This window comes from Cupriavidus mimosae, assembly GCF_023952485.1.
In the GTDB taxonomy this organism is placed as follows: Bacteria; Pseudomonadota; Gammaproteobacteria; order Burkholderiales; family Burkholderiaceae; genus Cupriavidus; species Cupriavidus taiwanensis_C.
Map to the genome: position 1 here is coordinate 1 of NZ_JALHRY010000008.1, position 57,671 is coordinate 57,671.

Consider the following 57,671-nt stretch of genomic DNA (forward strand, 5'->3'; position numbering starts at 1 on the left):
CAGCCTGCGGCATAGAGGTAGTCCGCGAACTCCACTACTAGCCAAGCACTGAAAAGCCCCTGGGCCGTTCAGTTGCCCAGCAGACATGCCCCCGCCTCCTCCAATTCGAGAAGCCCCTCCAAGCCATTTGCTTGCAGGCGCCGTGCGCTACATAATGACCAAAAATATCAGAAATTTCTGATTGCAGTCATCGGTAGACATCGCAGTCGCGGGGGAAAAATTGCGCATTCCACATGTCACGCAAGCGACTATCAGGGCGGCATTGGACGAGTTTGATCGGGTGCTGCGTGGTACGCAGAAATGGGAAGATTGGGAAACCAAGAAGTCGCAGCTTTACGCGATCTCCGATCAAGGAAAGCGCTATCCGCCTAAGCAAATTCTATCGATGGCGACACGCGTGCCCGTTTCACGCTTTAGCGGCGGCGAGCAAACAAGCGCTTATCTTGAAAACCTGGGCTTCAGCATTGTCCGACTCCATAATGGAAGCTCACCCCTCAGCGGGTCCGAACCTCCAAGGTTCGCACTAGGGCGCGTCTATGACCGGCGAACGGAAATTCACGATCGTTTTGGCGGCAGCCGTCAAAGCGGCATAGCCCCATCCAGCAAAGTACGAGCCATCTTCATTTTCACCGGCGAAAGCGGCCAGCAGTATGGTTATTTTGACGGTCGCGACGAGCTCGGCATTTTCTCGTACACAGGGGAAGGGCAAGTGGGCGATATGGAGTTCAAACGCGGGAACCTTGCCATCCGAGAGCACGCCGCCAACGGGCAGGCGCTGCACCTCTTCAAGGCGCTAGGGAAAGGCAAGGGACAGGAATATCTGGGCGAGCATGCCTACGGCGGTCACACGATTCGCCGTGGCACAGACAGGGAAGGGGCGCAGAGAAACATCATCGAATTCCAACTGGTTCCAGTCGCGCTGCTGGATGAGGAGAGCATTACGTTTCCCGAAGATGAGGCGACGGATGATTCAGCACCTACCACCTTGGAAGAGGCTCGCAAGCGCGCCATTGAGGCCATTAACGATTTTGGCAACGAAGTTGGCAAGGCCGCACTACGAAAGCTCTATCGGCGTAGCAAGCGCGTAAAGGACTATGTGCTGCTGCGGGCTGGAGGCATTTGCGAGTCATGTCAGCGGCCTGCGCCGTTCAAGCGAAAAGACGGCACTGCCTACCTGGAGCCACATCACACCACGCGCGTGTCAGATGGGGGACTTGATCATCCGCGCTATGTTGCAGCCATATGTCCCGCCTGTCATCGTCATATCCATCACGGCGCTGGTGGATATGAAAAGAATCTTGAGCTGACTTCTGCTATCGCTGCCAAGGAACCTGAAGCTTGACAGCGACCAAGAGCGGTAGCTCTCGCTATGCATCGCGATCGTCCTGTGCTGTCGCTGCGACCTTGTAAGGACAACCCTCGCTGAGCTATGCGCGAACTCTCAGATCTTGGCGATGCTCGACAACCATTTGTCCTATTGCCCTCCAGGGTGCTACTTAGGGAGCGTCTGGCGGGCCGGCTCGCAGCTATAGTTTTTCGTCTTCTTCCCCAGCATGCCTAAGAATAACAGTGAACCGCTCTAGCGCGAGTGCGATCTCAATGAACCTCAAGGCGAACACATAGAAGATGCCCGCCACAGCTGCGGCTGTGTACCAAAGGAATAGCGAGTATGGATCGCTACCTGTCGACTTTGCGATCGTCACGACAACGGTTCCCAACAAAGGGATCAGCCCCACCTTCTCCAGGGCTCCAACGAACATTGCCATGCGTAACCGCGCGTCGGCTGCAACCGCGGAAAAATAGTCTTCCGCGAACCTGATTTGCTTGCGGGTGTAGGCACGGCGAACGCTGCGAATGGTTTCGTACCAGCGAGCCATATTTTTCCCCACATCACGCAGCACATCCGTTTCCATCGTTTTCCATTCCCGGACCGTGCTCTTCGCACTAGAGATGGATGCAATCACCGTGGCGACCACACCCACCAACAGTAGGCCCAGCGTCACATAGATGGGTATCGGGATCTTGAGCAGAGTTGTGGCGGTATTCCCTGCCCATCCCAGGGCGAGCGCACCAATACCGATCGCCTTTGACAAGGCTCGCACGTGGGAGACTTCGTCCTGGCTTTCGGCAAAACCCTCTAGCCTCGTGTGAAGAAGGTCCACCATAAGTGTGTCCAGGGGAAAAGCATCCGAGCCTGCTGTGTGGATATGCTTTGCGCCGATATTTGCCAGCATCTTTGGGTCTTGATGTGACAATTGCTTTCCTCCCTGGTTGGTAAAGCGTTTTTCAAGCGCGTTCGCTGCCGGCGTACGACTGCGTGGTATCGCCTCGGCATAGTGGTGAGCCACAACGTCTCGCGACGTTACTCTTGTGGTGGTCGAGTACCAGTACCTTCGTACTGGCGATAGGCATGCAGCGCTGGCGAATCGCTGACCCTATCTAACCGCCCGGCGCGAGGAATTGGATCGAACGCAGAGGCAAACGACGTCTTGCCCTGTCCGTAAGCTTGTCGTAATGCTCCTCCCAAAGATCAAAGAGTTTCTCCAATCCAATCAGTGTTACACGACGCTTTTCCTGAGTACGAGCTTCTGCATCTGCATCTTTAGTGAAGCCCCCGGTGCATACGAATAGGCCTACATCATCCTCGCCCAACAGGGCCATAAAGGATCGTAATCCATCGACATTCACGGATTGCTGCTGTCGCTTCACCTGCACCTTAATTCGCGGAGGGCGAGTACCAAGGGCGTCAGGCCAGGCCAGAATGTCCAAACCGCCGTCCTTTCCTGGTGGCGAGACCCATGTAACGTGGTAAGACATGGCGCGCAGCAGATCAGCGACGAGGTCTTGGAAGTCGTATGGATTCATCGCCCGCAGATACTGCGAGATCTCAGTCCAGGCTTGCTCTTCTGCCTCTTCGAAGGTGACGCTCACTGCCTTGGCCGTATTCTCGGCTTCCTCGACCGAAACGGCCGCAGAAGCATTGGCAGCCGTATTCGGTTCGGCATCTGGCTGCGCCGCCTTCCACTCAGCATAAAGCTTGCACGCACGCTTGTAGAATGCTTCTGGGTCGATCAGCTCGGCATATGCGGCTCGACCTTCATCGGTAACGGACCAGATGCCCTTGTCCTTCACCATCCATCCAGCCTTGACGCAATCGACAGTCGCGAATCGGACAATCTTGTCAAACCGCCGGCCACCCGACTCGAATGAGTCGGCCTCATAAGGCGTAAGGTTGACCCGAACGGATAGCTCCTGTAGGGCTTCCCTTGCACGCACGCCGTCTGGGGCGGCCATAAGAATCTTGAACAACTCTCGAAGTAACTCACCGGTTCGGCGACGGGTGATTTCAGCCATTATTCTGATGCTCCTTTTCTTATCTAAGTCACCGTGGTCAGTTCCGACAACCATGCTTAGGTTCGTGCCAGCTGCGTCAGGACGTTTCTAGGACGGCATGCACCTCGTGGTGTGGCTCACTTTCCGCCAAGTCTTCCACCCAATGCTGCACATCGCTCTGGAGAGCTAGTAGTGTTTGCCTCTTCTGCCCGGATCCGCTTCAGCGCGCGGCGTCACAACACATCTTCCGATTAGTTGTCCTAGGCCAGCGCGGCAGCTATCGCGCGGAAGCTATCCAGCCCGGCCTCGAGATTATCGATGATCTCGGTAGCCAGTTCGTCGGGCTCGGGAAGATTGTCGAGGTCGGTAAGGCTTTTGTCCTTGAGCCAGAATATATCGAGGCTGGTCTTGTCGCGAGCCAAGATTTGCTCATGGGTGAATTTGCGCCAACGGCCCTCGGGATTGATCTTCTCGCTCCACGTTTCCTTGCGTTCAAAGCGGTTGTTTGCGTTGTAGCAGGTGATGAAATCCTTCAAATCCTCAAAGCGGAGCGGCTTCTTTTTGAGCGTGTGATGAATGTTGGTGCGGTAGTCATAGAACCAGACTTCCTTGGTCCAGGGGTCTTTTCTGGCGGCGTGGTTGTCGAAGTACAGTACGTTTGCCTTAACGCCATTGGCATAGAAGATGCCGGTCGGCAGCCGCAGGATGGTGTGCAGGTCAGTGTTCTCCATCAGCTTCTTGCGAATGGTTTCACCGGCACCGCCTTCGAACAACACATTGTCAGGCACCACTACGGCGGCACGGCCAGTGGTCTTGAGCATTGTGCGGATGTGCTGGACGAAATTGAGCTGTTTGTTTGACGTGGTGGCCCAGAAGTCCTGGCGATTGTAGGTAAGTTCGTCCTTTTCCTGTTCGCCTTCTTCGTTGGTGAAGCTCATGGAGCTCTTCTTGCCGAAGGGAGGATTGGCGAGCACGTAATCGTAGGTCTTCGGTGCGCTAGCAACGAGGGCGTCGTTGGGGGAGATCATACTGTCGCCGTCGATCTCGCCAATGTTGTGCAGGAACATGTTCATCAAGGCAAGGCGGCGGGTGCTCGCGACGATCTCGTTGCCGTGGAAGGTGTCGTGCTTAAGGAAGGCCTTCTGCGCCTTATTCATCTGGTGCGTCGTCACCAGAAAATCGTAGGCGGCGAGGAAGAAGCCACCGGTGCCACAGGCGGGATCGGCAATTGTCTTGTTGGGCTCGGGGCGGACACATTCAACCATGGCGCGAATGAGGGCGCGGGGGGTGAAGTATTGGCCGGCGCCGGACTTTGTGTCTTCCGCGTTGCGTTCGAGCAAGCCTTCGTAAATGTCACCTTTGACATCGGCACCCATGGTGACCCACTGGGTTTCATTCACCATATCGATCAGGCGATACAGCTTCGCCGGATCCTGAATTTTATTCTGGGCCTTGGTGAAGATCGCCCCGAGCATGCCGGGCTTGTTGCCTAGCTCACGCAGCAGCGTTACATAATGGACTTCCAGCTCAGAGCCGCGCTTGGCCTTAAGGCTCTGCCAATTATATTCGGCGGGGATGCCCACCTTGCGGCTGTAAGGCGGCTGGCTGTACTCGTCTGCCATCTTGAGGAAGATCAGGTAAGTGAGCTGCTCCAGATAATCGCCATAGCCTACGCCGTCGTCGCGCAGGGTGGTGCAGAAACTCCAGACTTTGGAGACGATGGATGCGGTAGCGTTCATTTACGGGCCTTCTTGCCTTGGGGATTGACGGGCTTTTCCGCTTTGATGCGCGCGAGGAGGCTCGAAGCTGGCTCGTCGTGAGGGTCTTGCGGTACAAGTTGGCCGGAGAAGGCCTTCTTCAAAATGGACTGGCGCAAAGCTTCGGTTTTTTCCAGGGAATCAGCAATAGTGCTGTTCAGCTTATTTAGGTTAGATAGCTTAGCCTCGACCTCTTCGACAATCTGTATTTGTTCCTCGATGGAGGGCAAACCGATATGAACAGAGAGCCACTCCGGAAAGTAAATTGTTTTATGTGTCGTCCCTTTGCCAAACTTCAGTAGGGCTTCCCTGTCGGCACCAAAAACCAATCGCAGCCATTCTGGACGCACGACGTCGGATGGCACCCAATTAACGAAGTCTTGGCTAGTCGCCATTGGCTTCCCAAGTTCAACCACGTACCCCACTGAAGCTGTGCGGCTAACGCATACTGTCTTTGCCGGTAACAATCGTGCCGCAGAGTTTTCCAGGCCTAGTGGATTAGTTGTTTGCGCAGTGTGCGTGATTACGCTTCCATGGTTTTTCCGTGCATCTGGTATGCTGATCCAAGGAATTTCGCCTCCCCACCACTCAGGATGACTCCTACTAGGAGTGTGCCCGCTTTCCATTCGCGCGATATCGACCATTGGCACCCAATGCCATCCATCGGGTAATGGGGTTTTTGGATTTCCTACCGCCAATACCGAATGGCCGAGGATGGTGTCTTTTGATCGTGACTTCCATCGATTTGGGCGCGGTGGTGGCTCAGTGGCTTTTAGAGCATCGTGGACTGAGCTTAACTTCCCTTTGGAAAATTGCTCCTCTCGCCATTGTGCGGTGAGCTTGCCGTCGAAGGCGTGCTTTAGCAAGGCCTGGCGATAGACCTTGAGCTGGGCCTGGGCGGCTTTCAGGCTTTCGATACCCGCATCCAACTCAGAGAACAGCTCCTCGATTTTCGCGACGATGCGATGTTGTTCGTTAGGGGGGCAAATGAATAATTTTAGTGATGACAGTGTTGTCGCATTCACATTGCCTTGCAATCCACCTTTCTTTAACTCTATTTGCTCCCAGTAAGAAAGGGATTGGAAAAAGTAATATAGAAACTTCGGATTTATTTCCCTTAGCGCAGAAAGTCGAATCAGGTACGATGCGAATACCGACTGCTCGGGAATGCAATCAACAATAAAGCTCTTTCCAACCGTGCCGCCAGTTCGCGCAAATACAATATCGCCGGCGTTTAGCTGAAATTTTTCTATCGATTCGCCAGGAATTTGACAGTAGGGCACAGATGGCCAGTGTACGGAGCCATTTTGGATGTCTGTAATTCGAAGAAATCTTGGGCCACAGGGTTCTTCGGAGGCGGATGCTGTGTAGCCGTATTGAATGTTGCTACAGATTTCACCAATAGTTACTGGTGCCCAGCTTGCTGGTATGACAGAGGTTATGTCTTTCATGCGACCAATACTTCGTTCAATTCATTCAGCAGCGCGTCCATCTGGGTCCCAAACAGTTGATACATCTTTCCTAACCCGCCTTGCCCATCGAAGGGCGACATCTCCAGATCGTCGCGCTCGATGTGAAACGAGTTGGCAACGTGGTCACGGACCATACGCAGCCAATTCATTTGCTCTTCGTTAAATTTTTCGCTGCCACCGGAGTGATGCTTCATCACCCAGTTCTGAAAGTTACGGCGAACAGTGTCGTCGAAGGTAGATAGCTTTTCATCCATGCCGCAAACGCGGCGGATGAGCGCCACCAGCGCCGTGAGTTCGCTGATCGGCTGCTCGCCCTTATAGTCGTCCAACTGGCTGTAGGCCTGCCATACGCGCAGTGGTGCCAGCTTTGGCTTGTCGATTTTGAGCTTGTCGAGTACCTGCCGGATAAGGTCGAAGCTGAGTTCACGCCTTCTGTACGGCTGGCTGAAGAAGATGGTAAGGGCATTGACGTTATCCTGGTTGGACTTCAGGTATTCGGCAAATTCATCGGTAAGGGCCTGTGCATTGTTCGCGGCATCCTTGTCCCATTCGGCGCGCAGAACAATGTCGATGTTGTCGTGGTCGATGGTTTGTTCTTTATCGCGGCGTATGGCGTCGATGAGTTCGATCAGCTCGCCGTTGAGGAGACTGGAGGCGGCATTTATCAATTGCTCTTGCGCTTGCTGGCGCTTGGTATCGCCAGGGTCGCAGCCTATTGGAAGGCCGGCAAGCTCCAACGCTCTGGCTTCGACGTTGTCTGCGTCGATGGCGCCAAACAGTCTGCCGACGATCTGGCTGAGCTCGACGCCGCCGGCGGCATCGCGGATTTTCCGTTGCTCGTCGGTATCGAGTTGCTTATTGAGACGAGCCAGACGGCCGGCGAGGGACGAAACTGTGTCTTCGTCGGTGGCGCCCATCATGACAGCCATGGCCAAATCCTTGAGTGGGACCGAGGGCTTGGTGATGAGGGGCTGGCTGGCAGTCTTGAGCGACTTGGTAACGCCGATGGCGTCGACAATGACATAGTGGGTCTTGGCGCCCCTGGCGGAGGGCGTGACCTTCCTTAGATCGTCCATGTCAAGGGTGCGGGTGCCGCGCCCCTTCATCTGCTCGAAGTAGTTGCGGCTTTTGACATCGCGCATGAAAAGCAGGCATTCGAGCGGTTTGACGTCGGTGCCGGTGGCGATCATGTCCACCGTGACCGCGATGCGCGGGTAGTAATCGTTGCGGAACTGGGCTAGGACAGACTTGGGGTCTTCATCAATCTTGTACGTAAGCTTTTTGCAGAAGGCATTACCCTCGCCAAACTCCTCGCGGGCGGTCTGGATAATGTCGTCGGCGTGGCTGTCGGTCTTGGCGAAAATAAGGGTCTTGGGCACTTCTTCGCGGCCGGGGAATATTTCGGGCAGCTTGTCGCGGAATGTGCGGATGACGGTGCGAATCTGGTCCGGGTTGACGATATTGCGGTCGAGCTGGGTGGCGGAGTAAGCCTCGTCTTCGTCCTGCTGTTCCCAGCGCTTCTTGCGGGTAAGCTTTTCCCGCCGCTCGACCTGCTGCTGTGCTTTGATTTCGCCGCCGACTTTGGTGATCTGCGTTTCAATGACGTAGATTTCATTGCCGACATTGACGCCATCGGCCACGGCTTTTTCGTGGCTGTAATCGCTGACGACGTTCTTCTTGAAGAATCCGTAGGTGCGGTTATCGGGCGTGGCAGTAAGACCGATCAGGCTGGCATCGAAGTAGTCGATGACCTGTTGCCAGAGGTTGTATATCGAGCGGTGGCATTCGTCGATATAGATGAAGTCGAAGAACTCCGGAGGAATGTTGGCGTTATAGACGACAGGCATCGGCGCCTTGGGCTGAGCGAGCTCGGCCGGATTGATTTCTTCGGCGGCCTCGTCGAGCTCAGTTCCCTTGAGGATGGAGTACAGGCGCTGGATGGTGCTGATGCATACTTGGCTATCTTTGGCGATGTACGAAGATTTAAGCCGCTGGACGTTGTAAAGTTCAGTGAATTTGCGATTATCGTCAAGCGGAACGTAAGACATCATTTCCTGCTCGGCCTGCTCGCCAAGGTTTTTGGTGTCGACGAGAAAGAGGATGCGCTTGCCCTCGGCGTATTTGAGCAGCCGATAGATGGAGGTGATCGCAGTGTAGGTCTTTCCGGCACCAGTGGCCATCTGGATCAGGGCGCGAGGTCGGTCTGCCTTGAATGATTTCTCCAGGTTGGTGATGGCAATTTCCTGGCAGTCACGTAAATGCAGTTCCTGAGCGGGAAGGTGGTTCGGGTTCAGCTCGGGGATGGTTTGCAGGCGCTGGCGGAGGCTGCCGCCTTGGAATAACCATTCCTTGATGGTTTCCGGACGGTGGAAGTTGAACACCTCACGTGAGCGGGGCTTAGGATCACGAGCATCGGTGAAGCGGGTGATGATGCCGGTACTCTCGTAGAGAAAGGGCAAGGGCTCCTTGTTGTTCACCCACTTTAGCTTGGCAGCAGCGTAACCTTCAGTTTGCTGTTCGACTTCGGTGATTTTGTGGCCAAGGTCTTCCTTCTTTGCCTCAATCACCCCCACTGCCTTTTTGTCGACCAATAAGACATAATCCGCCGGACCGACGTCGGTTTGGTATTCCCTGACAGCGATGCCGAGCCCCGCGCCGAAGTCGATCTTCTTCGCTGATTGAACGACCCAACCCGCTTGCTTAAGCAGCGCGTCGATATTGTCTCGAGCTTTCTGTTCTGGGTTCTGGTTCTCGGTCATACGCGAGGTCGCTCTTGGCCCTGGTTGGGCGTCATGCGAATGATAAAGGAAGTAAGTAGCGTGGGTGACAGAAGTGCCTTGGCTACGCCCCTCCGTAAGCCGGCGGCACGTGGGAAGGCTATTGGCACCAATGTCCGTCAATCTCGCGTCAGGTTGGGCTGCTAATAAAAAAGACCCACAAGCCTCTTAGCTTATGGGTCCCTAATTCTCAGGTCTTGCGGCTATCTATACACTTGATCAAACGTCAATGTTTCTCGCCACCAACGCATTACTCTCAATAAAGTTCCTTCGCGGCTCCACCTCATCCCCCATAAGGGTGGTAAAGATCTGATCCGCCGCAATAGCATCCTCAATCTGCACCTTCAGCAGACGCCGTTGGGTTACGTCAAGCGTGGTCTCAAACAGCTGCTCAGGATTCATCTCCCCCAGCCCCTTATAGCGCTGACGAGAAACTCCACGCTCCGCCTCCGCAAGCAACCACTGCATCGCCCCATGGAAGTCATTGACAGTCTGATCCCTCAGCTTGTCACCTTCCCCGCGCTGCACCTTGGTCCCCTCAGGCGTCAGCCCCTGGAAAGTCTTGGCAGCATTAGACAGCGCCGCGTAATCCGCCCCATGAACAAAATCCGCATCCAAATGCGACAACCGCACATTGCCATGATGACGCCGCGCAATCATCAGCCGATGCTTGTCCGTCTTCTCATCAAACTGCGCATACACATCAGCCGTACCATCGTCGTTGACCGCAGCGCCAATCAACGTCTTGGCATGCATCTCCGCCAACTTAGCCTTCAACGCCACCGCTGAAGCCTCCGCCGCCGCAGCACTATCCAGATCCAGCGTCACGCCGTCCGCAATAGCCCGCAGCGCATCGGTATCCACCACGCGCGACAAGCGACCAATCACGCCTTCCGTCAGCTGGTACTGACGAGCCAATTCCGTCAGCGCATCACCACTGATCTCGCTACCATCCGGCCTCACCAACGACGCCTTCTCCATCGCCAACTTCAACAGATAAGCATTCAGCTCAACATCATCCTTGATATACCGCTCTTCCTTCCCATGCTTGATCTTGTACAGCGGCGGCTGCGCGATATACACATACCCGCGCTCGATAATGTCAGGCATCTGCCGATAGAAGAACGTCAGCAGCAGCGTGCGGATGTGCGATCCATCCACGTCCGCGTCAGTCATGATGATGATGCGGTGGTAGCGCAGCTTGTCCAGGTTGTAGTCGTCCTTGCCGATGCCGGTGCCGAGCGCGGTGATCAGCGTCAGCACTTCCTGGCTGGACAGCATCTTGTCGAAGCGGGCGCGCTCTACGTTCAGGATCTTGCCCTTGAGCGGCAGGATGGCCTGGAACTTACGGTCGCGGCCCTGCTTGGCGGAGCCGCCTGCGGAGTCGCCCTCCACCAGGAAGAGTTCTGACTGGGCGGGGTCTTTTTCCTGGCAGTCGGCCAGCTTGCCGGGCAGGCCCATGCCGTCCATCACGCCCTTGCGGCGGGTCATTTCGCGGGCCTTGCGGGCGGCTTCGCGGGCGCGGGCGGCGTCGACGATCTTGCCGCAGATGGTCTTGGCGTCGTTGGGCGTTTCCAGCAGGAAGTCGGTCAGGGCCTTGCTGACGAGTTCTTCCACGGGCAGGCGCACTTCGGACGAGACCAGCTTGTCCTTGGTCTGCGAGCTGAACTTGGGCTCGGGCACCTTCACGGAGAGCACGCAGGCCAGGCCTTCGCGCATGTCGTCGCCGGTGGTTTCCACCTTGGCTTTCTTGGCGACTTCGTTTTCTTCGATGTACTTGTTGATGACGCGGGTCATCGCGGCGCGCAGGCCGGTCAGGTGGGTGCCGCCATCCCGCTGCGGGATGTTGTTGGTGAAGCAGAGCACCTGCTCGTTGTAGCCGTCGTTCCACTGCATGGCCACTTCCACGCCGATGCCGTCTTTTTCGGTGTTGGCGTAGAAGATGTTGGGATGCAGCACGCTCTTGGCGCGGTTGATGTACTCGACAAAGCCCTTCACGCCGCCGGAGAAAGCAAAGTCTTCTTCCTTGCCGGTGCGCTGGTCGACCAGCTTGATGTGGACGCCGTTGTTCAGGAACGAGAGCTCGCGGATGCGCTTGGACAGGATCTCGTAGTGGAACTCGACGTTGGTGAAGATTTCTTCATCGGCCAGGAAGTGGACTTCGGTGCCGCGCTTGTCGGTGGCGCCGGTGATCTTCATCGGCGAGACTTCCACGGGTTGGCCGTCGGGGCCGGGCACGGTCTCGATGATGCGGTTCTGCACTTCGCCCTTGGCGAATTCGATCAGGTGGACCTGGCCGTCGCGGCGCACGGTCAGGCGCAGCCACTTGGAGAGTGCGTTCACGCAGGACACGCCCACGCCGTGCAGGCCGCCCGATACCTTGTAGCTGTTCTGGTTGAACTTGCCGCCGGCGTGCAGCTCGGTCATGGCGATTTCGGCCGCGCTGCGCTTGGGTTCGTGCTTGTCGTCGAACTTGACCAGGGGCGGGATGCCGCGGCCGTTGTCGACGATGGAGATCGAGTTGTCGCTGTGGATGGTGACCTGGATCTCGGTGCAGTAGCCGGCCAGCGCTTCGTCGATGGAGTTGTCCAGCACCTCGAACACGAGGTGGTGCAGGCCGGTGCCGTCGGAGGTGTCGCCGATATACATGCCCGGGCGCTTGCGTACCGCCTCCAGGCCTTCCAGGATCTGGATCGAGGAGGCTCCGTAGGTGTTTTCCTGTTGCGGTTTCTGCTGTTCGGTCATGTCTTTCCTACTTGCGGCGAATGCGGAATCGGGGCCGGGCGGGCATGGCTGGCATGCCGGCGGCGGGGCGCGATGGGTCCGCATGGCGGGTTACTAAAAACGGCAAAAGGGGCGGATCGTCGTAACGATCCTGCCCCCGCGGCGGGATATTCATCCCCTGGACGTACCGGCCGGGGCCGGGTGTCGTAGCGTGCCGTTTGCTGCTCCGGTTGCTGTCTGCGCTGGTTGTGGCACAGGTCCTGTCACCGGATCATCAGATGCGCATCGGCATGACGACGTACTTGAAGTTGTCGTCGTCCGGCACGGTGATCAGCGCGCTCGAATTCGAGTCGCCGAGGCTGACCTGCACCTGCTCGGTCTTCAGGTTGGCAAGCACGTCGAGCAGGTAGGTCACGTTGAAGCCGATATCGAGCGCGTCGCCCGAGTAATCGAGTTCCAGCTCTTCCTGCGCCTCTTCCTGGTCGGCGTTGGTGGAGCTGATCTTGAGCATGTGCGTGTCGAGGATGCAGCGCACGCCCTTGAATTTGTCGGTGGTCAGGATCGCGGTGCGTTGCAGCGCCTGCTGCAGCTGCACGCGGTCGATCGCGAAGGCGTTCTTGTAGCCCTTGGGAATCACGCGCTGGAAATCCGGGAACTTGCCTTCGACCAGCTTGGAGATCAGTTCGATATTGGCGAACGTGAACTTGACCTGGTTGGCGGCCAGCTGCACCGTGACCGGATCGTCGTTGTCTTCCAGCAGGCGCTGCAGTTCCAGGATGGTCTTGCGCGGGATGATGACTTCCTGGCGCGAGCCGACACCAGCCGCTTCGTTTTCCAGCTCGACGCCGCAGTAGGCCAGGCGGTGGCCGTCGGTGGCGACTGCCATGACCTTCTTGCCTTCCACCACCAGCAGCATGCCGTTCAGGTAGTAGCGGATGTCCTGCTGCGCCATGGCGAAGTGGACCATCGCCAGCAGGTGCTTGAAGGTCTTCTGCGGCAGGCTGACGCTGGCGTTGAATTCGCTGGCTTCGGCCACGGTCGGGAATTCTTCGGCGGCCAGCGTCTGCAGGGCAAAGCGGCTCTTGCCGGATTGCACGGTCATGCGCTTGTCGTTGAGCGACAGGGCGACGTCGCCGTCGGGCATGGCGCGCAGGATGTCCAGCAGCTTGCGCGCGGCCACGGTGGTGGCGACGCTGTCATTGCCGACGCCGCATTCGGCATGCGTGGTGATCTGGATTTCGATGTCGGTCGACAGGAAGGATACGTTCGACCCGGACTTGCGAATCAGCAGGTTGGCCAGGATCGGGAGGGTGTGGCGGCGCTCCACGATGCCGCTCACGATTTGCAGCGGACGCAGCAGGTTGTCTCGCGAGGTTTTGACCAATTGCATTGAATTTATCCTTCGTCGTTTGTAATCGGCGACCGCAGAACGCAAACAACTCCAAATTCACTTAGGAATCAAGGAGTTAATGTGCCATTGTACCAAGGATAAGCCGCTGCGGTGAAGCGGGGCGGGACCGGCCGGCGGGCCAGCTGTGCCCAAAAAGCCACGCTGGCGCCAACCGTTCTTGCCATCCCGTCCCGACTCACCGCAAAGCCTTATCAGTGGCCACTTTCCGGACACTTGCCCCGGCGTCGCTGACGTTAATTCCCCAGGCGCCACGGGATGTCCGTGGCGCGCACCCTACAGTATGCCAGCCCGGCGGGCTGGCCCTTCAAAACGCCGTCCCGGGAGCCGCCCCGGGTACCAGCCGGCGATCAGCCCTTGAGCGTCTGCTCCAGCACGTGCAGCTCATGGTTGAGCTGCGCATCCTTGCTGCGTTCGTCGGCAATCTTGCGCACGGCGTGCAGCACGGTGGTGTGGTCGCGGCCGCCGAAGAGTTCGCCGATCTCCGGCAGGCTCTTCTGCGTCAGCTCCTTGGCCAGGTACATCGCGATCTGGCGCGGCCGTGCAATATTGGCAGGCCGCTTTTTCGAATACATGTCAGCGACCTTGATGTTGTAGAAATCCGCGCAGGTCTTCTGGATGTTCTCCACAGAGATCTGGCGGTTCTGCACGGTCAGCAGGTCCTTCAGCGCTTCGCGCGTCACCTCGATGGTGATGTCCTTGCCGTGGAAGTTGCTGAACGCCAGGATCTTGCGCAGCGCGCCTTCCAGCTCGCGCACGTTTGAGCGCAGGTGCTTGGCGACGAAGAAGGCGACCTCTTCCGGAACGTTCACGTTCTCGGCGGCGGCCTTCTTCATCAGGATCGCCACGCGCATTTCCAGCTCGGGCGGCTCGATCGCCACGGTCAGGCCGGAATCGAAGCGCGAGATCAGGCGGTCGTCGATGCCAGTGATTTCCTTGGGGTAGGTATCGCTGGTGATGATCACCTGCGCCCGGTTGGCGATCAGGGCCTCGAAGGCGTAGAAGAACTCTTCCTGCGTACGGTTCTTGCCGGAGAAGAACTGGATATCGTCGATCAGCAGCAGGTCCAGCGAGTGGTAGTAGCGCTTAAACTCGTCGAACGCCTTGCGCTGGTAGGCCTTGACCACGTCGGACACGTATTGCTCGGCGTGGATGTAGCGGATGCGCGCGCGCGGGTTCTCCATCAGCATGTGGTTGCCGATGGAGTGGATCAGGTGGGTCTTGCCCAGGCCCACGCCGCCATAGAGATACAGTGGGTTGTAGGACTTGCCCGGGTTGTTGGCGACCTGGATCGCGGCGGCGCGGGCCAGTTGGTTGGCTTTACCCGTGACGAAGTTGTCGAAGGTCAGGATCGGGTTCAGGCGCGAGCGCTCATGGACCGTGTCGCTGGGCTGGTGGCCGGGCATCGGCGTGGCACCGGCGCCCATCCCGGCATGCGGGTGCTGGGCCTGTTGCGGCGCGCGGTAGGAGCGGGCGCTGGCTTCGGCGGGGTCCATCTGGACCACGTCGATCTCGCCGAGGTCGGCGTGGTGCTGCGGGTGATGCTGGCCCATACCCTGGCCGCGCGCGCCAGCCGGAACCGGGGCGGCGGAGGGCATGCCGGTCGGGTTGCCGGCCGGGTTGCCATACTGCGGCTGGCCCATGCCATACGCGGCCGCGCCGGGGTACTCGCCGTAGCCGGGCTGCGCCGGCTGGCCCGGCATGGCAAACGGGGGCTGGCCGTTCATCGGCTGAACGGGCTGGGCGCCGGGATAGCCACCCATGCCCGTACCCGGTGCTGCGTGATGTTCCATGCGCTCCATGCCGCCCGCGCCCATGCCGGGCTGGGCCGGCTGCATATAGGCAGCGGCACGGCCCGACGCGGCGGGATCTAGCACGAACTGGACGCTGACCTGCGCTTCCCAGTATTCGCAGGCCAGGGCGGTGATGCGCCCCGAAAACTGACTCTTGACCCAGTCGAGCTTGAAACGGTTGGGCGCGGCAATCCGCAGCGCATGCGTTTCTTCATCGAACGCAACGGGCGCCAGCGGCTTGATCCACGTTTTGAACTGTTGCGGCGTCAGTTCGCGCTCGAGTTGCGCGGCTGCCGCCTGCCAGAAATCTTGCATTGTTTGTTGTTAAGTAATCGCACCCGCTGCCGCCTTGCCGGCGGCCCGGGTACGCCACGGGCGGCGTATGCGCCGCGTGATCCGGGCCGCCTCGGCTCTATTGGGAATCAATTCCCGTGGTCGAGGCCGCCGCGGCATGCCATGCAGCCGCCAGCGAACCTTCCGGTTCGCCGCACTGGCGTGCGTAAAGTCATGCGTTGCCGCGGTGGGGGAGCCCGGGTTGCGCCTGCGCCACGCAGCCCGTGTTGTGTTTGGACCCGGATTGTACCCCCGCCCCTGAGTTATCCACAAAGGATAAGTCTGTGGACAACTTGTGCAAATGCAGTGGATTGATGTGCACAACCCCTGCTGCGACGCGGGTTTCCGGGGCGGAGAAACGGGCAAAGATTGAGGAAAAACAGGGACTTCGCCTGTGGATGACAGCGCTAGAGGTGTCCTTCGGGGCACTAGCGGTTACCCACTCGCCGTTGTGGACAATGGCGCACCACGCGCCACCAGGCGGTGTGGTGATTGTGCCGTCGCACACTGACTGTCGCCTTGACAGCGTCGCGGAAAATCGTTTAAATGGCGGGTTCTGCGATGCGGCAGGGGATCACGTATGCGCATCGCCGGGTCTGGCCTGTCCGTGCCGTCCGCGCCCACAGGCTACCTGCCTGCAGCGCGCGCCCTTCGGCCGGCAGCTAAGACAGAACCAGAATCGTCGGACACGCCGCTGCAGTTCCCTCGCAAGCGGCAACCCCATGCGAACCATACGCGGCGGCCACGGCACCCCGGCACCGGCCGGAGTCGGGCGAGCCAAGATCAACCAGAGAGTGCAACATGAAACGTACCTACCAACCTTCCGTTACCCGCCGCAAGCGTACCCACGGTTTCCGCGTGCGCATGAAGACCCGTGGCGGCCGTGCCGTCATCAACGCTCGCCGCGCCAAGGGCCGCAAGCGCCTGGCCATCTGAGGCCCGGGCGACCGGCCTGACGGCGCGCCCGGCGCCGGCTGCAGCGTACCGCAGCCGTGCCGCGCGGCCGTCAATGCCCACCGCCCCGGCTTCAGGTCGGCCGGCAGCTTGCCGCAGGGCGCCGCTTCGCGCCAGCAGTCTTATTTGCCAGCGCTTGCCAGTGTCACCCAGCGTGTCAGCCCATGCCTTCCCCAAAGCCGCGAGGCTTACAAAGACGGATGAGTTTTCATCCGTTTTTGCTTTGCGGCCCCGGCGGCGCAGCACCCACTTCGTGCTCTACGTACGCCCCAATGACCGGCCGGAAGGCCGCCTGGGCGTGGTGGTGGGCAAGAAGTTCGCGCCGCGCGCCGCCGAGCGCAACCTGGTGAAGCGCATGGCGCGCGAGCTGTTCCGCCAGCGCCGTGAACAACTGGCGGGCCGCGACGTGCTGCTGCGCCTGCAAGCGAAGTTCCCGCGCGTGGAATTTGCCACGCGCGCGGCGGTCCGAAGGGCATGCGCGGCGGAAATCGCCAGCCTGCTCGACGTAGCGGCAAAGCCACTGCCGCCGCCCGCGCCGCCTGCCTCGCCCCCGGCACCGCCCACCGCGGCGCCGCCGGCGAGCCCCTCGCCAAGCCAGCCACCAGGCCAGCCAGCCTGACCACCCCGCCATGAAGCGAATCCTGCTAGCCCTGCTGCGCGTCTACAAGATCGCCCTCAGCCCTTACCTGGGCTCGCAGTGCCGCTTCCTGCCGACCTGTTCCGACTACGCCCGCGACGCCATCGTCCATCATGGCGCCGCGCGCGGCAGCTGGATGGCCGCCTGCCGGCTGTGCCGCTGCCATCCTTTCGCCCAAGGCGGGTATGATCCCGTGCCGGGCACGGAAGCAGACCCGCCAGTCCATGCCGCCACAGGCCGTGCGCCCGTGGCAATCCGTCTGCCCAGACCCTGATTTTTCCGACCACAGCCAGACATGGATATCAAACGCACCATCCTCTGGGTCATCTTCTCGATGTCCCTCGTGCTGCTCTACGACAACTGGCAGCGCGCCAACGGCCATGCGTCGATGTTCTTCCCGAGCACGACGCAGCAGCAGGCCGCTTCGGCGCCGGCCGCCAGCGGCGCGGCCGCGCAGGGCGACGTGCCCAAGGCCAACGTCCAGCCGGGCGCAGCCGCCCCGGCCGCGGGCGCCGCGCCGCAGGCCGCGGCCCAGCCCACCGGCGAGAAGATCGTGGTGACCACCGACACGGTGCGCGCCGAGATCGACACCGCCGGCGGCATCGTGTCGCGCCTGGAGCTGCTCAAGGAGCATGAGAAGGACGGCAAGCCGGTGGTGCTGTTCGAGCGCGACAACGTGCGCACCTACATGGCCCGCTCGGGCCTGATCGGCGGCGACCTGCCCAACCACACCACGCTGTTCACCGCGGCCCCGGGCCCGCGCACGCTGGACGGCGCCGAGCAACTGCAGGTGGTGCTGAGCGCCGAGAAGAACGGCGTGAAGCTGGTCAAGACCTACACCTTCCGCAAGGGCAGCTACGTGGTCGACAGCAAGTTCGACGTGACCAACGCGGGCACCGCGCCGGTCTCGCCGACGCTGTACCTGGAACTGGCGCGCGACGGCAGCAAGGTCGAGCAGTCGCAGTTCTACAGCACCTTCACCGGTCCGGCGGTCTACACCGACGCCGACAAGTACCACAAGATCGACTTCGAAGACATCGCCAAGGGCAAGGCCACCGTGCCGGCCGCCGCCAATAACGGCTGGGTGGCGATGGTGCAGCACTACTTTGCCTCGGCGTGGATTCCGCAGACCGGCAAGGAGCGCACCTTCTACGTGCAGCAGATCGATCCGCACCTGTACCGCGTGGGCGTGCAGCAGCCGCTGGGCCAACTGGCCCCGGGCGCGAGCGTGAGCACCGATGCGCGCCTGTTCGCCGGCCCGCAGGAAGAGCACATGCTCGAGAAGATCGCCCCGGGCCTGGAGCTGGTGAAGGACTATGGCTGGCTGACCATCCTGGCCAAGCCGCTGTTCTGGCTGCTGGAAAAGCTGCATGGCTTCCTGGGCAACTGGGGCTGGTCGATCATCGCGCTGACGGTGCTGATCAAGCTGGTGTTCTTCCCGCTGTCGGCGGCAAGCTACAAGTCCATGGGCAAGATGAAGGACCTGCAGCCGCGCATGACCGCGATCCGCGAGCGTTACAAGAACGACCCGCAGAAGATGAACCAGGAGATGATGGGCCTGTACCGTACCGAGAAGGTCAACCCGCTCGGCGGCTGCCTGCCGATCGTGATCCAGATCCCGGTGTTCATCGCGCTGTACTGGGTGCTGCTGTCGTCGGTCGAAATGCGCGGCGCGCCGTGGCTGGGCTGGATCAAGGACCTGTCGGTGCCGGATCCGTTCTACATCCTGCCGATCGTCATGGCCGTGTCGATGTTCGTGCAGACCAAGCTGAACCCGACCCCGCCGGATCCGGTGCAGGCCAAGGTGATGACGATCATGCCGCTGGTGTTCTCGGTGATGTTCTTCTTCTTCCCGGCCGGCCTGGTGCTGTACTGGGTGGTGAACAACATCCTGTCGATCGCGCAGCAGTGGCAGATCAACCGGATGCTGGGCAAGGGCAAGACGGCCGTAGTGGCCAAGAGCTGAGCCTGTTGCAAGATGCGGTGATGGAAAGCCCGGCAGAGATGTCGGGCTTTTTGTTTTTTGCTCAGGGCTGAGGGCTTTCGCGATCCCGACGGTTTGCTCCCCTCTCACGCGCGCGGGAGAGGGGAGCCTGGCTCAAGCGGTGTTGGCTACGGCTGGTCTGCGTTGGCTACTGCAGGCGTATCCTACTGACCTGCGCCCGATATCAGGAGATCCCCATGAGCTGGTCCGCCCACCAATACGTCGCCTTCGAAGACGAACGCACCCGCCCGGTCCGTGACCTGGTGGCAGCCATTCCCAACGAGATCGCGCGCAGCGCGGTGGATATCGGCTGCGGTCCCGGCAATTCCACCGAGGTGCTGCTGGCGCGCTATGCCGGCGCCTCGGTGACCGGGCTGGACAGCTCGCAGGACATGATCGACGCCGCGCGCAAGCGCCTGCCCGACGTGCAGTTCCGCGTGGCCGATATCGGCGCTTGGGACGAGGCCGGCCCGTACGACGTGATCCTCGCCAACGCGGTGCTGCAATGGCTGCCCGACCACGCCCGCTTGTTTCCCGAACTGGTGTCGAAGCTTTCCCCGGGCGGCACGCTTGCCGTGCAGATGCCGGACAACCTGGAAGAACCCGCGCACCAGCTGATGCGCCGGGTGGCGGCGGAAGGCCCGTGGGCCGACAAGCTTGCCGGCGCCAGCAAGGCCCGCGCCGAACGCGCGCCGGCGCGCTGGTACTACGAGCTGCTGCGCCCGCTGTGCCAGCGCGTGGACGTGTGGCTGACCACCTATCACCATCCGCTCGCCGGTGGCCCGGCCGCGGTGGTGGAGTGGTTCAAGGGCAGCGGCCTGCGCCCCTTCCTGCAGCCGCTGGACGAGGCCGAGCGTGCCGCCTACCTGGCCCGCTACCAGACCGAGATCGCCAACGCGTACCCGGCGCTGCCGGACGGCTCGGTGCTGCTGCCGTTCCCGCGCCTGTTTATCGTCGCGACGCGCTGAACATTGCGTTACGCGGGCTTGTGGCAGACCGCCTCGATGTTGTGGCCGTCCGGGTCGAGCACGAAGGCGCCGTAGTAGTCGGGGTGGTAGTGCGCGCGGATGCCGGGTGCGCCGTTGTCGCGCCCGCCCGCGGCCAGTGCCGCGCGATGGAACGCATCGACGGTCGCGCGGCTGTCGACGCGGAATGCCACGTGCACCGGCGGCTGGTTGGGCACGCCGCGGTGGATCCAGAAATCGGGATGGCCGGGCGTGCCGAAGCCGGCGACGTCGGTGCTGCCGGTGACGCTGGCCGGGAACTCCTTGTCCAGCACGTAGCCGATGGCGCCCAGCGCGGCCTGGTAGAAGGCGCGGCTTTTCTCGTAATCGCTGACGCTGACGCCGGTGTGGTCGATCATGGGTGGCTTCCTTTGTCGAGATGGGAGAGAGAGGATCTCAGGCCAGGTCCAGCACGCTCATGGTGGCGTTGAGCCGGCTGACCAGCACGGATTCGCCGTGGACGTCGGCAAACACGTCGGCCTCGACCACGATGATGGAGCGGCCGGACTTGAGCACGTCGGCCCGGCAGCGCAGCCGTTCGCTGCGCACGGCCCGCAGAAGGTTGATCTTGAATTCCGCGGTGACCACGTGCTGGCCCGCCTCCAGGATGGTGGATGCGGCCGCGCCGGCGGTGTGGTCGGCCATGGTGGCCTGCACGCCCGCGTGGACGATGCCGCCGTGCTGCAGGTGGCGCGCCGTGATGGCCAGGGTGGACTCGCACCAGCCGGGCCCGCAGTCGGCCAGCGCGATGCCGACGTCGCTGACGAAGGCGGACTGGCGAAAGCCGGCCTCGATGGTGTCGCGCAGCAGTAGCCGTTCCTGTTCGGTGGTCATGGCGGTTTCCTCGTGGGTCAGGGCGCTGGTCCTGGCGAATCTGCGCATTCCAGCCTGAAGGACGGGGCGTGTCAACCGCCAAAGCGGCGCTGGCGCCGCATGCCGCCCAAGCGCGTGCTGTCGCCTACACTGAAGGCATCTGCGTCCCGCGTGCGCGCCTGACCGCATGCAGTCCGCCATGAACGCCGACGCCCAGTCTCCCAAGCTGCGCCGCAAGGCGCGGCCCGCCGCAGCCTTTGCCGCGCTGGCGCAAGCCAGCCTGGCGCGCATCGACGCGTGCCTGGACCCGCTGCAGCGCCGCGACGACCCGGAAGACCTGCACCAGTTGCGCATCGCCCTGCGCCAGGCGCGCGCGGTCGTGTGGGCCATGGGCCCGGCCTTGCCGCGACAGGAGCGCGACCGCTGGAAGCGCGACCTGCGCGCGCTGGCGCGCGCCACCACCACGGTGCGCGACTGGGATGTGTTCCTGGCCGAGACCATCGGCCCGGCCCGCGAACTGGAGCCGCAAGACACGATACTGACCGCCATCGCCGACACCGCCCGACAGCGCCGCGATGCCGCGCGCGCGGCGATGCTGGCGACACTGGCCACTTACCGCGACTGGCCACTGCCCGCGCTACATCGCGACCTTGCGCACCTGGCGCAACTCGCCGCCCGCGCCCGCGGCGACGGCGCTCGCCTGGCGACCTTTGCGCGCCGGCGCGTGCGGCGCGGCCGCAAGCAGCTGCGGGCACTGGCCCGGCATGCCCGCAAGGGCGATCCCGCCGCGGTGCACGCGCAGCGCATCGCCGGCAAGCGTCTGCGCTACGTGATCGAAGCGCTGGCGCCGGTGCTGCCGGCGCGCTATACCAGGCGCCTGCACGGCAAGCTGGTCAAGCGGCAGGCCCGGCTGGGCCGGCAGGTCGACGGCATCGTCGCGCGCCGCCTGATGGCCGAGTGCCTGGACCTGCAGGCGATGCCGGACGATGCGCCGCCGTTGCCCGGCGCCAGCTGACCGGCCCGCCAGCCATGGCGGCCTGCCATAGCGTTCCAGCGCGTTCCCGCGCGTGCCAGGCCAACCGCACCCGATCTGCGACAATACCGCCATGACTGCTCCCCAGCTTCCCATTGCCGCCATCGCCACCGCGCCCGGCCGCGGCGGCATCGGCGTAGTGCGCGTGTCCGGCCCCGATGTCGGCCCCGTGATGCGCGCCGTCTGCGGCCAGGCACTGAAGCCGCGCCACGCCACCTACCTGCCGTTTCTCGATGCCAACGGCAAGGTCATCGACCACGGCCTGGCGCTGTATTTCCCGGCGCCCAACTCCTATACCGGCGAGGAAGTGCTGGAGCTGCAGGGCCACGGCGGCCCGGTGGTGATGCAGATGCTGCTGACGCGCTGCCTGCAGGCCGGCGACGGCATCGGCCTGCGCCTGGCCGAGCCCGGCGAGTTCACGCGCCGCGCCTTCCTCAACGACAAGCTCGACCTGGCCCAGGCCGAGGCCGTGGCCGACCTGATCGAAGCCAGCACCGAGGCCGCGGCGCGCTCGGCCGCGCGCTCGATGGAGGGCGAGTTCTCCAACGCCATCCGCCAGCTGGTGGACAAGGTCATCCACCTGCGCATGCTGGTCGAGGCCACGCTGGACTTCCCCGAGGAAGAGATCGATTTCCTGGAGCAGTCCGACGCGCGCGGCCAGCTTGCCACCATCCGCGATGAACTGGGCGCGGTGCTGGCGCAGGCGCGCCAGGGCGCGCTGCTGCGCGAGGGGCTGTCGGTGGTGCTGGCGGGCCAGCCCAACGTGGGCAAGTCGTCGCTGCTGAACGCGCTGGCCGGCGCGGAACTGGCCATCGTCACGCCGATCGCCGGCACCACGCGCGACCGCGTGCGCGAGACCATCCAGATCGACGGCATCCCGCTGCATATCATCGACACCGCCGGCCTGCGCGAGGAAGCCACCGACGAAGTCGAGCGCATCGGCATCGAGCGCACCTGGGACGCCATCCGCCGCGCCGACATCGTGCTGCACCTGGTCGACGCCACCGACTACCTGCGCCACGGCCTGTCCGAGATCGACGACGCCATCGACGACAAGCTCAGCGGCCAGCTGCCGCCGGGTGCGCCGATCGTGCGCGTGGTCAACAAGATCGACAAGGCCCCCGCGGTGGGCGAGATGATGTTCGGTGGCAACCGCCCGCACGTGGTCGCCGCCAACGGCCCCAATCCGACCGAGATCTGGATTTCGGCGCGCACCGGCGCCGGCATCGAACTGCTGCGCCGCGAACTGCTGCGGCTGGTGGGCTGGCAGTCCGGCAACGAAGGCACCTTCCTCGCGCGCGAGCGGCACCTGACCGCGCTGCGGCAGGCGCAATCGCACCTGGACGTGGCCGCCGAACAAAGCCAGCGCCAGGCCCAGGCGCTGGACCTGTTCGCGGAAGAACTGCGGCTGGCCCAGGAACACCTGAACAGCATTACCGGCGAGTTCACCAGCGATGATCTGCTGGGGACGATTTTTACGCGGTTTTGTATTGGGAAGTAGGGTGAGGCAAGCCGGCGTGTCCCAACGGCTCCGCCCACGCGGCAAGGCGATGTGGCCGGCGTTGCCCGACGCCGTATGCGCGCTTTTGCGGCAGGCAGGGCGCATAATTCGCCCTCCGCCTTCCGCTTTCACTGACGCAGGACCTTCCCGATGTTGAACCGCACCCAGCAGATCCTCATTGCCATCGTCGCCGTGGCCGTCCTTGGCATGTTGTGGCTTGCCGGCAATGACCGCCGCGACGATGTCGGCGGTGCCGTGCCCGACACGCCGGCCGATGCGCAGGCCGAGGCCAGCGCGGTGCCGGCGAGCGAGGTGCGCGGCGTGCCGCGCAACGGCACGCTGGACCCGGTCAGCATCGACCCGCAACGCCCCGCCGACCGCCTGCCGCAACTGCAGGCCGATGCGCTGCTGAAGGCGTACCGCGACAATGCCGCGCAAGCGGATCGCAATTACCTGGACCAGTACCTGATCGTCGAAGGCGTGGCCAGCGGCATCCGCCGCGAGGGCGAGCAGGTCTTTGTCGACATCCGCACCAACGACCCGGGCGCCAATGTGCGCGCGCTGCTGCTGCCGCGCCAGATCTGCGGCCCGGCCGGGCGCGAGTGCGAAGTGGAAGCGCGCGCCACCATGGTGCGGCGCGGCCAGAAGGTGGCGGTGGAGTGCAACGGCGCCGGCCTGGCCGACGGCATGCCGCTGCTGCGCGACTGCCTGCTGCGCGGCGGCGCCAACTGATCTGTCGATTCCGGAGTTACCCCCCATGCAATCCGTGCTGTCCGTCCTTGCCATCCTGATCATGGTGGCGACCGTCGTCGGCGTGATCTCGCCCGCCTGGCTCAGCCAGACGCTGTTTGGCGGCAAACCCGTGACGCGCGTGCAGGTGGCGGTGGTGGGTGTGTGCCTGGCCGCGCTCTGCCTGGTGCTGGTGGGCCGGCTGGCGCAGGGCGGCGCGGGCGGCTGAGGCGCCATCCGCCACGCCAGAAGCGGCCGGTTTGCGCTTCTGTTCGGCCGATTGGATTGGCCTGCCGGCGCCTACAGTGTGAAGGTATGCGGTGGCCATTGCGCCTTGTCGTGGCGCGCCGCCCTCCAGGACATTCCATGAACCATGCACTGCTGGCGGCCTGCGTGGGCCTGCTGCTCACCGGCTGCTCGACCTACCAGGCCGTGACGCCGGTCGACCGCCTTGACCCCACCGATCCCGTTGTCGCGTTCCAGCTGCCGGCCGGCGGCGGCCCGCTGGGCAACTACGGCGCCCACGGCACGCTGCTGTGCGTGGTGGTGAACCCGGTCAGCGGCAATGACTTTGTCGAGAACTTCCTGTCGTCGCTGCGCCGGCGCAATTTCGAGGTGAAGGTGCTGCAGGCGCAGACCTCGATCGCATCGTGCCCGATGGTGGCGCTGTACACCGCGCGCGGCGCCTGGTTCTGGAACACCTACCTGAACAACGCCGACATCACCGTGTTTCTCAATGGCGACCGGGTCGGCAAGGCCATCTACAACGCCAACCGCAGCGCCGGCGGGCTGAACCTGAGCAACTTCGTGCAGCCGTCGTCCAAGCTCGATGAGCTGGTCGAGCAGCTGTTCCCCGGCATGCTGCCGCCTCCGCCGCCGGAGGACACGGCGCCCGCGCCGGCCGCCTAGCCCTTCCGCTTACCCCACCTACAGTCAACCGGAGGGCCGCGCCATGAGCCTGTGCACCGCATCCTGCCGGGCGCAGCCGCGCCCGGCCCAGCGTACCCGCGTCAGCGCTCCAGCCGGCCCAAGCGCACCACGGTCACGCCCGGGCGCAACTGGCGCAGCGACGGCATCACCAGCACGCAATCCGGATACGGCGTCACCACCGGCTCGCCGTCGCGCCAGCCGATTACGGTCCCGGCCTCGGTAAAGGTCTCCAGCCCGGTGTAGGGGCCGGCGAAGCGGAAGTCCATGCTGGTGGCCACCACCGGCTCGGTCACGCGCACCACGCGCTGCGCGGCGGGCAGCGGCTGCAGCCAGCCCGCGGGCAGGTCGCTTGCGTCGACGGTGCCGGCATGCAGCAGGAAGCGCGCGGTGCTGTCCCGCGCCACCGTCACGGCGGCCGGTTCCCAGTGCTGGCCGCATTCGATCAGCAGCGCGTTGCGCGGACTGGCGGCATCGCCGAAGCCATCGTAGTCGCGCATGCGGCGGCCTTCCGGGTGGCCTTCGTCGACGATCACATCGGCCGGCGCACCCAGCGCGCGCGACAGGGCGATGCCCTTGTCCAGCGGCCCGGAGACGATCAGCGGCCGGCTTTTCTCGTGCATGGAATGCAGGTCCAGCAGCAGGTCGACGGTATCGATCACCGGGCGCATGGCGCGTGCGCGGCGCAGTTCCGATGAATCCAGGCTGGCGTCATCGAGCACCTTGGCGGTCCAGACCCGGTTGAAGTCCTGGTCGACGAAGCGCGAGGCATCCGGGCTGGCGGGATCGAAGCGGTGGTACGCATCGACGTTGGCAAAGGCCAGCGTCAGGCGGCCGCGGCGCGGGCGCAGGCCGTGGTCCAGCAGCGCCTTGACGGCGATGGCGCCGCAGACCTCGTTGCCGTGGGTCAGCGCGTTGACCATCACGTGCGGGCCGGGCTGGCCGCTGTCGAAGGTGTAGAGGTAGGGGATGCCGGTGTTGCCGGCGGCGTAGGGGCGGATGTCGGGGAAGGCGACGTCGACGGGGTAGGCTTCGAAGGGTGCGGTGGGCTGGCGGGTCATGGAGTCGGTGCGTTCAGGGTGCCTGGCAGGTCGGTGCCTGCCGGGTCATGTGATAGGGACAGGGAGTGTGCAGGCGTCGGCAAGGAGCGGTGCCGCCTCGCCATCCCCCTTACTGCTGGATCCCCGCCGTCTGCACGATGGTGCGATAGCGCCCGGTCTCGCGCTTGATAAAGCTGCCGAACTGCGCCGGATTGGCGGGCGCCACTTCCACGCCGGCCTCGGCCAGCTTCTTCTTCACGTCCGGCATCGCCAGCACGGCCTGCATCTCGGTGTTCAGGCGCGCCACCACCGGCTGCGGCAGCTTGGCCGGGCCCATCAGGCCGAACCACACACCCATGTCCACGCCCTTGAGCGCCGGCGTCTCGGCCAGCGCCGGCACGTTCGGCGCCACCGGCGAGCGTTTGGCGCCGGTCACGCCGTAGGCCTGCACGCGGTTGGCCTGGATATGCGGCAGCGCCGACGACAGCACCATCACCGCCAGGTCGATCTGGCCGCCGAGCAGGTCGGTCGCCATGGCTGAAGCGCCCTTGTAGGGCACATGGGTGATATTGACCTGGCCCTGCTGCTTGATAAGCTCGCCCGCCAGGTTCAGCGGGGTGCCGACGCCGGACGAGGCGTAGGCCAGCTTGCCCGGCTGGGCCTTGGCCAGCGCGATCAGCTCGGCGGCGTTCTTGGCCGGCAGGCCGGGCTTGCCGACCAGCACCATCGGCTGGGTGCCGACAAAGGTCACCGGCGCCAGGTCCTTCTCGCCGTCATAGCGCACCGCCGGGTTGGTCAAGCGCGCGATCGACACTTCACTGCCCGAGCCCATCAGCAGCGTGTAGCCATCGGCCTCGGCCTTGACCACCTTAGACGCGCCGATAGTGCCGCCGGCGCCGCCCAGGTTTTCGATCACCACGCTCTGGCCCAGGCGCTTGCCCAGTTCCGGGGCGATGGTGCGGGCCACCAGGTCGACGCTGCCGCCGGCGGTGTAGCCCACCACCAGCGTGATCGGCTTGCTTGGCCAGGCATCGGTCGCAGCGGTGGCGGTGGAAACGGCGCCGGCGCAAGCGGCAAGGCAGAGTGCGGCAGCGGCCGCGCGCAGGGTGGTCTTCATGGTATTGGCTCGGGGTCCCGGAATCGTGGTTGTGGACCGATGTTAGAAGCGCGGGACCGGCGCGGCGTGCGGCTTTGGCAACCCCGGTTGCCGATTTGGCAATGGCCGCAATATCGGCGCAGGGAACGGTTCAGCGGGGCGCCTGCACCGCCGCCTGCCAGAAGGCCTCGGCCAGCGGCCGCATGGGCGCGCGCGGGCGGTACAGGCGGATGTCGAGCGCCAGGTCGCCGCCGTCAGCACCGTCGTGCCCGCGCGCGGCGGCGATGGCGCGCACCAGCCGGCCGTCGCGCAGGTCGTCGGCAATCAGCCGCGCGGGCAGCCAGGCCAGGCCCATGCGCTGGCGCACCATCTCGTGCACCGACTCGGCAAAGTCGCTGACCGCGATCACGTCCAGGCGCGGCGCCAGCTTGCGGCGCGCGATCTCCTGGTTGACCATGCGGCCCAGCGTCAGGGTCTCGGCGTAGGCGATCATCGGCACCGGCGCGGGCGCGGTCTTGCCGGCGACCTTGCCCGTGCCCAGCCGGTGCAGCGGCGCGCCGCGCGCGTCGGCCGCGCTGACGCACACCAGCCGCTCCACGCCGGCCAGGTGGAACTGGTAGCGCGCGTCGTCCAGCATCACCGGCAGGTCGGGCGGGCTGTAGCACAGCAGGAAGTCGGCATCGCCCTCGGCGAACATCGCCAGCGCGTCGTGCATCGGGAAGGTCGACAGGCGCGTGCGGAAGCCCGCCGCGGCGGGATCCTGGCGCAGCGCCTCGCGCAGGCCCGCGAGCCAGGCCGGCACCATCGAGCGCGCCAGCGTCTTGCCGGTGGCAATGGTCACGGTGCTGGCGTCGGCGCGGTGGGCGGCGCGCAGCGCCAGGCGGGTGTCATCGAGGGTGCGCAGCGCGCTCTGCGCCGCTTCCAGGAACTGGCGCCCTTCGGCGGTCAGCCGCACCGGGAAGGCGCTGCGGTCGATCAGCGGGGCGCCGGCCCAGACCTCCAGCGCCTGCATGCGCCGGCCAAAGGCGGGCGGGGTCACGTTGCGCAGCTCGGCGGCGCGCGCGAGGCTGCCAGCCTGGGCCAGGCAGACGAAGTCTTCGAGCCAGCGGATATGCATGGAAACGGCGGTCAGGTGGGGGCAATGCCTTCATTATCGGCAAAACCCAGCCGGCACTTTGGCGGCCGCGTTCCTCGGTTAGAATTTTTGGCATGACACTGACCCGGCGCCGCCAACCCTTGCCTCCGTCCCGCCCGGGGTCCGCCCCAGCCGGACCGCCGCCCGCCCCGGAATACACCATCGACGAACTGGCGCGCGTGGCCGGCACCACGGTGCGCAACGTGCGCTCGTACCAGGACCGCGGCCTGATCGACCCGCCGCAGCGGCGCGGGCGCGTGGGCATCTACACGCAAGCGCACCTGGGACGGCTCAAGCTGATCCACCACCTGCTGGCGCGCGGCTACACGCTGGCCAATATCACCGAACTGCTCAAGGCCATCGTCGAAGGGCACGACCTGCGCTCCATCCTTGGGCTGGAAACCGCGATCAGCAGCCCGTGGACCAACGAGACCCCGCGCCACTATTCCTACCTGGCGCTGGCGCGGCTGTTCGGCCGCGCGATCTCGCGCCCGGCGCTGGCCAAGGCGATCTCGCTGGGGCTGCTGGAACCGGACGGCCTGGGCTACCTGGCACGCAGCCCGCGCGCGCTGGCCGCCGGGGCCGAGATTGCCCACGCGGGCTTTGCGCTGGAAGACGTGCTGGAAATCATCGCGCAGTCACGCGGGCATTTCCAGGCGGTCTCGGACCAGATCGTCGCCACCGTAGTGCGCGAGCTGGACCGCTTTGGCGTTGGCAAGCTGCCGCCGCCGCAGGACGTGCCGCGACTGGTGGACATCCTGTGGCGCATCCGCCCGCTGGCGCTGGTGATGGCCGAGACCGAGATGATGCGGGCGCTGGAGATCTCGGCCAACAAGTACCTGGGGGACCGGGTGGCGGCGATCATCGAGCATCTGCACGATGAAGAGGGCGGGGGCGCCAAGCCTTAGCCCTCATCCACCCATTGCCGCCTATACCGCAACCATGTCGAAATCCGCTTTCGCCATGCCGCAGTCCGGGCAGTTCCATTCCGGCGGGACCGCGCCCCACGGTGTGCCGGGCGCGATGCCGTGCTCAGGCATGCCAAGCGCTTCTTCATAGATGAATCCACAGATGCGGCACTGCCAGATCGTCATGCCGCCCCCCGCAGCGAAGGTGCCCGGGTGGAGACGCCGGCGGCGCGCGCGGTGTCTTCGATCTCCTGGACCAGCGGATCGATGCGGGCCAGCTCGGCGCGATTGTCGTCGTCCCAGGGATGGAAGCCGGGGCGGAAATAGCTGAGCCACTCCGGGATCATGCGCGGCAGCGCGCCGGGCGAGGCCCACAAAAAACGCAGCGCGGTGCCAAACCCGCTCAGCTTGTTGCGGCAGCCCTTGTCGCCCATCACCAGCGCGATATGGAACACGAACACCATGGCCCAGAACGTCACCGTGGTGGTCAGCATGGTGAAGGTGCGCACGAAATAGCGGTACGGGCCAGGCTTCATCACCGTGTTCCAGACGTCGTAGGCCACCGCCTTGTGCTCGGTTTCTTCCAGCGCGTGCCAGGTCCACACCTGCCGGTACCCGGCCTGCGAGTTCGCGCCCAGGTGGCGCACGTCCTTCAGCACGCCGCCGGCCAGCATCGCGGTGTAGTGTTCCAGCGCGATGGTATGGGCCAGCTGCCATGACCTGGGCAGGATCTTGCGCAGCAGGTCCAGCAGCCACCACACCGCGCGGTCCAGCGCCGCGGCGGGCAGCCCGGCATCTTCCATCAGCCGGTTGTAGAGGATGTGCTCGCGCGTGTGCATCGCCTCCTGGCCGATAAAGCCGGCGATGGCGCGGCTCAGCTCGGGGTCCTTCACCTGGTCGCGGTAGTTGCGCACGCTGTCCATGAAGAAGCGCTCGCCGGCGGGGAAGAAGATCGACAGCGTGTTGAGGAAATGGGTGACGTGGCGGCCCCGCTCGTGCCAGTCGCTGATGCGCTCCGGCGGCAGGTGGGGATGCACGTCGCGGCGGACTGGCATCATGGCGGTCTCCTTGGGTGACAGCCGGCGCGCGCGGCGCCGGCGCGATTCATTGGCGGTCCAGGAATGGCAGCAGGTCTGCGGCCACGCGTTGCGGGTCTTCTTCCATCGGCACGTGGCCCAGCCCCGCGTAGCGGCGCAGCTGCGCGCCGGGGATGCGCTCGGCGAAGGCCTGTGCGTGCGCCGGCGGGATCCAGCGGTCGCGCTCGCCCCACAGCACCAGCGTGGGCGCCCGCACGCTGCCGAGCAGGTGGGTGTCGAGCTGGGCGAAGTCCAGCTTCGGCACCATCTTGCCGACCGCCTCGCGGCTGCCTTCGGCATAGAAGAAGTCCACGTAGCGTCGGAAGGTGGCTTCGGGCACGCGCGCGGCGTCGCCGTAGACGTCGCGCGTGGCGGCGCGGATGATGCACTCGGGCAGCAGCCACGGCGCCGACCACCGCACCGGTGCATGGCGGAACAGGTCGATATAGACCGGCAGCTTCATCGGAAAGCCGGCGGCATCGATCAGCACCAGCTTGTCGACTGCACCGGGCCGGCGCACCGCGAGGTCCCACGCGATCAGCCCGCCCAGCGAGTTGCCGACGACGCTGGCGCGGCGCACCTGAAGCGCCGCGAGGAAGGCATCGATGAAGTCGCGGTAGCGCTGCACGTCCATGGTCTCGATGCGCCCGCGCCCGTCGCGCAGCGGCCCGGTCAGCCCGAACGGGGCCAGGTCCAGCCGCAGCACGCGATAGCGTTGCGCCAGCGCCGGCACGATGCCCTGCCACGTATGCAGCGACGCGCCGAAGCCGTGGATCAGCACCACGGTCTCGCCGTCGGCGGGGCCTTCGTCGGTGTAGTGCACCATCGCATCGAGCACGCGCACCCAGCGCGAGGCCGGCAGCGCATGGCGCTGCGCCAGCGTCGCGCGCGACAGGCTGACCAGGCCCACGCGGCCCTGCCCGAACCAGCGCGTCAGCGCGCCCGGCGGCGCCAGCAGTGCGGCGTCCGCGTCCATCGCCAGGCGGCTCACGGGCGCTCTCCCTGGCCCACCGGTGCGGGCGCCACCACGTTGCCCAGATCGCGCTTGCGGCGCGTCTCGCGCACCACCAGCGACTGGTAGGCGGCGGGCAGCAGCCGCGCCATGGCGTCGGCGGCGTAGGCGTCCGGCCCGATCAGCACGCGCCGGCGGTTGCGCCGCACGCCCTCCAGGATCACGCGCGCGGCCTTGTCGGGCGAGGTGATGAAGAATTTCTCGAACTCGTCCTTGCCGTGCTGCGCGTCGCGCACCAGGAAACCGTTGACGCTGGCCGAGACCCGGCTGGCCTGCGCGATATTGGTCTTGATCCCGCCGGGGTGCACGGTGGTGGCCGACACGCCGCAGTCCATCAGGTCCAGCTCCTGCCGCAGCGATTCGGTGAAGCCGCGCACCGCGTACTTGCTGGCGTTGTAGGCGCCCATGCCAGGCTGGGCGAAGATGCCGAAGATGCTCGAGGTATTGACCACGTGGCCGTCGCCGCTGGCCTTCAGGTAGGGCAGGAAGGCCTTGGTGCCGTACACCACGCCCCAGAAGTTGATGCCGATGATCCATTCCAGGTCGTCGTAGCTCATGCCCTCGACCGTGCTGGACAGCGCCACGCCGGCGTTGTTGAAGATCAGGTTGATGCGGCCGTGCGCATCGGCGGCGGCCGCGGCCCACGCATAGACCGCGGCGCGGTCGCCCACGTCGACGGTGTGCTGGCTGATGCGGGCGTGCGGTGCCGCGGCCATGGCCTGCGCCACGGTCTGCGCCAGCCCGGCCTCGTTGCGGTCCGACAGCGCCAGCTGGCAGCCTTCGCGCGCCAGCGCCAATGCCAGTGCGCGGCCGATGCCCGAGCCGGCGCCGGTGATCGCGGCAACCTTGTTGCGGAAGTCCTTCATGTCCGGTCTCCTTCCGGTGTGTGTCGTTGTTCTGGGTGAAAGCAGGGAAAGGCGCGTGCAGGCGCGTGCGTCATGCACCCGCGGCAGTGGCGATGTCGGCCGCCGGCTGCCTCGCGGCCTCGTCCGGCACGGCGCGGCGCACCGGGTAGAGGTCGTAGTCGGTCATGCGGAAGCTGGCGGTGGCGCGGCGGAACTGCCAGGTGAAGCCCGGCCACAGCGTGGTGTTGCGGCCGCTGCGCGGGTCGATGTACCAGCTGGCGCAGCCGCCGGCCGACCAGATCGCATGGCCCAGGCGCGCCTGCAGCCGTTCGTTGAAGCGGCGCTGCACCGGCTCGCGCACGTCCACCGCCTGCACGCCGTCGCGGCGCATCTGGCGCAGCGCGTCGGCGATATAGGCCACCTGCGACTCGATCATGAACACCATCGAGCTGTGGCCCAGGCCGGTGTTGGGCCCGACCACGAAGAACAGGTTGGGAAAGCCCGCGACCGTGGTGCCGAGGTAGGCCTGCGCGCCGTCGCGCCAGGCATCGACCAGGTCGACGCCGCCGATGCCGGCGATCACGCCGCGCGGCAGCGGGTCGGTGGCGTGGAAGCCGGTGCCGAGGATGATGCAGTCCGCCGGCCGGCGCGTGCCGTCGCGCAGCACCACCGCATCGCGCTCTACGCGCGCGATGCCGGTGGTGACCACGTCGACGTTGTCGCGCGTGAGCGCCGGGTAGTAGTCGTTGGAGATCAGCACGCGCTTGCAGCCGATGGTGTAGTCCGGCGTCAGCGTTGCGCGCAGCGCCGGGTCGCGCACCTGCCGCGCCAGATGGCGGCGCGCGACGCGCTCGACCACCTGCATGATCTTCGGATGCAGCACGAAGCCCAGCACGCGCGACTCCAGCATCCAGTAGATGCCGGTGCGCACCAGCGTCTGCGTGAACGGCAGGCGGCGGAACAGCCAGCGCTCGGCGGCGCTGACCTCGCGGTCGGGCTTGGGCATGATCCACGGCGGGGTGCGCTGGTACAGGTCCAGCTGCGCCACCTGGGGGGCAATCTGCGGCACGAACTGGATCGCGCTGGCGCCGGTGCCGATCACCGCCACGCGCTTGCCGCCCAGCGCATACGCGTGGTTCCAGTGCTGCGAGTGGAAGCACTCGCCCTCGAACGTGTCCAGCCCCGGGATATCGGTATACGACGGCCGGCTCAGCCCGCCCATGCCCGACACCAGCACGCGCGCCCGCACCACCTTGCCGTCGGCCATCTGCAGCCGCCACAGCTGCGCGGACTCGTCCCAGGCCGCGTGGCGCAGCTCATGGTGCAGGCGCAGATGCGGACGCAGGCCGAAGCGGTCGGTGCAGTCTTCCAGGTAGGCGCGGATTTCCGGCTGGGTCGAGAACATGCGCGACCAGTCCGGGTTCGGCGCAAAGGAAAAGGAATACAGGTGCGACTGCACATCGCAGGCGCAGCCGGGGTAATGGTTGTCGCGCCAGGTGCCGCCGATCGAGCCGGCCTTCTCGAACACCAGGAAATCGCGCTCGCCGCGCTCGCGCAGCCGGATCGCCATGCCCAGGCCGGCAAAGCCGCTGCCGATGATGGCGATGTCGGTGTGCTCGGGGGCAGGGGGTGCCTGTTGTGGCCACTGCGGCGACAACGCCGGCGGCAACTCCGCGGGTGCATTCATGCGCGCTCCTCACCTTTACGACAGTGTTAATTGTGACATTGATGGATGTCATCGTAGGAAGCGCGGCGCGGGTGGTCAATGCCGTGAATCGAAGGATGGTTCTAATCTTTGCGGTGTGCCAGCGGCGTCTGGAGCACATCAAACGAGGCCATAAGGCGGCCTCGCCCCTTGCACCGGGACATGGCTGCGTGCGTTTGAAACCGCAGGATTTTCTTGGGGCTTCGCCGATGACGGAGGCGTGGCCGCAACAAAGGGGCGCTAGGGGGCCCGGCCCTTGCGGCGCCAGCCATGCGGCGTTTCACCGGTCCAGCGCTTGAACGCGTGGGTGAAGGCGCTCTGTTCGGAATAGCCGAGCCGCATCGCGCACTGCGCCAGGCTCAGGCCGGGTTCGGCCAGGTACTGCCGGGCCAGCGCCTGCCGCACGTTATCCACAAGCTGTGAATAACTGATGCCCTGCGCCTGCAGCCGCCGCTGCAGCGTGCGCACCGGCAGGCCCAGGTGCGCGGCGACGTCCGCAATCGGCACGTCGCCCTGCGGCAGCCGCGCGCGGATGCAGGCACGCGCCTGCGCCAGGGCGTCGGCGCCCGCGGGCACGATCTGCTGCAGCTGGGTGTCGGCGATGCGCGTCATCTGCGCCTGCATGCCGGCATCGGCCTGCAGCGAGGGCAGGTCCAGCAGGGCGCGCTCGATATGCATGGCATGGCGCCCGGCGTTGAAGACCACGGGACAGCCGAACACCTCGGCATGCAGCCGGGTATCCGCGGGCGCGGCGTGCGGGAATTCGACCTGCGTCGCCACATGCTGGCTGCCGATCAGCCAGCGCGCAAACACCACCCAGGTGGCCATATGCAGCTCATGCGCATGGCGCGACAGCGGGCCATGCCGCGCTTGCCACGTCATGCATGCGGACTGCGGCGTTTCGATCAGGCGGGTGCCGCCGATGTCGTTGGCCAGCATTTCATAGCGGATGCCCTGCAGGATGGCGTCGCGCACGGTGGGCGTGGTCAGCACCACGTAGCCCATCTCGGCATAGTGGCGCGGCGCGAAGGCGGCGCCGGCGCGCAGGCCGACATCGGCATCGCCGGTGGCCTGCTCCAGCCAGTTCAGCAGCGCGAGGTAAGCCACGCCGGGAATGCGCGTGGCGGTCTGCGCCTGCGCCCCCGCGTCCAGCAACGCCGGCGGCACGCCGACGGCGCGCAGCTGCTCGGCCGGGGCAATGCCCTGGCGCTCGCCGTGGTCGAGCACGGCGCGAAGGTAGGCGAGCGAGACGGTGCCGGATGCGGTGCCAAATGCGGTGCCGGACGCGGGATCAGGCCCGGTGCCGGCCTGCATACCACCGGCACCGCCATCGGACGGGTTGGCGCGTGGCATCAAAAAACCTGTCATGCGGGATCAAGACCGGGCACCGATCTTTATCCAAACTCCGGACAGCGTCAATGCGGGCCTGCCCGCCCGCACCGCAGAGCAAAGACAACAGACCGACGCAAGGAGACCCGATGCGCCCCAACCCTCATCACCGCCGCGACGCGGCCGCTGCCGATGCGCTGCACGCGCTGACGCGACGCGGCTTCCTCAAGGTGGGCCTTGGCTTCTCGGCCGCGCTGGCGTGTACCGCGCTGGTGCCGTCGCTGGCCGGCTGCTCGTCCGCCGATCCCGCCCCGCAGGCGGGCATGTCGTTCCTGCGCCCGGACGACGTGGCGATGTTCCGCGCGCTGCTGCCGGCCATCGTCACCGAACTGGCCGAGGCCCCGCCACCGCGCCAGGCCGCGCTGGCGCACGACGCGCTGCGCAATATCGACACTACCTGCGCCGCCATGGGCACAGGCGCGCAGGCCGAGCTGCGCAAGCTGTTCGGCCTGCTGGCCAGCACGCCGCTGCGCTGGGCCCTGGCCGGCATCCGCCAGGACTGGAGCGTCGCCACGCCGGCGCAGGTGCAGGCCTTCCTGGCGCGCTGGCGCGCCAGCCGGCTGGCCACGCTCAATGCCGGCGCGGTGGTGCTGGTCAAGCTCGGCAGCGTGGGCTACTACGCGCTGCCGGCCGCCTGGGCCGGCTGCGGCTATCCCGGCCCCGACGCGGCCGTCTACCGGGCGCTGCACGCCTGAACCCGACATGGCCATCGACAATCTCTACGATGCCGGCATCGCCGCCGGCTGGAAGGTGCTCGACGCCGGCACCTTCACCGCCCCGCGCACGCTCGACGCCGACGTCGTCATCGTCGGCAGCGGCGCGGGCGGCGGCATCAGCGCCGAGGCCCTCAGCCGCGCCGGCCTGCGCGTGGTGCTGCTGGAGGAAGGCGCGCTGCGCACCTCGGACAGCTTCCGCGACATGGACGAGAACCGCGCCTACCGCGAGCTGTACCAGGAGGCCGCGGCGCGCACCACCGCCGACGGCGCCATCGCCATCCTGCAGGGCCGCGCGGTCGGCGGCAGCACCACGGTCAACTGGTCGTCCAGCTTCCGCACGCCGCCGCAGACGCTGGCGCACTGGGCCACGCACCACGCCGTCACCGGCCACGGCGAGGCGGAGATGGCGCCATGGTTCCGGCAGGTGGAGGCACGCCTGGGTATCGCGCCGTGGGCGATGGCGCCCAATCCCAACAACGACGTGCTGCGGCGCGGCTGCCAGACGCTCGGCTGGGAATGGCACGTGATCCCGCGCAACGTGAAGGGCTGCTGGAACTCGGGCTATTGCGGCTTTGGCTGCCCGGTCAACGCCAAGCAGTCGATGCTGGTGTCGACCATTCCCGCCGCGCTGGCCAGCGGCGCCACGCTGGTGCACCGCGTGCGGGTGCGCACGCTGGACCATGACGGCAAGCGCGTGCGCTCGGTCACCGGCGAAGCGCTGGGCGCCGACGGGTATACACCGACGGGCGTCAGCGTGGTCGTGCGCGCCCGGCACGTGGTCGCCGCCGGCGGCGCCATCAACACGCCGGCGCTGCTGCTGCGCTCGCGCGTGCCGGACCCGCATCAGCGGCTGGGGATACGAACGTTTATCCATCCGGTGAATATCAGCATCGCCAAGATGCCGGAGCGCATTGATCCTTATTATGGCGCGCCGCAATCCGTCGCCTCCGACCACTTCCAGTGGCAGCACGGCGCGACTGGGCCGATGGGCTACAAGCTGGAGGTGCCGCCGATGTTCCCCGGCATCAGCGCGGGCGTGGTCAACGGCGTGGGCGAGGCGCTGCGCCGCGACATGGCACAGCTACCGCATACCAACGCGATGCTGGCGCTGCTGCGCGACGGCTTCGTGCCGGAAAGCCCCGGCGGCAGGGTGCGCCTGGCGTCCGACGGCAGCCCTTTGCTGGACTACGAGATGACGGACTACGCCTGGGACGGCGTAAGGCGCGCTTGGCTGAGCATGGCGCAGGCGCAGTTCGCCGCCGGCGCCGAACGCGTGCGGCCCGCGCACCTCGACGCCGCCGAATACCGCAGCTGGCCCGAAGCACGCGAAGCCATCGCGCGGCTGCCGCTCAAGCCGTTCCGCACCGCGCTGTTCACCGCGCACCTGATGGGCGGCTGCGGCATGAGCGACGACCCGCGCGGCGGGGTGGTCGACAGCCGCGGCCGCCATCACCAGCTGGCCAACCTGTCGGTGTTCGACGGCTCGGTGTTCCCGACCAGCGTGGGCGCGAATCCGCAGTTGTCGGTGTTCGCGCTGAGCGCTCAGAACGCCGACGCGCTGGCGCAAAACCTCACGTCATGATGCATTCTCGCGAGACCGGCACGACCTGGTCTGGCTGTGCAGGCATGCGGCCGGCATGCCCGCTGCATGGCGCGTCGGACCATGCCGTGCGATGGCCCACACCACACCGGTTTTTAGAATGTCCATTCCAATTCAGCGCTTGTGAAACGCCCGAAGCCGTGGATAGGCTTCGTACAGCTGTTTCAAGCATCCGTATGCCGCCAGAGCAGGGAGCGGACAGCGCAGCAAATTGCACAGGGGTTTATCGCGGTACAGAAGAGAGAAGCGCCCCCATGAAGACCGGCAAAAGCTCGGCAGGAGACACCAAGGCCCGGATTCTCGACGCCACGGAAAAGCTGTTCACCGAGGTCGGCTACGAAGCCACCTCCCTCAGGCAGGTCACCTCGCGCGCCATCGTCAACCTGGCCGCGGTGAACTACCACTTCCGCAGCAAGGACATCATGATGCACGCCGTGCTGAGCCGGCGCCTGGACCCGCTCAACGCGCGGCGCCTGGCGCTGCTCGACGCATGCGAAGCGCGCTGGCCCGGCCACGCCATCCGCTGCGAGCACGTGATGGGCGCGCTGTTCGTGCCCGCGCTGCAGATGGCGCGCGACCCGTTGGTGGGCGGGCCGTCGTTCCTGCGGCTGCTGGGGCGCGTGTATTCGGATACCTCGCCGTTTATCCAGCAATACCTGCTGGAGCACTACGCGCCGGTGTACGGCCGCTTCTTCGATGCCTTCGCGCGCGCCATCCCGGCGCTGCCGCGGCACGAGCTGGGCTGGCGCCTGCAGTTCGCGCTCAAGGCACTGGCCGGCGTGCTCGCCGGCGAGGAACTGGCCAGCCTGCTGCCTGCCTTCACGCAAGGCCGGCAGATGAGCGATGCGCACGTGCTGGCCCAGCTCACCGCGATGGTCGAGGCCGTGCTCAACGTGGCGCAGCCCGGCGCGGACCAGCTCTCGGCGCTGCAGTCGGTGTTCGAGCTGGGCGAGGAGCAGCAGCACGGCGGGCAGCACAGCGGCCAGCGCGCCGGCAGTCCCGCCAATGATCCGGATGCCCGCGTGGCCGCGACCGCGGCCACCATGGATGAGGCGGCCAGCCATGCCGCCGCCGCCCTCGGCAAGGCCCGCACCGGCGCACGCACCGTGCGCAATGCGGGCACCAAGCGTGCCGCCGCGACCAGCGTGCCAGTGCGCGCGCGCGAGCACACCGTGAGCTTCCCCAGCAACCCGCTGGATGACTGGATGCGAATGCGCAGCCGGACGTAGCGGCATGCGCCACTGCCGGTTACCGCCGGCACGGCGCCGCCGCGCTCACGCAACCTGAACCGTCGATCCACCCCAGCGGGGCCGCGCCGCGGCCCTGTGGACCCCGTGCGCGCGGCCGCTTGCCGCCGGCGTTGCGGTGACCTGTTCGCTTTGCCCGTCTTGAGGAGGAAGTTGCCGTGCCAATCCCTGCACCGATCCGACCATCGAACCCACTGCGCCGCCTTGCCGTTATCACCGGCGCCGTCATCGGCCTGCTGGCCGCGCCGCTGGCGTATCCGCCCGTGGCCATGGCCCAGCCGGCCAGCGCGGCCGCCGCCACAGGCACGGCCTATGACGACCTGACTTCGGCACCGCAGGCCGCGCTGTTCTCGCGCCAGGTCGCTAGCGGCGAGCTCGCGCGCCTGTCCGACGCGCAGGTGCTGGCAGTGTTCCAGGCGCTGCAGCCCGATGCGCTGCTGAAATGGGCGCGCGCCGAGATGAACCGCTACCCCGAATACGAGTACTGGATGTCGCGCCAGGAGCGGCTCAACGGCCAGTGGCAGGACCAGCCCGCGAAGATGCAGATCCGCTACCGCCATGCGCCGCGCCAGCTCTATGCCAGGTGGCTGCCCGGTGGCGCGCAGGCGGGCCAGGAAATCCTGTATGACGAAACCCGCCGCAAGGACGAGATGTACGGCCACCTGGGCGGCATGCTGGGCTTTACCTCGATGTGGATCGCGCTGGACGGCTCGCTGGCGCGTTCGCAGTCCAACCATACCGTGCGCGACCTGGGCTTCCAGTACGTGCTGTCGATGCTCGAGCGTGACGCGAAATCGCTGCGCGCCGCCGGGCTCTCCGAGAAATACGGCAAGGCCGAGATCGTGCAGGAGCAGGGCGTGCGCATGGTGGCACTGACCTGGGACTTGCCGGCCGGCGCGCCGCAGTACTACGCCAAGCGCGTGCAGCTGATGCTGGACCTGAAGCATCCGTATATCCGCGTGGAAACCGCGTGGGATGCCGACGGCAACATGGTCGAGAAGATCGTGTTCGACAAGCTGGTGCGCAAGACCTTCGAGGCCGCGGCGTTCGACCCGGCCAATCCCGAGTATCGCTTCTGACGCGGCATGCGCCGCGCGCGGCCGCGCCCGTTTGGAACGGCCGCTCTATTGACGCTGAAACCCGCGCGCGGCGACAGTCGCCGCTCACGACAGGATCCGGACGCAGAGCCGGACCACCGATCCGGCAACCGGGGTCGCAGGAAAAATCAGGAGACAGGCAATGACCATGTCGAGGCTTTGGCGCAGCACTTTGGTTGTGACAGGGGTGAGTGTGGCCGCGGCGCTGGCCGGCTGCGGTGGCGGCGGCAATGAGGAAGCGCCGCGCGCTGGCACGCAGGCGCCGCCGCAATGCGCGGACACGGGCACGTGCCCGGCGCAGGGGCCGGTCACCATCGGCGGCCCGCCCGGATCGCTGTGCCCGGCGGCACTGGACTACGGCACCACCTTCACCGGCGGCTCCGGCGCAGGCGAACTGGTGAAGCTGCGCTTCGATACCGCGGCGCGCACCTACCAGCTGGAAATCATCGAGTCGCCGGTGCCGAAGCAGCCCGGCAGCGTCAGCCCGACGCGCGCGGGCGCGACCTTCACCGGCACCTTCGCCAACCTGACCTCGCTGCCCACCGCCGAGCAGAACCGCTGCGCGGTGGCGCTGCAGACCGCCACGGCATCGGACGGCGTCTCGCAGGCGACCATCGACAGCGCCAAACCGCCGGTGATCTTCCTCGGCAACGGCGTCGCCGGCGGAGGGATTCCGGGTGCCACCATCTCCTATGCGGGCGTGCTCGGCCTCGGCGCGATCCCGGCCACCACGTTCCCGTTCTACCCGGTGCTGGCGTTCGCGCAGACCGAGACCGACTTCACCAGGGTGGCCGGCAGCTACAACCTGCTGGGCTACCACCAGGTGCCGTCCGGCGGCTCGCTGACTTCGTCGAGCCACTTCACGCCCGCCACCGCGCAGACCACCGAGACGCTGAACGCCGACGGCAGCTGCACCACGGCGGCCGGCAGCTGCCGCAGCACCGGCAACAACTGGAAGCTGCGCAGCGCCGACGGCGCCTTCGAAAGCAGCAATGCCGATGGCAGCCGCCGTTATCCGTCGTTCCAGAGTGCGGCCATCACCAGCAACAACGCCAGCCGCGCCAAGGGGCTGATGGTGGTGGGCAAGCTCGACGGCGCGCTGGTGCCGCTGCTGGTGCGCACCGGCTATGCGCAGATCTCGCTGCTGCCGCTGACGGTCAATGTCGACGATGAATCCGGGCTCGCGCTGATGGCGCCTGCCACCACCGTCGCCAGCGGCCGGCTCGACGGCGGCTATATCGGCTCGGGCAGCGACTTTGCCTACACCGCGTCGCTGATCAAGGGCGCGCGCGTCGACCTGCTCGACCCGATGACGATGAACCAGACCGGCGGCTTCCAGCTCGACTTCACGCAGGCCGCGGCGGGCATGGTGACCACCACCGACAACAGCGGCACCACGGGCGCGCTGATCGCCAGCGGCCGCGTGTTCAGCCATTTGTCCGGTACCGGCGGCAGCAGCCCGACCTTCCGCGTGGGCGTGCTCGCGGCACCCTGATCGCAGCGCAGAGAAAACAACGAGGAGACCAAGCCATGCAGCCCCATCAGATTATCCTGCCGCGCCCATCGGCCGTGCCGGCGCGCGCACTGGCCGCGGCCGCCACCGCCATGCTTGCCGCCTGTGGCGGTGGCGGCGGCGGCGACGACGCCCCGGCCACGCCGACGGCCGCGCAGACGCGGCTGTGTCCGGCTGCGCTGGACTACAACACCACCTTCACCGGCGGCACCGGCTCGGGCGAACTGGTCAAGGTGCAGATCGACACCACCCGCATGACCTGGCAGGTGACCTTCCTGGACTCCTCGGTGCCGCGCCAGCCCGGCACCGTGCAGCCCACGCGCAGCGATCCCACCAACGGCCTGAACGTGATGCGCGGAACGCTCAAGGCCGAGACCGGCCTGCCCACCGAGAAGCTGAACCAGTGCGCGTTCGAGCTGAGCGGCGCCAGCCTCGATCCCAACCGCCCGGCCAAGCTCTTCGTCGGCGAAGGCGTGGCGGGCGGCACCATCCCGGGCGCGCGCATCCAGTTCAACGGCGTGCTCGGCGCCGGGGCGGTGCCCGATACCACCTTCCCGTACTTCCAGTTCATCGGCTTCGCGCAGACCGAGACCGACCTGTCGAAGATCGCCGGGCAATACAACGGCACCGGCTTCCACGAGGTGCCGTCCAAGCAGTTCCAATTGGTGGCGCAGGACTACCGCATGGCGCTCGCCGCCGACGGCTCGTTCACGGTCTGCGACAACGCCACCAGCACCTGCGAGCGCAAGGGCAACAACTTCGTGCCGCAGCCCAGCGGCGCGCTGCTGTCCACCAACTACAAGGCCGAGAGCCAGCCGCCCACGCTGGGCAGCACGCTGGGCAAGGCCTACCTGATCGTCGGCAAGCTGCGCGGCCAGCTGGTGCCGATCATGATCCGCGTGGGCTATGCCAATGACTCTCTCGCCAACGGGCCCCTGGGCGCCGACGACGAGATCGGCATCGGCATGATGGCGCCCGCGGTGGCGGTCACCGAGGGCACGGTCAATGGCGAATACGTCGGCGTCGACAGCAGCTTCAACTACCGCGTGACGGCGCTGGTGGGCGCCGCCGCGACCATGATGGATCCGTTCCGGCCGTCCGATGCGTCGCTGGCGATCCCGTACCGGCTGGACTTCGCGCAGCAAGTCCCGGGCGTGGTCCGCACCTCGCGCCGCGAGGCGCCCGCCGGCTCGGCGCCGACCGGCAAGCTGATGTTCACCGGGGGCGTATTCGGCTTCCTGGAGCAGCGCGACAGCGGCCCGTACTTCACCGTCGGCGCGTTCGTGCAATAAGCCGGCCCAGGCCCGGGGCCATCGCAGCCCCGGCGCCCTCCATCGATGCATCACCAGTGACTTCACTGCCCGGGGATACAACATGAAGACCTTGCACCTGACGCTTGCGCTGGTGCTGGCCGCGCTGGCCAGCATCGCCGTGCCTGCCCATGCCCAGAAGAAGGGCGACAACGTGGTCTCGGCCGGCTGGTTCCATATCCGGACCCATGGCCAGAGCGATCCGCTCACCACCTCGCTGCTGGACGTGCCGATCAACTACCCGCTCGGGCTGCCGTCGAGCTTCACCGCGCCGGGCAGCAGCATCTCGTCGTCCAACGCCAATACGCTGGGGCTGACCTTCAGCCACTTCGTCACCGACCATATCGCCATCACGGCGGTGGGCGGCATCCCGCCCGAGTTCAAGCTCTATGGCCATGGCGAGCTGATCCCGCCCGGCCCGGCCGGCGCGCTCGGCCGCCAGAGCCTGGGCGACCCGGCGCTGAACCCCATTATCACCAAGGCGCGCCAGTGGAGCCCGGCGGCGATGGTGCAGTATCACTTCCTGGAACCGGGCACGCGCTTCCGGCCGTTCCTGGGGCTCGGGGTCTCGTACAACTTCTTTACCAACATCGAAGTCAATCCGGCCTTCGCCAGCTCGGTCAACAACAACCTCGGCGCCATCCTGGCGGCGGGCGCAGGCATTCCGGGGCCGACCTCGGTCAGCGCCGATGCCTCGTCGTCGTGGGCGCCGGTCTTCAATATCGGCGGCACCTACAACTTCGACGAGCACTGGGGACTGACGGCGGCGGTCACCTACATCCCGCTTAAGACCACCTCGACGATGACGATCAAGGCGGCCAACGGCACGGTGCTGTCGACGTCGAAGACGAAGCTGGAGCCGAATCCCCTGGTGTTCTTTGTGGCGGCTTCGTACAAGTTCTGAGGACGAAAAAAAGCCAGTGTCGAAACCACTGGCTTTTGTCGCATGAACCGCTGCCGGGGTACTCCCTCTCCCGCAAGCGGGAGAGGGGAGCAAACCCTCGGCAAGTGTTACTGCGTCACCGTTCCCTGTTGCGCCGGCGCCTGCTGCGCCACCGCGCTGCTCTCCTGCAAGCCGCCGCCCAGCGACCGGTACAAATCGATCGCATTGTTCAGCCGCAGCTGCCGCGCCTGCACCAGCGCCTGCTCCGCGGTGAACAACTGGCGCTGCGCATCGAGTTCGTCCAGGTAGCTGGCCACGCCGCTGCGGAAGCGCAGGCGCGCCAGCTCGTAGCGCGCCGCCTCGGCGTTGCGCACCTGTTCCTGGCCTGCGACCTGGTCTTCCAGCGTGCCGCGTGCCACCAGCGCGTCCGCCACTTCCGCGAAGGCCGTCTGGATGGTCTTCTCGTAGCTGGCGACCTGGATGTTCTTGCGCACGTTGGCCAGGTCCAGGTTGGACAGGTTGCGGCCGAAATCGAAGATCGGCAGCACCAGCTGCGGCGCGAACGACCAGGCGCGCGTGCCGGCATCGAACAGCCCGGAGAACGTCGGGCTGATGGTGCCACCGCTGGCCGTCAGCGTGATGCGCGGAAAGAACGCCGCGCGCGCCGCGCCGATATTGGCGTTGGCCGACAGCAGCTGCTGCTCGGCCTGGCGGATATCGGGACGCTGCTCGAGCAGGTCCGACGGCAGCCCCGGCGGAATATCGCTGATGATGCGCTCGTCCGACAGGCGCATCGGCTCGGGCAGGTTCTCGATGGTGCCGATGGGCTTGCCCACCAGCACTTCGAGCGCGTTATGCGCCTGCGCGCGCTGGCGGGCCAGTTGCGCCGCGGCGACGCGCGCCTGCGCCACCAGCGACTCGTTGTCGCGCAGGTCCAGCGCCGAGGTGGCGCCAGCCTCGAAGCGCTGCTTGGCCAGCCCGTATGTGCTTTCGCGCGCCTTCAGGGTGTCGCGCGCCAGCTCGTACTGCTCGGCGTAGGCGCGCTCGGCCAGGTAGGCCTTGGCGACTTCCGAGACCAGCGAGATCTGCGCCGAGCGGCGTGCCTCTTCGGTGGCGAAGTACTGCGCCAGCGCGGCATTGGACAGGCTGCGCACGCGCCCGAAGAAATCGAGCTCGTACGACGAGATGCCCAGGCCGACCTGGTACACCTCGGTCACGCCCGGCTGCCCGAGCACCGTCGCCGCCTGGGCGGCGGTGGTGCGGGCCCGGGTGTAGCTGCCGTTGACGTTGACCGTGGGCAGCAGGTCGGCGCGCTGCACCTGGTACAGCGCGCGCGCTTCCTCGATGCGCAGCGCCGCGGTGCGCAGGTCGCGGTTGTTTTCCAGCGAGGTCGCGATCAGCGCCTGCAGGCGCGGGTCGCGGAAGAACTCGCGCCAGCCGATGTCGGCGGCGCGGCGGGTTTCACCGCTCTTCACCTCGGCGGTGGCATAGCCTTCGGGCGCCGTCGGGAAGCTGTCTGCCACCGGCGGGGCAGGGCGGTCATAGTGGGGCGCCAGCGTGCACCCCGTCAGAACGCCGGCCACCAGCAGCAGTGTGGTCAGAGTCTTGGTCATGTTCAGATTTCCTCCTGCGGGTCGTGCCACTTCTGGTCCAGCATGCGCTGACGCTGGCTGCCCTTGAAGCGCTTGCGCACCACCACGAAGAACACCGGCACCAGGAAGATCGCCAGCACCGTGGCCGTGATCATCCCGCCCATCACGCCGGTACCGATGGCGCGCTGGCTGCCCGAGCCCGCGCCGGTGGCGATCGCCAGCGGCAGCACGCCCAGGATGAACGCCATCGACGTCATCAGGATCGGGCGGAAACGCAGGTGCACCGCTTCCAGCGTGGCTTCGACCAGGCCCTTGCCTTGCGCCTGCAGGTCCTTGGCGAATTCCACGATCAGGATGGCGTTCTTCGCCGACAAGCCGATCGTGGCGATCAGGCCCACCTTGAAGTACACATCGTTGGGCATGCCGCGCAGCGTCACGCCCAGCAGCGCGCCGAGCACGCCCAGCGGCACCACCAGCAGCACCGAGAACGGGATCGACCAGCTCTCGTACAGCGCGGCCAGGCACAGGAACACGATGATCAGCGACAGCGTGTACAGGATCGGTTCCTGCGAGCCGGCCAGGCGCTCTTCATACGACTGGCCCGACCACTCGAAACCGAAGCCCGGCGGCAGCTTGGCGAAGTTCTCTTCCATCACGCGCATGGCTTCACCGGTACTGCGTCCCGGTGCGGCCTGGCCCGCGATCTTCACCGCCGGCATGCCGTTGAAGCGCTCCAGGCGTGGCGAGCCCATGATCCACTTCGACGTCGCGAACGCGGCAAACGCCACCATGTCGCCGTTGCTGTTCTTCACGCGCAGCTTGGTCAGGTCGTCCGGAAGCCGGCGGTCGGCGCCCTCGGCCTGCACGATCACCTTGCGCACCCGGCCTTCATAGATGAAGTCGTTGACGTAGCTGGAGCCGAACGCGATCGACAGCGTCGAGTTGATCTCGGCCACCGACACGCCCAGCGCACGCGCCTTCTCGCGGTCGATGTCGATCTGCAGCTGCGGCGCGTCTTCCTGGCCTTCGGGGCGCACGCCCATCAGCACCGGATTCTGCGCGGCCATGCCGAGCATCATGTTGCGCGCTTCCATCAGCTTGGCATGGCCCTGGCCGGTGCGGTCCTGCAGGCGGAAGTCGAAGCCCGAGGAGTTGCCCAGCTCGGCGATCGCCGGCGGATTGAGCGGGAAGATGATCGCATCCTTGATGAACGACAGCGCGCCGAAGGCACGTCCGACCAGCGCCTGCGCGGTCTCGCCGTCGCCGGTGCGCTCCTTCCAGTCCTTCAGGCGCACGAACGCGATACCGCCGTTCTGGCCGCGGCCGAAGAAGGAGAAGCCCGCCACCGTGATCATCTGGTCCACCACCTTGCTTTCCTTCTGCAGGTAGTAGTCCTCGATCTGCTTGAGCACGCCGATGGTACGGTCCTGCGTGGCGCCGTTGGGCAGCTGCACCACCGTGATCATGTAGCCCTGGTCCTCGTCGGGCAGGAACGACGACGGCAGGCGCTTGAACAGCACCACCACGCCCGCGATGATCAGCGCGTAGATGATCAGGTAGCGGCCGGTGCGCTTGAGGATGCGCGCGACCACGCCCTGGTAGCCGGTAGACGCCGTGGCAAAGGTGCGGTTGAACCAGCCGAAGAAACCCTTCTTCTCATGGTGATGGCCCGCTTCCACCGGCTTGAGCATGGTCGCGCACAGCGCCGGGGTCAGCGTCAGCGCCAGCAGCGCCGAGAACGCCATCGAGGCGATCAGCGACAGCGAGAACTGGCGGTAGATGTTGCCCACCGAGCCCGAGAAGAACGCCATCGGGATGAACACCGCGGTCAGCACCAGCGTGATGCCGACGATGGCGCCGGTGATCTGGCCCATGGCCTTGCGTGTCGCTTCACGTGGCGAGAGTCCTTCCTCGCTCATGATCCGCTCGACGTTCTCGACCACCACGATGGCATCGTCGACCAGGATACCGATCGCCAGCACCATGCCGAACATGGTCAGCACGTTGATCGAGAAGCCGAACGCCAGCAGCGCGCCAAACGTGCCCAGCAGCGCGATCGGCACCACCAGCGTCGGGATCAGCGTGGCGCGGAAGTTCTGCAGGAACAGGTACATCACCAGGAACACCAGCACCACGGCTTCCAGCAGCGTCTTGATCACTTCCTCGATCGAGATCTTGACGAAGGCCGAGGTGTCGTAAGGCACCGTGTACTGGTAGTCCGCCGGGAAGGTCTTCGACAGCTCTTCCATTTTGGCGCGCACCGCGGTGGCCGTGGCCAGCGCGTTGCCGGTCGGGGCCAGCTTGATGGCGATGGCCGCCGACGGCTTGCCGTTGGTGCGGGCCAGCGTCGAGTAGTCCGCGCCGCCCAGCTCCACGCGGCCCACGTCCTTGATGCGCACCGACGAACCGTCCGGGTTGGTGCGCAGCAGGATGTTGGCGAACTGCTCGGGCGTGGACAGCCGGCTTTCGGTGGTGACGGTGGCGTTCAGCTCGGTGCCCTTGGGCGAGGGCGTGCCGCCCAGCTCGCCCACGGCGACCTGCACGTTCTGCTCGCTCACCGCGGCGGTCACGTCCAGCGGCGTCAGGTTGTAGCCGGTCAGCTTGGACGGGTCCAGCCAGATGCGCATGGCGTACTCGGTGCCGAACAGGTCGGCCTGGCCCACGCCCGGCACGCGGCGGATCGAGTCGATCACCTGCGCCGAGACATAGTTGCCGAGCTGGATCGCGCTGGCCGTGCCGGACTTGGACGACACGGTCAGGAACATCATGTAGTTGTTCCCGGCCTTGTCCACGCGCACGCCCTGCTGGCGCACCTCCGCCGGCAGGCGCGCTTCCACGCGCTTGAGGCGGTTCTGCACTTCGACCGAGTTCAGGTCGACGTTGGAACCCGGGGCGAACGCGATGGTGATCGTCGCCAGGCCGGTCGATTCGCTGGTCGAGTTGTAGTAGAGCAGGTTGGGGGCGCCGTTAAGCTCCTGCTCGATCACCGAAGTGACGGAATCCTCCAGCGTCTTGGCCGACGCACCCGGGTAGGTGGCGGTGACCGAGATCGTGGGGGGCGCGATGTTCGGGTATTGCGCGATCGGCAACTGCATGATCGACAATATCCCGCCCAGCACGATGATCAGCGCGAGCACCCACGCGAACACCGGCCGGTCGATAAAAAACTTGGCCATAAGACTGGCTCCCTCTTTGTCTAGCCCTGTGTGCCGCGGCCGCTGGCTTCAGCCGTCGCCGCGCGGCGGTGTTCAGCCTTGCTTGCCCTCGGCCCCGGCTTCCTGCTTCGCTTCGGCCTTGGGCGCCGAGGCGGGAGCGGCGGAGGCAGCGGCCGGGGTCGCGGCCGGTGCCGAGGCGCCGGCCTGCACGAACGGCACGGCCTTGGCGGGCGCGCCCACCTTGACCTTCTGCAGGCCCTCGACGATCACCTTTTCCCCGCCCTTGAGGCCTTCGGTCACGATCCAGCGGTCACCGATCGCCTGCGGCGCCTTGACCGGCACCGCCGCGACGTTGCCGTCGGCACCCACCACCATCACGCTGGCGCCCTGGGCGCCGCGGATCAGCGCACGCTGCGGCACCGTCAGGGCGTTCTCATCCACGCCCTGCTCGATCTTCACCCGCACGAAGGTGCCCGACAGCAGCTCGCGGTTCGGGTTGGGGAACTGCGCGCGCAGCGTGATCGCGCCGGTGGTCGGGTCGACCGTCATGTCGGAGAACAGCAGCTTGCCGGTCTGCGCATACTCGCGCCCGTCCTCGACGAACAGGTGCACGCGGGCGCCGCCGTTCATGCCCTTGACCGCGCCGGACTCGATGGCGCGGCGCAGGCGCGTGACTTCCGAGGCCGGCTGGGTGAAGGTGACCCACATCGGGTCGACCTGCTCGACCAGCGCCAGCTTGGTCGCCTCGCCCTTGCCCACCAGCGCGCCTTCTGTCACCAGCGCACGGCCGGCGCGGCCGCTGATCGGCGCGGTCACGGTGGTGTAGCCCAGGTTGATCTGGGCGGTGCGCACCGCGGCCTTGGCCGAGGCCACGTCGGCGTTGGCCTGGCCGGCGGCGGCGACGGCGTCGTCGTACTCCTGCTTGCTGACCGCGTTGACCGCCACCAGCGGCTTGTAGCGGTCGGCCTTCAGGCGCGCCGACACGGCGTTGGCTTCGGCACGCTGGAGCGCGGCCTGGGCCGAGGCCAGCTCGGCCTGGTAGGGTGCGGGGTCGATGCGGAACATGACCTGGCCGGCCTTCACTTCGCCGCCTTCGGTGTAGTTGCGCGACAGCACGATGCCTTCGACGCGCGCGCGCACTTCGGCCGTGCGCACGCCTTCCAGGCGGCCCGGCAGTTCATTGACGACGGCGACCGGCGACGGCGTCACGGTGACCACGCCCACTTCAGGGGGCGGCGGGGCGCCGCCCTCGGCCTTCTTGTCGCCGCAGGCGGACAGCGCCACGGCCGACAGGGCCGCTAGTGCACAGGCTGCAACGCGACTGATACGTTGGGACTTCCTCATCGATAACCCCATGATGGCAATTTGAGATCCGCCGTGACGCCCCGGCCTGTCATCGGACAAACGGGAACGACATGGCGCGCCGCAAGGCTTTGCGGCGGGCAAAAGCGTGATGCTAGCCACAAACCGCGGCGTCGCGGTGACGATTGCGACGAACGGTGGCTTTTATGTAACGACTGGATAAATTGACCGGCTGGCCTGCGGCAGGATCGCCCGCCGTGCTGGGTAGGTCACAGTGGGCGGCTGGCCGAATGCCGGGCAAGCGCGTATTATATATACATTCAAGCATGTATGTTAAGTTGATGTTGCGCAAGGGCCTTTGGGCGCACAACCTGCGCCAGAAGGCCCGGCAAGACGCAAGACCATGCCGCTCCAGAGATCGGATCGGTACGAAATGCGTCCACTCCGCCCCCGGATCACGGCGCAAACCGCCAGCTCGGGTTAGGATGCGCGCCGTCGTGTCGGCTCGCAAGCTTGGCAATGCCCATCATGTGATGACAACGACCCGCCGTGGCCCAGGCCAACGGCATGTGCGGCTGCCGTGGCAGCCGCATCAGGGAGAGAACCAACCAGGCCGGCCATGCGCGCCCCGATCGCGCCATGCCGCCGGCACCAGAGACAATCATGGTCAGACGCACCAAGGAAGAGGCGCTTGAGACGCGCCACCGGATACTCGACGCGGCCGAGGCCGTGTTCCACGCCCGCGGCGTGGCACGCCCGTCGCTGGCCGACATTGCCGAGGCGGCGGGGGTGACCCGCGGCGCGATCTATTGGCACTTCAAGAACAAGAGCGATGTGTTCGCCGCCATGTGCGACCGCGTCCATTTGCCGGTGGAAGCGCTGATCGAGCCGGAGCGGCTGGCGCGCCAGGAAGACCCGCTCGGTGGCATCCGCGACATCTGCGCCTATGTGATGCGCCAGACCGTGATCAACCCGCGCTGGCGCCGGGTCTTCGAAATCATCTTCCACAAGTGCGAAATGGTGCAGGACAACGGCGCCATCTTCGAGCGCCAGCGCCAGTCGCACCAGGACGGCCTGGTCAAGATGCGCGAGCACCTGCGCCTGGCCGTGGAGCGCGGCCAGCTGCCCGCCGATCTGGACCTGGACCTGGCCGTCAACGCCTTCCATGCCGCGGTGGGCGGGGTGCTGGCGCACTGGCTGTTCTCGCCCCAGGACTTCAACCTCGACGCCAATGCCGAGCGCCTGTCCGACGCCTTCATCGATACCCTGAAGTTTTCCCCGGCGCTGCGCCACGGCTACGTGCCGCGCCCGATGGCCGAGCTGGACCAGGAGCTGTCCACGCTGTGCCGGCAGGCCTGCGCCGGCGCGCAGGACGGCGGCCTCGATACCCCCGACCTGGTGCCCTGAGCCGCACCGCGGCGGTTCGCGGCGGTTCGCTACAGCTACGCTAGCCGCGCATCGCCTCGCGCCAGCGCGCCAGGAACGCGCGCTTGCGCATCGCGTCCTGCGCCGCCAGCAGGCCCGGGCCGACGCTGATCGGCTTGAGCGCGTAGCCTAGCCGCTCCGACAACGCCGCGGCGGTGTGCACGCTGTCGGTATCGGTGCGGATGGTATAGAGCTGCGAGGTCGACTTGGCCAGCAGCGCCTGGCCCTCGCGCGACAGCAGGTAGTCCAGCCACAGCCGCGCCGCATTGGGCCGCGGCGCGCGCCGCGCGATAAAGGCCACGCGCGACATCACCAGGGTGTAGTCGCTCGGGGCGATCACGTCGATGGCGGCGCCGCGCTGCATCAGCGACAGGGCATAGGACCCCAGCAGGTTGTAGCCCATCACCAGCTCGCCGCCGGCGATGCGCTCGATCATCTCCGCGGTGGACGCCGACAGCTGCACCCCGGCACGGCCCAGCGCCTGCGCCAGGTACCAGAACTCGCTGCCCATGCGCGCGTCCTGCTGCGCCAGCAGGTAGCCCACCCCCGAACGCTCCACGTCATACGTCACCACCTTGCCATGCCAGCGCGGCGCGTGCTCCTGCAGCAGCCGCGCCAGCCCGCTGCGGCTGCGCGGCGGGCGCATGCCGGCCAGGTGGTGGCGGTTGTAGACGATCACCGCGGGCTCGAAGGTGGTGCCCCAGGCCTCGTCGCGCCACACCGCCCAGCCCGGCAGGCCGGCGCGCTCTGGCGAGGCGTAGCGCTGCGCGTGGCCGTCGTTGACCAGCTTGATCTGCAGGTCCATGGCGGTGCTCCACAGCACATCGGCAAAGATGGCCCGCGGCCCCGGCGGCTGGCCGGACAGCGCCGCGGTTTCAGCCAGGAAGCGCTGGTTGAGTTCGACCGTGTTGAGATCCTGGTAGTGCACGCGGATGCCGGGGTAGCGCGCCTCGAACGCGGCAATCAGCGGGCGCGCCACCTCCAGGTCGGTCGACGCGTACACCGTGACCATGCCTTCGCGCAGCGCGCCGGCAATGGTGGCGTCATACCCCGACGGATACCCCGGCGGCGCAGCCGGCGGCCTGGACTGGGCATGAAGGGGCCATGCGGCGGCGCCCAGCAGCGCGGCGCCCAGCAGGCGGCGGCGCCGTCCCGAAGGGGGCGAAGCGCAGTCGGTCAGACACGGCGGGGAAGGTTGGAACGGCTGGGACGAACGCGGGGACACGGTGCTCGGGACGGAGGGACTGCCGGTGGTGCCGGGCAAAGCGGCGAGCGCGCCGGGACCGGCGGGGCGAGGGTATTATAGGCGCCCGCGGCGGGCGCGCTCCATCGGTGCTGCCCCCGGTTTTGCGGGCGCTTGCATGCCTTGTTCCCGCGTGTGCGCGCCGCAACTAACATAGAACCAACCGGCACAGGAGGAGACCGGCATGCGCATCCTGCTGGTGGAGGATGAAGTCGAACTGGCACGCTGGGTCGCCCGCGCGCTGGAGCAGGGCGGCTTTGTGATCGAGCACGTCGCCGACGGGCTGCAGGCCGAGGCGCGCCTGCAGGCCGAGGAATACGACGCCGTGCTGCTCGACCTGCGGCTGCCCGGCAAGGACGGGCTGGCCGTGCTGAAGTCCATGCGCGGACGCGACGACCGCACCCCGGTGCTGATCCTGACCGCGCAGGACACTCTGGACGAGCGCGTGCGCGGCCTGAACCTGGGCGCCGACGACTACCTGCCCAAGCCCTTCGCCATTGCCGAGCTGGAAGCCCGGCTGCTGGCGCTGATCCGCCGCAGCCGCGGCCGCGCTCATCCGCGCCTGCAGTGCGGCACGCTGGTGTTCGACGGCGAGACCCGCAGTTTCACGCTGGGCGGCGCGCCGCTGGCGCTGACGCCGCGCGAATCGACCCTGCTGGGCGCGCTGCTGGCACGCAGCGGCCAACCGCTGACCAAGGCGCAGCTGCTCGACAAGGTGTTCTCGCTCGACGCCGACGTCTCGCCCGATGCGATCGAGGTGCTGGTCTACCGGCTGCGCAAGAAGCTGGCCGGGCACGGGGTCACCATCGTCACGCTGCGCGGCTTCGGCTACCTGCTGGAGCCGGAGGCGAAGGGCTGAGATGCGGCACCCGGTGCTGCTGTGGCGCCGCGGCAGCCTGCGCCGGCAACTGCTGTTGCTGCTGCTGCCGGCGCTGGCGGCGATGATGGCGCTCGACACCTGGCTCACCTACGGCACCCTGCGCGACGCCGCCAACACCGCCTACGACCGCTCGCTCTACGGCTCGATCCGCGCCATCGACAATGCCATCGGCATGGCCGGCGACAACGTCCAGCTGACGCTGCCCGACGCCGCCATGGAGATCTTCGAGACCGCGGCGCAGACCCATGTGTTCTACCGCGTCTCGACCGAGCGCGCCGGCCAGGTCGAGACCGTGACCGGCTACAGCGACCTGCCGCTGCCGCGCGGCCCGCTGGTCAACAACCAGCCGCGCTTCTACGACGCCGAATACCTGGGCGAGGCGGTGCGCATCGCCGCGATGGCGCGCCCGGTGTACCGGCCCGATGCGCGCATGCGCGTGATCATCCAGGTGGCCGAGACCGCCGAGCCGCGCAGCGCGCTGATCGGCTCGGTGTGGCGCAGCGCGCTGGCGCGCGACCTGCTGCTGATCGTGCTGAGCGCCGCGATCCTGGTGGGCGGGGTCACCTACGTGCTGCGCCCGCTGGCGCGCGTGCGCGACGACGTCGAGGCGCGCTCGCCCGAAGACCTGACCCCGCTCGCGTTCGAGCGCGTGCCGGCCGAGGTGCGGCCACTGGTCGACGCGGTCAACCTGCACGTGTCGCGCTCGGCCGCAATGGCGCAATCGCAGGCGCAGTTCATCGCCGATGCCGCGCACCAGCTGCGCACGCCGCTGGCCATCCTCAAGACCCAGGCCGAGTATGCCCAGCGCCAGCTCAGCGCGCCCGACCCCGAAGCCGCGCGCGCGGCCGCCGGCGAAGCCGTGGGCGGCATCGTCACGCAGCTGGAACAGGCCGCGCGCCTGACCAACCAGCTGCTGGCGCTGGCGCGGGTACGCCAGCACCGCGCCGACGCCGCGCAAGCTGGTGAAGCCGGCGAAGGCGTCGACATCATCGATGCCGTCACCGTGGCCGAGCAGGTGGCGCTGGACTACCTGCCGCTGGCGCGCGGCAAGCAGCAGGACTTCGGCTGGGAGCCGGTGCCGGGGCTGGCGCTGCCGGTCCGCGCCGACGCCGCGCTGCTGCGCGAGGCGCTGGCCAACCTGGTCCACAACGCGATCCAGTACTCCCCGCGCGGCAGCCGCATTACGCTGTCGGCAACGCGCTCGGGCGCTCACGCCTGCCTGGTGGTAGAGGACGATGGTCCCGGCATTCCGGCCGAGGAACGCGAGAAGGTGTTCGCACGGTTCTACCGGCGCGTGGGCAACGCGGAGCCGGGCTCCGGGCTGGGGCTGGCGATTTCGCGGGAGATGGCGGCGCGGTTTGGCGGGACGGTGGAACTGGGGGAAGGGGCGCAGGGGACTGGGGTGCGTGCGGTGTTGAGATTGCCGGTGGAAGGTAGCTAGGTTTACGACCGGGTCCATGGATCTGGACATCCGACTCCGTGGAGGCACCCGCCCTCACCCCCGCCCCTCTCCCGCAGGCGGGAGAGGGGAGAAAACCGGCGGCAGCGGACGCGTTCGAGCGCCAAGCGAGCGCAGCGACGCGTTCCGTGCCAGGGCCCACGCCCCGCGATAGGGCCGGCGCAGCAGCCGAAGGCGTTCCTACGGTAAGACTCGCAGCAGGGACCACTCCGCGCTCTGGGCTCGTTCAACCTGCACTTCAACGCCCCTGCCACCGTGGTGCACCACCGCGGCAGGCAGTCTAGCTATGTGAGGAAGCCCAGCCCCGTACGAAAACCCCCAGGCACACTACGATAAGACATGCCGCCCGCAGGGCAATCAACGCGCTTTTTGGTTACTTTTTGGCGCTCGGCCAAAAAGTGACCCGCCCAGCAGGGCGGAACCACGCGGCTCAACAGCCAACAGCATGTCACCAACATCGACGCCCCCAATAACCAAGACCGCCAGCCCTATCCAGGCATGCCGAAACCTATCCAAACAACTCCTCCGCCACCGTTGGATGCACCTGCACCGTCGTCTGCAAATGCGACTCCCGCACCCCCAGCCTTAATGCCACCGCCAGCGCCTGCACAATCTCCGGCGCCGCGTTATCCATCAGGTGCACCCCCAGCACGCGCCCGCTGCGCGCATTGAGCACCAGCTTGAACACCGACGGATGCGGCGTGCCGGCAAAGCGATGTTCCAGCGAGACAAAGCGCTTGACCACGGTACGGATGCGCTCGGGCTTGCCGGCAGCCTCGATGGCCTGCGCTTCGGTCAAGCCCACCGCACCGATGGCGGGCTCGCAGAACACCGCGGTCGGCACGAACTCGAAATCCGCCCGTTCGCCGCGCCGCCCGAACAGGCGATCAGCCAGCCAGCGCCCCTGCGCGGTGGCCACCGGCGTCAGGTGCAGGCCGTCGATGGCATCGCCCAGCGCATAGACGCTGCGCACGCTGCTGCGGAACTGGCGATCGACGCGGATGCCGCCGCGCTCGCCGAAGGCCACGCCCAGCGCTTCCAGCCCCAGGTCCTGCACATTGGAAACGCGTCCGATCGCCGCCAGCGCGGCCTGCGCGCGCACGGCTTCGGTCTGGCCCGCGCGGCTCGGGTCGTTGGTGGGCTGATAGCAGACCTCGACCGCGCCGTTGGCCTGGCTCAGCAGGTGCACGCGCGCGTTCAGGTGCAGCCGCACGCCGCGGGCGGTCAGCGCGTCGGCCAGCGCCGCGCCGAGGTCGTGGTCGAAATGCGGCAGCAGCCGCTCGCCGGCAACGATCAAGTCTACCTTGACGCCATAGCGCGACAGGATCGACGCCTGTTCCACGCCGATATAGCCGCCGCCGATGACGGCGACGGATGCCGGCAGGCTTTGCCAGGTGAAGACGTCGTCGGAGCTTGCGGCCAGGTCGCCCCCCGGCACGTCGAGCGTGCGCGGGCGCGCGCCGGTGGCGATCAGGATGCGGCGCGCCTGGATGGTCTCGTCGCCGACGCAGACTTCCTCCGGGCCGGTGACGCGTGCCTCGCCGTGCAGCACTTCCACGCCGGAATCGGTCAGGCGCTGGGTGTAGCCCACGTTCAGACGCGCGACCTCGGCGTTGACGCGCACGATGGCATCGCGCCAGTCCTCGTGTCCGCCGGTGTGGGACAGGCAGCCCGACAGGATGGCCGACCACGAGGCCCCGTAGGACAGCATTTTCTTGGGCACGCAGCCGCGGTTGACGCAGGTGCCGCCAATGGCGTCGCGCTCGACCAGGATCACGCGCGCGCCATGCGCCGCCGCGCGCCGCGCGCAGGCCACGCCGGCCGAGCCGCCGCCGATCACCACCAGGTCGGCCTCGCGCGACTTGTCGTTGCGACGGCTGCGGCCGCTGCGCGCGCGCGGCACCTGCTGCACCGGCGGCGCCGCGCTGACCTCGCGGGCGCGCCGCGGCGCGCTGGTTCCCTGCACGGTGAAAAGCGGTGTCTGGCGTTTGGTCATCCATGTCTCCTGTCGCGGCACGCGGGCCGCATCGACAATCATCAGGCCAGCGCCGGTAACACGGAAACTAGGCAGCGGGCCGCAGTTCGGTATTCAGGATCGACGGCCACTCGCGCAGGAAAGTTTCCCCGTCGCGGCGGCCGAGTTCGTAGGCGTGCGTCATGGCGTCGGGCCGGGTGTAGTCCCAGCTCGAGATCGGCACGCGCTGCGAGGGCTGCAGGTACAGGCGGCGCTGGCCGCCTTGCTCGAGCACGAAACGGCGCGGGCGCGGGTACAGCCGCGTCACCAGCACCAGCACATTGCCGGGCGCGGCGTCGAGCGCGTCGACCGGCACGTTGTCGACCAGCCCGCCGTCCAGCACCGGACGCCCGTCGCGGCGCAGCACCGGCGTAAACGGCGGCGTCGACGCCGACTGCAGCAGCAGGTCGGCCAGCTGCTCTGGCGAGGCGCAGTCCTGCGCACGCACGAACTCGGGCCGGAAGCCCAGCTTGCGCCCCAGCCGGGGGTGCAGCGTCTTGAGCACGTGCTTGTCGATGTTGTAGGCCAGCAGCCCGGCCGCCACCGCCAGGCGCGGACCGCTCCAGCGCGGGATATGCGCCACGCCGATGCGGATCTCGGGCGCCTGCTGCAGGTGCGCGAGGCGCCCGTCGGCAAAGATGCTCAGCAGCGCGGTGCGGTAGATGCCGTAATGCGGGAACACGCGCTCGTTGCGCAGCAGGTTGCCCCAGTAGGCGTTGCGCCGGTTGTCGGCCAGCACCGCGCGGTAGTAGTCCATGGTCTGGTGCGAGTCATGCGCATAGACCATGCAGGCGGTGGCCGCGCCGGCCGAGATCGCGGCGATCACGCGCGGGCGCAGCCGCAGCTCCGG

General features: G+C 66.4%; 47 protein-coding genes (1 of these 47 running past the window's edge). 22 read left to right on the forward strand and 25 right to left on the reverse strand.

From position 1 onward, the window contains the following. The first annotated feature begins 220 nt into the window (after positions 1-220). Complete coding sequence (locus MKD50_RS16080; RefSeq protein ID WP_501993632.1) at positions 221-1,342, forward strand: HNH endonuclease; 1,122 nt, start codon at positions 221-223, stop codon at positions 1,340-1,342. Positions 1,343-1,526: 184 nt separating this feature from the next. On the opposite strand, the gene MKD50_RS16085 is transcribed toward MKD50_RS16080, so the two are convergent. The 8 genes from MKD50_RS16085 to dnaA form a co-directional block, all read right to left on the reverse strand. Continuing rightward, positions 1,527-2,348 (reverse strand): hypothetical protein, encoded by an 822-nt coding sequence (locus MKD50_RS16085; protein WP_252667694.1) that lies wholly within the window; start codon positions 2,346-2,348, stop codon positions 1,527-1,529. Between the two features lie 91 nt (positions 2,349-2,439). Continuing rightward, complete coding sequence (locus MKD50_RS16090; RefSeq protein WP_252667696.1) at positions 2,440-3,354, reverse strand: restriction endonuclease; 915 nt, start codon at positions 3,352-3,354, stop codon at positions 2,440-2,442. Positions 3,355-3,593: 239 nt separating this feature from the next. Continuing rightward, positions 3,594-5,072: a class I SAM-dependent DNA methyltransferase gene (locus MKD50_RS16095; protein WP_252667698.1), complete on the reverse strand. Its 1,479-nt coding sequence runs from the start codon at positions 5,070-5,072 to the stop codon at positions 3,594-3,596. Continuing rightward, the gene (locus MKD50_RS16100; protein ID WP_252667700.1) at positions 5,069-6,541 is read right to left on the reverse strand and encodes a restriction endonuclease subunit S; all 1,473 of its coding nucleotides are present in this window, start codon (positions 6,539-6,541) and stop codon (positions 5,069-5,071) included. The genes MKD50_RS16095 and MKD50_RS16100 overlap by 4 nt, the downstream gene beginning before the upstream one ends. After that, a complete protein-coding gene (locus MKD50_RS16105) occupies positions 6,538-9,321 on the reverse strand; it encodes a type I restriction endonuclease subunit R (protein WP_252667702.1) in 2,784 nt (927 codons plus the stop codon). Before MKD50_RS16105 ends, MKD50_RS16100 begins: the two co-directional genes overlap by 4 nt. A gap of 237 nt (positions 9,322-9,558) precedes the next feature. Further along, the gene (gene gyrB, locus MKD50_RS16110; protein WP_252667704.1) at positions 9,559-12,084 is read right to left on the reverse strand and encodes a DNA topoisomerase (ATP-hydrolyzing) subunit B; all 2,526 of its coding nucleotides are present in this window, start codon (positions 12,082-12,084) and stop codon (positions 9,559-9,561) included. Between the two features lie 253 nt (positions 12,085-12,337). Continuing rightward, positions 12,338-13,453 carry a DNA polymerase III subunit beta gene (dnaN, locus tag MKD50_RS16115; protein ID WP_012351345.1) on the reverse strand — a complete coding sequence of 372 codons (1,116 nt, stop codon included), beginning with the start codon at positions 13,451-13,453 and terminating at the stop codon, positions 12,338-12,340. 368 nt (positions 13,454-13,821) lie between these two features. Further along, positions 13,822-15,579 (reverse strand): chromosomal replication initiator protein DnaA, encoded by a 1,758-nt coding sequence (dnaA, locus tag MKD50_RS16120; protein WP_252667706.1) that lies wholly within the window; start codon positions 15,577-15,579, stop codon positions 13,822-13,824. Between the two features lie 819 nt (positions 15,580-16,398). Between dnaA and rpmH the strand changes: the two genes are divergently transcribed. The 5 genes from rpmH to tam all read left to right on the forward strand — a co-directional run bounded on the left by rpmH (position 16,399) and on the right by tam (position 20,140). Continuing rightward, a complete protein-coding gene (gene rpmH, locus MKD50_RS16125; protein WP_008650850.1) occupies positions 16,399-16,533 on the forward strand; it encodes a 50S ribosomal protein L34 in 135 nt (44 codons plus the stop codon). Positions 16,534-16,705: 172 nt separating this feature from the next. Beyond that, positions 16,706-17,170 carry a ribonuclease P protein component gene (gene rnpA, locus MKD50_RS16130; protein ID WP_115679023.1) on the forward strand — a complete coding sequence of 155 codons (465 nt, stop codon included), beginning with the start codon at positions 16,706-16,708 and terminating at the stop codon, positions 17,168-17,170. 10 nt (positions 17,171-17,180) lie between these two features. Then, on the forward strand, positions 17,181-17,462 hold the full coding sequence (gene yidD, locus MKD50_RS16135) for a membrane protein insertion efficiency factor YidD (protein ID WP_252667708.1): 282 nt from the start codon (positions 17,181-17,183) through the stop codon (positions 17,460-17,462). 21 nt (positions 17,463-17,483) lie between these two features. Then, complete coding sequence (gene yidC, locus MKD50_RS16140) at positions 17,484-19,154, forward strand: membrane protein insertase YidC (protein ID WP_115702828.1); 1,671 nt, start codon at positions 17,484-17,486, stop codon at positions 19,152-19,154. A 215-nt stretch (positions 19,155-19,369) separates the two neighbouring features. After that, entirely contained in the window at positions 19,370-20,140 is a 771-nt protein-coding gene (tam, locus tag MKD50_RS16145) for a trans-aconitate 2-methyltransferase (protein WP_116377931.1), read from the forward strand. A gap of 8 nt (positions 20,141-20,148) precedes the next feature. Here tam and MKD50_RS16150 read toward each other — a convergent pair whose 3' ends face one another. Then, a complete protein-coding gene (locus MKD50_RS16150; protein ID WP_252667709.1) occupies positions 20,149-20,535 on the reverse strand; it encodes a VOC family protein in 387 nt (128 codons plus the stop codon). Positions 20,536-20,572: 37 nt separating this feature from the next. Beyond that, a complete protein-coding gene (locus tag MKD50_RS16155; protein WP_252667711.1) occupies positions 20,573-21,010 on the reverse strand; it encodes a PaaI family thioesterase in 438 nt (145 codons plus the stop codon). 178 nt (positions 21,011-21,188) lie between these two features. Between MKD50_RS16155 and MKD50_RS16160 the strand changes: the two genes are divergently transcribed. From MKD50_RS16160 to MKD50_RS16180, 5 genes are all read left to right on the forward strand, one after another. Next, positions 21,189-22,004: a CHAD domain-containing protein gene (locus tag MKD50_RS16160; protein ID WP_252667713.1), complete on the forward strand. Its 816-nt coding sequence runs from the start codon at positions 21,189-21,191 to the stop codon at positions 22,002-22,004. A gap of 91 nt (positions 22,005-22,095) precedes the next feature. After that, positions 22,096-23,523, forward strand: a complete 1,428-nt coding sequence (gene mnmE / locus MKD50_RS16165) for a tRNA uridine-5-carboxymethylaminomethyl(34) synthesis GTPase MnmE (RefSeq protein ID WP_252667715.1) — start codon at positions 22,096-22,098, stop codon at positions 23,521-23,523. 150 nt (positions 23,524-23,673) lie between these two features. After that, on the forward strand, positions 23,674-24,255 hold the full coding sequence (locus tag MKD50_RS16170; protein ID WP_240073240.1) for an OB-fold putative lipoprotein: 582 nt from the start codon (positions 23,674-23,676) through the stop codon (positions 24,253-24,255). A 25-nt stretch (positions 24,256-24,280) separates the two neighbouring features. Further along, positions 24,281-24,481: a hypothetical protein gene (locus tag MKD50_RS16175; RefSeq protein WP_116377928.1), complete on the forward strand. Its 201-nt coding sequence runs from the start codon at positions 24,281-24,283 to the stop codon at positions 24,479-24,481. A 137-nt stretch (positions 24,482-24,618) separates the two neighbouring features. Then, entirely contained in the window at positions 24,619-25,161 is a 543-nt protein-coding gene (locus MKD50_RS16180; RefSeq protein ID WP_115711478.1) for an Sbal_3080 family lipoprotein, read from the forward strand. A 101-nt stretch (positions 25,162-25,262) separates the two neighbouring features. Here MKD50_RS16180 and MKD50_RS16185 read toward each other — a convergent pair whose 3' ends face one another. The 3 genes from MKD50_RS16185 to MKD50_RS16195 form a co-directional block, all read right to left on the reverse strand. Beyond that, positions 25,263-26,240, reverse strand: a complete 978-nt coding sequence (locus tag MKD50_RS16185) for a M14 family metallopeptidase (RefSeq protein ID WP_252667717.1) — start codon at positions 26,238-26,240, stop codon at positions 25,263-25,265. 109 nt (positions 26,241-26,349) lie between these two features. Further along, positions 26,350-27,336, reverse strand: a complete 987-nt coding sequence (locus tag MKD50_RS16190; protein WP_115702811.1) for a Bug family tripartite tricarboxylate transporter substrate binding protein — start codon at positions 27,334-27,336, stop codon at positions 26,350-26,352. 130 nt (positions 27,337-27,466) lie between these two features. Further along, entirely contained in the window at positions 27,467-28,432 is a 966-nt protein-coding gene (locus MKD50_RS16195; protein ID WP_115679014.1) for a LysR family transcriptional regulator, read from the reverse strand. Positions 28,433-28,524: 92 nt separating this feature from the next. Between MKD50_RS16195 and MKD50_RS16200 the strand changes: the two genes are divergently transcribed. Next, positions 28,525-29,358, forward strand: a complete 834-nt coding sequence (locus tag MKD50_RS16200) for a MerR family transcriptional regulator (RefSeq protein ID WP_252667718.1) — start codon at positions 28,525-28,527, stop codon at positions 29,356-29,358. A gap of 21 nt (positions 29,359-29,379) precedes the next feature. Here the strand turns inward: MKD50_RS16200 and MKD50_RS16205 are convergent, their stop codons facing one another. The 6 genes from MKD50_RS16205 to MKD50_RS16230 all read right to left on the reverse strand — a co-directional run bounded on the left by MKD50_RS16205 (position 29,380) and on the right by MKD50_RS16230 (position 35,349). After that, positions 29,380-29,544 (reverse strand): rubredoxin, encoded by a 165-nt coding sequence (locus tag MKD50_RS16205; RefSeq protein ID WP_174079067.1) that lies wholly within the window; start codon positions 29,542-29,544, stop codon positions 29,380-29,382. Then, entirely contained in the window at positions 29,541-30,416 is an 876-nt protein-coding gene (locus MKD50_RS16210) for a metal-dependent hydrolase (protein WP_252667719.1), read from the reverse strand. Before MKD50_RS16210 ends, MKD50_RS16205 begins: the two co-directional genes overlap by 4 nt. Positions 30,417-30,462: 46 nt before the next feature. Further along, positions 30,463-31,425 carry an alpha/beta fold hydrolase gene (locus tag MKD50_RS16215; RefSeq protein WP_252667720.1) on the reverse strand — a complete coding sequence of 321 codons (963 nt, stop codon included), beginning with the start codon at positions 31,423-31,425 and terminating at the stop codon, positions 30,463-30,465. Beyond that, positions 31,422-32,312 carry an SDR family NAD(P)-dependent oxidoreductase gene (locus MKD50_RS16220; RefSeq protein WP_252667721.1) on the reverse strand — a complete coding sequence of 297 codons (891 nt, stop codon included), beginning with the start codon at positions 32,310-32,312 and terminating at the stop codon, positions 31,422-31,424. Before MKD50_RS16220 ends, MKD50_RS16215 begins: the two co-directional genes overlap by 4 nt. Before the next feature lie 70 nt (positions 32,313-32,382). After that, positions 32,383-33,978 carry a flavin-containing monooxygenase gene (locus MKD50_RS16225; protein ID WP_252667722.1) on the reverse strand — a complete coding sequence of 532 codons (1,596 nt, stop codon included), beginning with the start codon at positions 33,976-33,978 and terminating at the stop codon, positions 32,383-32,385. A gap of 258 nt (positions 33,979-34,236) precedes the next feature. Further along, entirely contained in the window at positions 34,237-35,349 is a 1,113-nt protein-coding gene (locus MKD50_RS16230) for an AraC family transcriptional regulator (RefSeq protein WP_252667723.1), read from the reverse strand. Positions 35,350-35,474: 125 nt separating this feature from the next. Between MKD50_RS16230 and MKD50_RS16235 the strand changes: the two genes are divergently transcribed. From MKD50_RS16235 to MKD50_RS16265, 7 genes are all read left to right on the forward strand, one after another. Beyond that, positions 35,475-36,080: a hypothetical protein gene (locus tag MKD50_RS16235; protein ID WP_252667725.1), complete on the forward strand. Its 606-nt coding sequence runs from the start codon at positions 35,475-35,477 to the stop codon at positions 36,078-36,080. A gap of 7 nt (positions 36,081-36,087) precedes the next feature. Next, positions 36,088-37,683, forward strand: coding sequence for a GMC family oxidoreductase (locus MKD50_RS16240; protein WP_252667727.1), 1,596 nt, complete (start codon positions 36,088-36,090; stop codon positions 37,681-37,683). 272 nt (positions 37,684-37,955) lie between these two features. Further along, positions 37,956-38,930 carry a TetR/AcrR family transcriptional regulator gene (locus MKD50_RS16245; protein WP_252667728.1) on the forward strand — a complete coding sequence of 325 codons (975 nt, stop codon included), beginning with the start codon at positions 37,956-37,958 and terminating at the stop codon, positions 38,928-38,930. A gap of 212 nt (positions 38,931-39,142) precedes the next feature. After that, positions 39,143-40,027: a DUF1571 domain-containing protein gene (locus MKD50_RS16250; protein WP_252667917.1), complete on the forward strand. Its 885-nt coding sequence runs from the start codon at positions 39,143-39,145 to the stop codon at positions 40,025-40,027. 160 nt (positions 40,028-40,187) lie between these two features. Continuing rightward, entirely contained in the window at positions 40,188-41,540 is a 1,353-nt protein-coding gene (locus tag MKD50_RS16255; RefSeq protein WP_252667729.1) for a DUF2957 domain-containing protein, read from the forward strand. Positions 41,541-41,575: 35 nt separating this feature from the next. After that, the gene (locus MKD50_RS16260; protein WP_252667730.1) at positions 41,576-42,850 is read left to right on the forward strand and encodes a DUF2957 domain-containing protein; all 1,275 of its coding nucleotides are present in this window, start codon (positions 41,576-41,578) and stop codon (positions 42,848-42,850) included. Between the two features lie 82 nt (positions 42,851-42,932). Continuing rightward, positions 42,933-43,772, forward strand: coding sequence for an OmpW/AlkL family protein (locus tag MKD50_RS16265; RefSeq protein ID WP_111520645.1), 840 nt, complete (start codon positions 42,933-42,935; stop codon positions 43,770-43,772). 107 nt (positions 43,773-43,879) lie between these two features. On the opposite strand, the gene MKD50_RS16270 is transcribed toward MKD50_RS16265, so the two are convergent. From MKD50_RS16270 to MKD50_RS16280, 3 genes are all read right to left on the reverse strand, one after another. Further along, positions 43,880-45,364, reverse strand: a complete 1,485-nt coding sequence (locus tag MKD50_RS16270) for an efflux transporter outer membrane subunit (RefSeq protein WP_252667731.1) — start codon at positions 45,362-45,364, stop codon at positions 43,880-43,882. Positions 45,365-45,366: 2 nt separating this feature from the next. Next, complete coding sequence (locus MKD50_RS16275) at positions 45,367-48,519, reverse strand: efflux RND transporter permease subunit (RefSeq protein ID WP_252667732.1); 3,153 nt, start codon at positions 48,517-48,519, stop codon at positions 45,367-45,369. Positions 48,520-48,591: 72 nt separating this feature from the next. Then, positions 48,592-49,842: an efflux RND transporter periplasmic adaptor subunit gene (locus MKD50_RS16280; RefSeq protein ID WP_252667733.1), complete on the reverse strand. Its 1,251-nt coding sequence runs from the start codon at positions 49,840-49,842 to the stop codon at positions 48,592-48,594. A gap of 621 nt (positions 49,843-50,463) precedes the next feature. On the opposite strand from MKD50_RS16280, the gene MKD50_RS16285 reads away from it, so the two are divergent. Next, on the forward strand, positions 50,464-51,207 hold the full coding sequence (locus tag MKD50_RS16285) for a TetR family transcriptional regulator (protein WP_115703056.1): 744 nt from the start codon (positions 50,464-50,466) through the stop codon (positions 51,205-51,207). Between the two features lie 40 nt (positions 51,208-51,247). On the opposite strand, the gene MKD50_RS16290 is transcribed toward MKD50_RS16285, so the two are convergent. Further along, positions 51,248-52,450: an ABC transporter substrate-binding protein gene (locus tag MKD50_RS16290; RefSeq protein ID WP_371925358.1), complete on the reverse strand. Its 1,203-nt coding sequence runs from the start codon at positions 52,448-52,450 to the stop codon at positions 51,248-51,250. A 202-nt stretch (positions 52,451-52,652) separates the two neighbouring features. On the opposite strand from MKD50_RS16290, the gene MKD50_RS16295 reads away from it, so the two are divergent. Beyond that, positions 52,653-53,327: a response regulator gene (locus MKD50_RS16295; protein WP_012354366.1), complete on the forward strand. Its 675-nt coding sequence runs from the start codon at positions 52,653-52,655 to the stop codon at positions 53,325-53,327. A 1-nt stretch (position 53,328) separates the two neighbouring features. Then, complete coding sequence (locus MKD50_RS16300; RefSeq protein WP_115702780.1) at positions 53,329-54,789, forward strand: sensor histidine kinase; 1,461 nt, start codon at positions 53,329-53,331, stop codon at positions 54,787-54,789. A gap of 526 nt (positions 54,790-55,315) precedes the next feature. Here the strand turns inward: MKD50_RS16300 and MKD50_RS16305 are convergent. Together MKD50_RS16305 and MKD50_RS16310 are read right to left on the reverse strand one after the other, a co-directional pair. Beyond that, the gene (locus MKD50_RS16305; RefSeq protein WP_252667734.1) at positions 55,316-56,803 is read right to left on the reverse strand and encodes a dihydrolipoyl dehydrogenase family protein; all 1,488 of its coding nucleotides are present in this window, start codon (positions 56,801-56,803) and stop codon (positions 55,316-55,318) included. Positions 56,804-56,870: 67 nt separating this feature from the next. Beyond that, a protein-coding gene (locus tag MKD50_RS16310; RefSeq protein WP_252667735.1) for a patatin-like phospholipase family protein crosses the window boundary here: on the reverse strand, positions 56,871-57,671 show its 3' portion. 96 nt of this gene lie beyond the right edge of the window; 801 of the gene's 897 nt are visible here — the last part of the coding sequence; the start codon falls outside the window, past its right edge — the gene reads right to left on this strand; it ends in the stop codon at positions 56,871-56,873.

Excerpts from the sequence above, each read along its gene's own strand:
- tam (WP_116377931.1), top strand. The coding sequence starts at position 19,370 with ATGAGCTGGTCCGCCCACCAATACGTCGCCTTCGAAGACGAACGCACC.
- MKD50_RS16155 (WP_252667711.1), bottom strand. The coding sequence starts at position 21,010 with ATGACCACCGAACAGGAACGGCTACTGCTGCGCGACACCATCGAGGCC.
- MKD50_RS16300 (WP_115702780.1), top strand. The coding sequence starts at position 53,329 with ATGCGGCACCCGGTGCTGCTGTGGCGCCGCGGCAGCCTGCGCCGGCAA.
- MKD50_RS16095 (WP_252667698.1), bottom strand. The coding sequence starts at position 5,072 with ATGAACGCTACCGCATCCATCGTCTCCAAAGTCTGGAGTTTCTGCACC.
- MKD50_RS16195 (WP_115679014.1), bottom strand. The coding sequence starts at position 28,432 with ATGCATATCCGCTGGCTCGAAGACTTCGTCTGCCTGGCCCAGGCTGGC.
- MKD50_RS16245 (WP_252667728.1), top strand. The coding sequence starts at position 37,956 with ATGAAGACCGGCAAAAGCTCGGCAGGAGACACCAAGGCCCGGATTCTC.
- MKD50_RS16275 (WP_252667732.1), bottom strand. The coding sequence starts at position 48,519 with ATGGCCAAGTTTTTTATCGACCGGCCGGTGTTCGCGTGGGTGCTCGCG.
- mnmE (WP_252667715.1), top strand. The coding sequence starts at position 22,096 with ATGACTGCTCCCCAGCTTCCCATTGCCGCCATCGCCACCGCGCCCGGC.
- MKD50_RS16160 (WP_252667713.1), top strand. The coding sequence starts at position 21,189 with ATGAACGCCGACGCCCAGTCTCCCAAGCTGCGCCGCAAGGCGCGGCCC.
- MKD50_RS16255 (WP_252667729.1), top strand. The coding sequence starts at position 40,188 with ATGACCATGTCGAGGCTTTGGCGCAGCACTTTGGTTGTGACAGGGGTG.
- MKD50_RS16200 (WP_252667718.1), top strand. The coding sequence starts at position 28,525 with ATGACACTGACCCGGCGCCGCCAACCCTTGCCTCCGTCCCGCCCGGGG.
- MKD50_RS16285 (WP_115703056.1), top strand. The coding sequence starts at position 50,464 with ATGGTCAGACGCACCAAGGAAGAGGCGCTTGAGACGCGCCACCGGATA.
- MKD50_RS16265 (WP_111520645.1), top strand. The coding sequence starts at position 42,933 with ATGAAGACCTTGCACCTGACGCTTGCGCTGGTGCTGGCCGCGCTGGCC.
- dnaN (WP_012351345.1), bottom strand. The coding sequence starts at position 13,453 with ATGCAATTGGTCAAAACCTCGCGAGACAACCTGCTGCGTCCGCTGCAA.
- MKD50_RS16185 (WP_252667717.1), bottom strand. The coding sequence starts at position 26,240 with ATGACCCGCCAGCCCACCGCACCCTTCGAAGCCTACCCCGTCGACGTC.
- MKD50_RS16260 (WP_252667730.1), top strand. The coding sequence starts at position 41,576 with ATGCAGCCCCATCAGATTATCCTGCCGCGCCCATCGGCCGTGCCGGCG.
- MKD50_RS16270 (WP_252667731.1), bottom strand. The coding sequence starts at position 45,364 with ATGACCAAGACTCTGACCACACTGCTGCTGGTGGCCGGCGTTCTGACG.
- MKD50_RS16105 (WP_252667702.1), bottom strand. The coding sequence starts at position 9,321 with ATGACCGAGAACCAGAACCCAGAACAGAAAGCTCGAGACAATATCGAC.
- MKD50_RS16210 (WP_252667719.1), bottom strand. The coding sequence starts at position 30,416 with ATGATGCCAGTCCGCCGCGACGTGCATCCCCACCTGCCGCCGGAGCGC.
- MKD50_RS16175 (WP_116377928.1), top strand. The coding sequence starts at position 24,281 with ATGCAATCCGTGCTGTCCGTCCTTGCCATCCTGATCATGGTGGCGACC.
- MKD50_RS16295 (WP_012354366.1), top strand. The coding sequence starts at position 52,653 with ATGCGCATCCTGCTGGTGGAGGATGAAGTCGAACTGGCACGCTGGGTC.
- gyrB (WP_252667704.1), bottom strand. The coding sequence starts at position 12,084 with ATGACCGAACAGCAGAAACCGCAACAGGAAAACACCTACGGAGCCTCC.
- MKD50_RS16170 (WP_240073240.1), top strand. The coding sequence starts at position 23,674 with ATGTTGAACCGCACCCAGCAGATCCTCATTGCCATCGTCGCCGTGGCC.
- MKD50_RS16225 (WP_252667722.1), bottom strand. The coding sequence starts at position 33,978 with ATGAATGCACCCGCGGAGTTGCCGCCGGCGTTGTCGCCGCAGTGGCCA.
- yidD (WP_252667708.1), top strand. The coding sequence starts at position 17,181 with ATGAAGCGAATCCTGCTAGCCCTGCTGCGCGTCTACAAGATCGCCCTC.
- MKD50_RS16190 (WP_115702811.1), bottom strand. The coding sequence starts at position 27,336 with ATGAAGACCACCCTGCGCGCGGCCGCTGCCGCACTCTGCCTTGCCGCT.
- MKD50_RS16180 (WP_115711478.1), top strand. The coding sequence starts at position 24,619 with ATGAACCATGCACTGCTGGCGGCCTGCGTGGGCCTGCTGCTCACCGGC.
- MKD50_RS16150 (WP_252667709.1), bottom strand. The coding sequence starts at position 20,535 with ATGATCGACCACACCGGCGTCAGCGTCAGCGATTACGAGAAAAGCCGC.
- MKD50_RS16235 (WP_252667725.1), top strand. The coding sequence starts at position 35,475 with ATGCGCCCCAACCCTCATCACCGCCGCGACGCGGCCGCTGCCGATGCG.
- MKD50_RS16090 (WP_252667696.1), bottom strand. The coding sequence starts at position 3,354 with ATGGCTGAAATCACCCGTCGCCGAACCGGTGAGTTACTTCGAGAGTTG.
- MKD50_RS16205 (WP_174079067.1), bottom strand. The coding sequence starts at position 29,544 with ATGACGATCTGGCAGTGCCGCATCTGTGGATTCATCTATGAAGAAGCG.
- MKD50_RS16100 (WP_252667700.1), bottom strand. The coding sequence starts at position 6,541 with ATGAAAGACATAACCTCTGTCATACCAGCAAGCTGGGCACCAGTAACT.
- MKD50_RS16220 (WP_252667721.1), bottom strand. The coding sequence starts at position 32,312 with ATGAAGGACTTCCGCAACAAGGTTGCCGCGATCACCGGCGCCGGCTCG.
- dnaA (WP_252667706.1), bottom strand. The coding sequence starts at position 15,579 with ATGCAAGATTTCTGGCAGGCGGCAGCCGCGCAACTCGAGCGCGAACTG.
- yidC (WP_115702828.1), top strand. The coding sequence starts at position 17,484 with ATGGATATCAAACGCACCATCCTCTGGGTCATCTTCTCGATGTCCCTC.
- rpmH (WP_008650850.1), top strand. The coding sequence starts at position 16,399 with ATGAAACGTACCTACCAACCTTCCGTTACCCGCCGCAAGCGTACCCAC.
- MKD50_RS16230 (WP_252667723.1), bottom strand. The coding sequence starts at position 35,349 with ATGCCACGCGCCAACCCGTCCGATGGCGGTGCCGGTGGTATGCAGGCC.
- MKD50_RS16305 (WP_252667734.1), bottom strand. The coding sequence starts at position 56,803 with ATGACCAAACGCCAGACACCGCTTTTCACCGTGCAGGGAACCAGCGCG.
- MKD50_RS16240 (WP_252667727.1), top strand. The coding sequence starts at position 36,088 with ATGGCCATCGACAATCTCTACGATGCCGGCATCGCCGCCGGCTGGAAG.
- MKD50_RS16280 (WP_252667733.1), bottom strand. The coding sequence starts at position 49,842 with ATGAGGAAGTCCCAACGTATCAGTCGCGTTGCAGCCTGTGCACTAGCG.